Annotated in this window: 49 protein-coding genes and 2 pseudogenes (2 of these 51 running past the window's edge); 36 read left to right on the top strand and 15 right to left on the bottom strand. The window is 68.9% G+C overall.

What is annotated here, in order from left to right; translation table 11 throughout:
• Window positions 1–558, top strand: partial view of a LysR family transcriptional regulator gene (locus ABH926_RS30525; RefSeq protein WP_370369330.1) — the 3' portion only. 363 nt of this gene lie to the left of the window's left edge; only the last 558 of its 921 coding nucleotides appear in the window; its start codon lies beyond the left edge, outside the window; its stop codon occupies window positions 556–558.
• 163 nt (window positions 559–721) lie between these two features.
• On the opposite strand, the gene ABH926_RS30520 is transcribed toward ABH926_RS30525, so the two are convergent.
• From ABH926_RS30520 to ABH926_RS30505, 4 genes are read right to left on the bottom strand one after another with little or no spacing between them, the layout of a single operon-like run.
• Entirely contained in the window at window positions 722–1930 is a 1209-nt protein-coding gene (locus tag ABH926_RS30520; RefSeq protein ID WP_370369329.1) for an ABC transporter permease, read from the bottom strand.
• Window positions 1927–2613 carry an ABC transporter ATP-binding protein gene (locus tag ABH926_RS30515; protein WP_370369328.1) on the bottom strand — a complete coding sequence of 229 codons (687 nt, stop codon included), beginning with the start codon at window positions 2611–2613 and terminating at the stop codon, window positions 1927–1929. Before ABH926_RS30515 ends, ABH926_RS30520 begins: the two co-directional genes overlap by 4 nt.
• The gene (locus tag ABH926_RS30510) at window positions 2610–3701 is read right to left on the bottom strand and encodes a peptidoglycan-binding protein (RefSeq protein ID WP_370369327.1); all 1092 of its coding nucleotides are present in this window, start codon (window positions 3699–3701) and stop codon (window positions 2610–2612) included. The genes ABH926_RS30515 and ABH926_RS30510 overlap by 4 nt, the downstream gene beginning before the upstream one ends.
• A 2-nt stretch (window positions 3702–3703) precedes the next feature.
• The gene (locus ABH926_RS30505) at window positions 3704–4207 is read right to left on the bottom strand and encodes a hypothetical protein (protein ID WP_370369326.1); all 504 of its coding nucleotides are present in this window, start codon (window positions 4205–4207) and stop codon (window positions 3704–3706) included.
• A gap of 128 nt (window positions 4208–4335) precedes the next feature.
• On the opposite strand from ABH926_RS30505, the gene ABH926_RS30500 reads away from it, so the two are divergent.
• On the top strand, window positions 4336–4995 hold the full coding sequence (locus ABH926_RS30500) for a response regulator transcription factor (RefSeq protein ID WP_370369325.1): 660 nt from the start codon (window positions 4336–4338) through the stop codon (window positions 4993–4995).
• Window positions 4992–6110 carry a sensor histidine kinase gene (locus ABH926_RS30495; protein WP_370369324.1) on the top strand — a complete coding sequence of 373 codons (1119 nt, stop codon included), beginning with the start codon at window positions 4992–4994 and terminating at the stop codon, window positions 6108–6110. Before ABH926_RS30500 ends, ABH926_RS30495 begins: the two co-directional genes overlap by 4 nt.
• A gap of 251 nt (window positions 6111–6361) precedes the next feature.
• Here the strand turns inward: ABH926_RS30495 and ABH926_RS30490 are convergent, their stop codons facing one another.
• Complete coding sequence (locus ABH926_RS30490) at window positions 6362–6634, bottom strand: Atu4866 domain-containing protein (RefSeq protein WP_370369323.1); 273 nt, start codon at window positions 6632–6634, stop codon at window positions 6362–6364.
• Window positions 6635–6967: 333 nt separating this feature from the next.
• Between ABH926_RS30490 and ABH926_RS30485 the strand changes: the two genes are divergently transcribed.
• The 3 genes and pseudogenes from ABH926_RS30485 to ABH926_RS30475 all read left to right on the top strand — a co-directional run.
• The gene (locus tag ABH926_RS30485) at window positions 6968–8383 is read left to right on the top strand and encodes an amidohydrolase family protein (protein ID WP_370369322.1); all 1416 of its coding nucleotides are present in this window, start codon (window positions 6968–6970) and stop codon (window positions 8381–8383) included.
• 20 nt (window positions 8384–8403) lie between these two features.
• On the top strand, window positions 8404–9210 hold the full coding sequence (locus ABH926_RS30480) for a helix-turn-helix transcriptional regulator (RefSeq protein WP_370369321.1): 807 nt from the start codon (window positions 8404–8406) through the stop codon (window positions 9208–9210).
• Window positions 9211–9269: 59 nt separating this feature from the next.
• Window positions 9270–9389 (top strand): annotated as a pseudogene (locus ABH926_RS30475) (FAD-dependent oxidoreductase); the annotation flags it as partial.
• A gap of 49 nt (window positions 9390–9438) precedes the next feature.
• Here ABH926_RS30475 and ABH926_RS30470 read toward each other — a convergent pair.
• Window positions 9439–10335: an AraC family transcriptional regulator N-terminal domain-containing protein gene (locus tag ABH926_RS30470; protein WP_370369320.1), complete on the bottom strand. Its 897-nt coding sequence runs from the start codon at window positions 10333–10335 to the stop codon at window positions 9439–9441.
• A 172-nt stretch (window positions 10336–10507) separates the two neighbouring features.
• Here ABH926_RS30470 and ABH926_RS30465 point away from each other — a divergent pair, with 172 nt between their 5' ends.
• Both ABH926_RS30465 and ABH926_RS30460 read left to right on the top strand, forming a co-directional pair.
• Complete coding sequence (locus tag ABH926_RS30465) at window positions 10508–11269, top strand: SDR family NAD(P)-dependent oxidoreductase (protein WP_370369319.1); 762 nt, start codon at window positions 10508–10510, stop codon at window positions 11267–11269.
• Between the two features lie 310 nt (window positions 11270–11579).
• Window positions 11580–12551, top strand: a complete 972-nt coding sequence (locus tag ABH926_RS30460) for an expansin EXLX1 family cellulose-binding protein (RefSeq protein ID WP_370369318.1) — start codon at window positions 11580–11582, stop codon at window positions 12549–12551.
• Window positions 12552–12556: 5 nt separating this feature from the next.
• On the opposite strand, the gene ABH926_RS30455 is transcribed toward ABH926_RS30460, so the two are convergent.
• On the bottom strand, window positions 12557–14965 hold the full coding sequence (locus ABH926_RS30455; RefSeq protein WP_370369317.1) for a beta-glucosidase: 2409 nt from the start codon (window positions 14963–14965) through the stop codon (window positions 12557–12559).
• A 50-nt stretch (window positions 14966–15015) separates the two neighbouring features.
• Window positions 15016–16017 (bottom strand): LacI family DNA-binding transcriptional regulator, encoded by a 1002-nt coding sequence (locus tag ABH926_RS30450; protein ID WP_370369316.1) that lies wholly within the window; start codon window positions 16015–16017, stop codon window positions 15016–15018.
• Between the two features lie 178 nt (window positions 16018–16195).
• On the opposite strand from ABH926_RS30450, the gene ABH926_RS30445 reads away from it, so the two are divergent.
• From ABH926_RS30445 to ABH926_RS30415, 7 genes are all read left to right on the top strand, one after another.
• Window positions 16196–17500 (top strand): extracellular solute-binding protein, encoded by a 1305-nt coding sequence (locus ABH926_RS30445; protein WP_370369315.1) that lies wholly within the window; start codon window positions 16196–16198, stop codon window positions 17498–17500.
• Between the two features lie 11 nt (window positions 17501–17511).
• A complete protein-coding gene (locus ABH926_RS30440) occupies window positions 17512–18543 on the top strand; it encodes a carbohydrate ABC transporter permease (protein WP_370369314.1) in 1032 nt (343 codons plus the stop codon).
• Entirely contained in the window at window positions 18543–19442 is a 900-nt protein-coding gene (locus tag ABH926_RS30435; protein WP_370369313.1) for a carbohydrate ABC transporter permease, read from the top strand. Before ABH926_RS30440 ends, ABH926_RS30435 begins: the two co-directional genes overlap by 1 nt.
• 8 nt (window positions 19443–19450) lie before the next feature.
• Window positions 19451–20965 carry an alpha-N-arabinofuranosidase gene (locus tag ABH926_RS30430; RefSeq protein WP_370369312.1) on the top strand — a complete coding sequence of 505 codons (1515 nt, stop codon included), beginning with the start codon at window positions 19451–19453 and terminating at the stop codon, window positions 20963–20965.
• A 174-nt stretch (window positions 20966–21139) separates the two neighbouring features.
• Window positions 21140–22735, top strand: coding sequence for a PHB depolymerase family esterase (locus tag ABH926_RS30425; RefSeq protein WP_370369311.1), 1596 nt, complete (start codon window positions 21140–21142; stop codon window positions 22733–22735).
• A gap of 77 nt (window positions 22736–22812) precedes the next feature.
• Window positions 22813–24885 (top strand): cellulose binding domain-containing protein, encoded by a 2073-nt coding sequence (locus ABH926_RS30420; RefSeq protein WP_370369310.1) that lies wholly within the window; start codon window positions 22813–22815, stop codon window positions 24883–24885.
• A gap of 185 nt (window positions 24886–25070) precedes the next feature.
• On the top strand, window positions 25071–25502 hold the full coding sequence (locus ABH926_RS30415) for a DoxX family protein (protein ID WP_370369309.1): 432 nt from the start codon (window positions 25071–25073) through the stop codon (window positions 25500–25502).
• Between the two features lie 84 nt (window positions 25503–25586).
• Here the strand turns inward: ABH926_RS30415 and ABH926_RS30410 are convergent, their stop codons facing one another.
• Window positions 25587–26270: a FadR/GntR family transcriptional regulator gene (locus tag ABH926_RS30410; RefSeq protein WP_370369455.1), complete on the bottom strand. Its 684-nt coding sequence runs from the start codon at window positions 26268–26270 to the stop codon at window positions 25587–25589.
• A 458-nt stretch (window positions 26271–26728) separates the two neighbouring features.
• On the opposite strand from ABH926_RS30410, the gene ABH926_RS30405 reads away from it, so the two are divergent.
• The 17 genes from ABH926_RS30405 (at window position 26729) to ABH926_RS30325 (ending at window position 44183) form a co-directional block, all read left to right on the top strand.
• Window positions 26729–28111: an ABC transporter substrate-binding protein gene (locus ABH926_RS30405; RefSeq protein WP_370369308.1), complete on the top strand. Its 1383-nt coding sequence runs from the start codon at window positions 26729–26731 to the stop codon at window positions 28109–28111.
• Entirely contained in the window at window positions 28108–29028 is a 921-nt protein-coding gene (locus ABH926_RS30400; RefSeq protein WP_370369307.1) for a carbohydrate ABC transporter permease, read from the top strand. The genes ABH926_RS30405 and ABH926_RS30400 overlap by 4 nt, the downstream gene beginning before the upstream one ends.
• Window positions 29018–29971: a carbohydrate ABC transporter permease gene (locus ABH926_RS30395; protein WP_370369306.1), complete on the top strand. Its 954-nt coding sequence runs from the start codon at window positions 29018–29020 to the stop codon at window positions 29969–29971. Before ABH926_RS30400 ends, ABH926_RS30395 begins: the two co-directional genes overlap by 11 nt.
• 24 nt (window positions 29972–29995) lie before the next feature.
• Window positions 29996–31927 (top strand): hypothetical protein, encoded by a 1932-nt coding sequence (locus ABH926_RS30390; RefSeq protein ID WP_370369304.1) that lies wholly within the window; start codon window positions 29996–29998, stop codon window positions 31925–31927.
• Window positions 31924–32445: an amidohydrolase gene (locus ABH926_RS30385; protein WP_370369303.1), complete on the top strand. Its 522-nt coding sequence runs from the start codon at window positions 31924–31926 to the stop codon at window positions 32443–32445. Before ABH926_RS30390 ends, ABH926_RS30385 begins: the two co-directional genes overlap by 4 nt.
• Entirely contained in the window at window positions 32433–32774 is a 342-nt protein-coding gene (locus ABH926_RS30380; RefSeq protein ID WP_370369302.1) for an L-rhamnose mutarotase, read from the top strand. Before ABH926_RS30385 ends, ABH926_RS30380 begins: the two co-directional genes overlap by 13 nt.
• A 16-nt stretch (window positions 32775–32790) precedes the next feature.
• Window positions 32791–33837: a zinc-binding dehydrogenase gene (locus ABH926_RS30375; RefSeq protein ID WP_370369300.1), complete on the top strand. Its 1047-nt coding sequence runs from the start codon at window positions 32791–32793 to the stop codon at window positions 33835–33837.
• Complete coding sequence (locus ABH926_RS30370) at window positions 33834–34601, top strand: SDR family oxidoreductase (protein ID WP_370369299.1); 768 nt, start codon at window positions 33834–33836, stop codon at window positions 34599–34601. The genes ABH926_RS30375 and ABH926_RS30370 overlap by 4 nt, the downstream gene beginning before the upstream one ends.
• Window positions 34602–34925: 324 nt before the next feature.
• Window positions 34926–35123 carry a hypothetical protein gene (locus ABH926_RS30365; RefSeq protein ID WP_370369298.1) on the top strand — a complete coding sequence of 66 codons (198 nt, stop codon included), beginning with the start codon at window positions 34926–34928 and terminating at the stop codon, window positions 35121–35123.
• Between the two features lie 235 nt (window positions 35124–35358).
• Window positions 35359–36378: a LacI family DNA-binding transcriptional regulator gene (locus ABH926_RS30360; protein WP_370369297.1), complete on the top strand. Its 1020-nt coding sequence runs from the start codon at window positions 35359–35361 to the stop codon at window positions 36376–36378.
• Between the two features lie 105 nt (window positions 36379–36483).
• On the top strand, window positions 36484–37773 hold the full coding sequence (locus tag ABH926_RS30355; RefSeq protein ID WP_370369296.1) for an extracellular solute-binding protein: 1290 nt from the start codon (window positions 36484–36486) through the stop codon (window positions 37771–37773).
• Between the two features lie 2 nt (window positions 37774–37775).
• Window positions 37776–38678, top strand: coding sequence for a carbohydrate ABC transporter permease (locus tag ABH926_RS30350; protein WP_370369295.1), 903 nt, complete (start codon window positions 37776–37778; stop codon window positions 38676–38678).
• Window positions 38678–39508: a carbohydrate ABC transporter permease gene (locus ABH926_RS30345; protein WP_370369294.1), complete on the top strand. Its 831-nt coding sequence runs from the start codon at window positions 38678–38680 to the stop codon at window positions 39506–39508. The genes ABH926_RS30350 and ABH926_RS30345 overlap by 1 nt, the downstream gene beginning before the upstream one ends.
• Before the next feature lie 53 nt (window positions 39509–39561).
• Window positions 39562–41307 carry an amylo-alpha-1,6-glucosidase gene (locus tag ABH926_RS30340; protein WP_370369293.1) on the top strand — a complete coding sequence of 582 codons (1746 nt, stop codon included), beginning with the start codon at window positions 39562–39564 and terminating at the stop codon, window positions 41305–41307.
• Window positions 41308–41461: 154 nt separating this feature from the next.
• On the top strand, window positions 41462–42790 hold the full coding sequence (locus ABH926_RS30335) for a cellulose binding domain-containing protein (protein WP_370369292.1): 1329 nt from the start codon (window positions 41462–41464) through the stop codon (window positions 42788–42790).
• Window positions 42791–42865: 75 nt separating this feature from the next.
• Window positions 42866–43456, top strand: a complete 591-nt coding sequence (locus ABH926_RS30330) for a SigE family RNA polymerase sigma factor (RefSeq protein WP_370369291.1) — start codon at window positions 42866–42868, stop codon at window positions 43454–43456.
• On the top strand, window positions 43419–44183 hold the full coding sequence (locus ABH926_RS30325; RefSeq protein WP_370369290.1) for a hypothetical protein: 765 nt from the start codon (window positions 43419–43421) through the stop codon (window positions 44181–44183). The genes ABH926_RS30330 and ABH926_RS30325 overlap by 38 nt, the downstream gene beginning before the upstream one ends.
• 45 nt (window positions 44184–44228) lie before the next feature.
• Here the strand turns inward: ABH926_RS30325 and ABH926_RS30320 are convergent, their stop codons facing one another.
• A complete protein-coding gene (locus ABH926_RS30320) occupies window positions 44229–45989 on the bottom strand; it encodes a cellulose-binding protein (protein WP_370369289.1) in 1761 nt (586 codons plus the stop codon).
• 372 nt (window positions 45990–46361) lie between these two features.
• Here ABH926_RS30320 and ABH926_RS30315 point away from each other — a divergent pair, with 372 nt between their 5' ends.
• The 3 genes from ABH926_RS30315 to ABH926_RS30305 all read left to right on the top strand — a co-directional run bounded on the left by ABH926_RS30315 (window position 46362) and on the right by ABH926_RS30305 (window position 50017).
• Window positions 46362–47846, top strand: coding sequence for a non-reducing end alpha-L-arabinofuranosidase family hydrolase (locus tag ABH926_RS30315; protein ID WP_370369288.1), 1485 nt, complete (start codon window positions 46362–46364; stop codon window positions 47844–47846).
• 26 nt (window positions 47847–47872) lie between these two features.
• A complete protein-coding gene (locus ABH926_RS30310; RefSeq protein WP_370369287.1) occupies window positions 47873–48973 on the top strand; it encodes a glycoside hydrolase family 11 protein in 1101 nt (366 codons plus the stop codon).
• A 123-nt stretch (window positions 48974–49096) separates the two neighbouring features.
• Window positions 49097–50017: an NADP-dependent oxidoreductase gene (locus ABH926_RS30305; RefSeq protein WP_370369286.1), complete on the top strand. Its 921-nt coding sequence runs from the start codon at window positions 49097–49099 to the stop codon at window positions 50015–50017.
• A gap of 14 nt (window positions 50018–50031) precedes the next feature.
• On the opposite strand, the pseudogene ABH926_RS30300 reads toward ABH926_RS30305, so the two are convergent.
• The 4 genes and pseudogenes from ABH926_RS30300 to ABH926_RS30285 form a co-directional block, all read right to left on the bottom strand.
• Window positions 50032–50133, bottom strand: a pseudogene (locus ABH926_RS30300) (hypothetical protein); the annotation flags it as partial.
• Between the two features lie 71 nt (window positions 50134–50204).
• Window positions 50205–52193 carry an alpha-L-fucosidase gene (locus tag ABH926_RS30295; RefSeq protein ID WP_370369285.1) on the bottom strand — a complete coding sequence of 663 codons (1989 nt, stop codon included), beginning with the start codon at window positions 52191–52193 and terminating at the stop codon, window positions 50205–50207.
• 62 nt (window positions 52194–52255) lie between these two features.
• Complete coding sequence (locus ABH926_RS30290) at window positions 52256–53686, bottom strand: arabinofuranosidase catalytic domain-containing protein (RefSeq protein WP_370369284.1); 1431 nt, start codon at window positions 53684–53686, stop codon at window positions 52256–52258.
• A gap of 132 nt (window positions 53687–53818) precedes the next feature.
• Window positions 53819–56221 carry a lectin gene (locus ABH926_RS30285; protein ID WP_370369283.1) on the bottom strand — a complete coding sequence of 801 codons (2403 nt, stop codon included), beginning with the start codon at window positions 56219–56221 and terminating at the stop codon, window positions 53819–53821.
• Between the two features lie 208 nt (window positions 56222–56429).
• On the opposite strand from ABH926_RS30285, the gene ABH926_RS30280 reads away from it, so the two are divergent.
• Window positions 56430–57182: a FadR/GntR family transcriptional regulator gene (locus tag ABH926_RS30280; RefSeq protein WP_370369282.1), complete on the top strand. Its 753-nt coding sequence runs from the start codon at window positions 56430–56432 to the stop codon at window positions 57180–57182.
• 36 nt (window positions 57183–57218) lie between these two features.
• Here the strand turns inward: ABH926_RS30280 and ABH926_RS30275 are convergent, their stop codons facing one another.
• Window positions 57219–57671 carry the end of an arabinofuranosidase catalytic domain-containing protein gene (locus ABH926_RS30275; protein WP_370369281.1) on the bottom strand. It continues 1044 nt past the right edge of the window, so the window shows 453 of its 1497 coding nt (coding positions 1045–1497); the start codon falls outside the window, past its right edge; the stop codon is at window positions 57219–57221.

The following is a 57671-nucleotide window of genomic DNA, read 5'->3' as shown; positions in this document are numbered from 1 at the left end:
ATCCGCGCGGTGGCTGCCCACCAGGTGGCCCATGCGGTCATGGACGGCTGTGACCTCGGCGTCGCCGCGACTGTTCCGGTGGCCCATTCGATGGCCTGGCAGCCGCTGACGGACGTTCCGCTACGTGCCTATGTCGCCACCGACCATCCCTGGGCCGTCCAGGGTCGGCGAAGCGTCGAACTCGTCGAGCTGGTCCGGGAGAAGCTGGTGCTGCTGACCGGCGAGCACCCCGCCAGGACAGTCATCGACCAGGCGGTCGCGGAGGCTGAACTGGCCTTCGGGGAGGTGGAGGAGAGTACCTCCGGGCAAATGATCCAGGGACTCGCGGCCGCCGGGTTCGGCGTCGGCGTGGTCACGGACCTGCCGCGCTTCTCCGCGTATCCGCTGTTGATCACCACGGCAGGCGGGAACACGCTGCGGCTTTTCCTGCACGCCTGTTGGTCCGCGCAGCACTACGCGGCCCCCGCCATCGCGTCCTTCGTCGAGCGCCTGCGGGAATTCGCCGTCGACCAAGTCCACACCGCGGCCTGGCAGGCGAACGCCGACGGCGAGTGCTGATCTGCCAGAAGCCGCGGACAGCCGCTTTCGCGAAGCCGCCTGGCGGCGGGGAGAAGGCCGTTCGCGCGGCGTCCCGGTTGGCCATCGCGCAGCAGGACGTGACTGGACGTCGCGCCACACCGCGGGGAGGGGACCGCCACTGCGACGGTCCCCGACGGTTCTTTCAGGAGAGGGCTTGTGTGGGCGGCAGTTTCGCGGCGCGCATTGCTGGATACGCGCCGGCGATAGCTCCGACCAGCGCGGATATCGCGATTCCGCCGGACAGTGCCGGCAGTGGCAGTACCGCGGGCCAGCTTTGGGACAGTGCGTAGCCCGCGGTCACCAGTACCCCGATCAGCACGCCGACCATGCCGCCGAGTCCGGACAGCAGGACCGACTCGGCCAGGAACTGTCCTCGGACCTGGCGTCTTGTCGCCCCGAGGGCTCGGCGCAGGCCGATCTCGCGGCGTCGTTCCAGCACTGAGATGACCATGGTGTTGGCCACTCCGACTCCGCCGACCAGGAGCGCGATCCCGCCCAGGCCGAGGAACAGGGCGCTGTACGTGCTCTGCGTCAGCGCTTGTGCCTGGAGCAGATCTGACGGACGCTGCACGGCGACGCCGAAAGGTGATTGCGGGTTGATCGTCGCGCCCAGCACCGCGCGGACGTCGGCGACCGCGGACTCGGCCGCTTTCACGTAGACGGTTGTGGGGTGTCCGTCGAAGCCGAGCAGCTTCTGCGCGACGGCGCGTCCCACCAGGGCTGAGCGTTCGATCTCCGGGGCCAGCGGCATCGAGTCCAGTACGCCGACCACGGTGAACCAGCGGCCACCGAGGTCCGCCTGGGTGGGGTGGGCCGGGTCGACGTGGTCGATGCCCAGGCGGCTGGCGGTGATCGCCCCGAGCACCACCACCGGGAAGTCGTCGTTGCCGGGGCCCAGGAATGAGCCGCTGTGCATTTTGCCGCCGATGACGTTGAGCAGGTTGCTGTCGGCGGCCAGCACTGACACTCCGGACGTGTCCTCCAGGGGGACCTTGTCCGACCGGCGGATCGTCACGTTCGGTACCTTCCCGGTCGCGGTGGCATCGGTGACCGGGCCTATCCGTTTCGCCATGGCTGCGGCGTTCTCGGGCAGCTGCGTGTTGCCGCCGGCCAGCGAACGCCCCGGGGCCGCGGTGAGGAGGTTGGTGCCCAGGGCGGCGAGTTTGTCGTGCAGCGCTTGCGCGCTGGAGGCGGGCACCGCGAGCACGGCGACCATCGCGGCGACGCCGATCGCGATGCCCAGGGCCGAGAGCACCGCGCGCAGCGGACGGGTCCGCATGCCGTGCGCGCCGAGGGTGAGTACGTCGGTGACGGGCAGCCGGGAGGAGTCCGGCAGGGTGGGCGTGGTCACAGGGCCACCGCCGCTCCGGTGTCCAACTGGATCTGTCCGTCCAACACCTCGATGCGGCGCGGCATGCCGGCGGCGATCTCGCGGTCGTGGGTGATCACCACGATCGAGGTGCCGTCCGCGCGGAGGTCGCCCAGCAGCTCCAGGACGGCCGCCCCGGTGGCGGTGTCCAGGTTGCCGGTGGGCTCGTCGGCCAGCAGGATCGACGGCTCGTTCACCACCGCGCGGGCGATCGCCACCCGTTGCCGTTCGCCGCCGGACAGCTCGTTGGGGAAGTGCTCGGCCCGATGGCCCAGCCGTACCCGGTCCAGCGCGGCCAGCGCTTTGGCCCGGCGCTGCCGCCGCGGCACGCCGGCGTAAAGCAGCCCGGCGCAGACGTTGTCGACCGCGCTCACCCCCTCGGACAGGAAGAACTGTTGGAACACGAACCCGATCCAGGCCGAACGCAGCGCGGACAACCGGCGGTCCGGCAGCGTCGCCACGTCGTGGCCGCGGATCTCGATCCGGCCGGACGTCGGGCGGTCCAGCGTGCCCATCAGCTGAAGCAGCGTGGACTTGCCCGAGCCGGACGGGCCGACGATGGCGACCATCTCGCCCTCCTCGACGGACAGCGACACCTCCCGCAACGCCTGCACGCCGCCGGGATAGGCGCGCGAGACCCGGTCCGCGCGCAGCACCGGGATCACGACGCCGTCACCACCATCGTGCCGGGGGCCAGCCCGGGCCCGGATATCTCGACCCTGCCACCGGAGAACAACCCGGTCTTCACCGGGACCAGGTGGCGCTGCCCTCTCTGGTCGTCGACTTCGACCGCGTAGCCGCCCTCGGCGAGCGCGAGCAGCGCGCCGACCGGGACCACCAGTACGTTCTTATGGACGTCTTTGACGAAATGCACGGTGGCCGGCACGGAGTCCAGACCGCCGCCCAGGTTCGGGTCGTCGAGCATGATCCTGACGGTGATCACCACCTTGCCGTTGGGCTGGCCGGTCGCGTCCTTGTCGGGTACGGCGGTGCGCCCCACGTCGACGACCTTGCCGGTGCCGGTCGCGCCGTTGACGTCGATCTTGACCACGTCGCCGGCCTCGGCCAGGTTCTGCTTCGCGGCGTCGAGCTTCACCTCCACGATCCTGCTGGTGCCGGTCGTCTTGACGACGGGGCCGGCGGCCGGTCCGCCGAGCGAGCCGGTCACCGTGGACACGCGGATCGGGCCGGTCGCGAGCACCACGTCGCCGGGTGTGAACGTGCCCGTCTGCGGGAGCCCTTGTGCCTTCTGCCATTGCTTCAACGCCGTCGCGGTCGCGGCGGTGAACTTGTTGTCCGGCGTGCCGAACCCGGTATAGCCCAGGGCCTTGAGGTTCTTCTCAAGCTCCTCGACGTCCGGGCCGTCGGGGACGCCCGCGGACAGATCGCGGTAGAACGGCAGCATGCCGTAGAACAGCGGCACCGGTGTCGCGTCCACGCCGTACACCTGGTTGCCCTGGGAGATCACCGTGCCCGGCGCCGGCAACGACGTGATGGTGCCGGGCTTTCGCCCGGTCAGGTCCGTCTCCGCGCCGAACCCCAGCGTGCCGTCGGTGTCCTCCTGCTCGCTGAGGTCGGTCTTGGCGATGGCGGCGGTGGCGACCGGCGGCGGCGGGACCGGCGGCGCCTGTGCCTCCGACACCTGGGTCAGCACGACCACCGAGCCCGTGCCCGCCACCATCACTGTCACCGACGCGCCGACGAACCACCGGGCCCGGTGCCCGCGCCCGTGCGGCGTGCTCTCATCGGACATCGTCACCCTCCCACCGACCCGCAGGCCTTCTCGCCTGCCTGGACTTTCGGATCGGTGCCGTCTGGGAGGGCCAAGCCCTCGCCCGGCTGCGGATCGGGGGTGTCAACGCCGTGGTCGCGCATGCACTTCGCCCACGTGCGCATCTGGTCCAGCTCGGCCGGATCCTGTGCCGTGGGCTGGCCGCCGTTGGGCAGCTTCGACTTGCACTTCTCGTTGGCGCCCGCGAACTTCGGGTCGTCGGGCCTGACTCCCGGCATGTCTCCGCTGCCACCCGGATCGGGCATGTCGTAGCCGTTGTCGCGCATGCATTTCGCGTACGCGAGCATCTGGTCCGCGTCGTCGCCCTGGTTCGCGTTGCCGCCGCCGGGGGCCGGCGCGGTGCTGACCGTCGGTTTCGGCGAGGACAGTGAAGCCACTTTGTTCGGGCTGCTGCTGCCGCCACAGCCGGCCAGCAGCACTGCCGTCGCCGCACCGGCGACGGCCAAGGCCGTGATGTGTTTCCGCATGACACTCCGTCAGTTCAGGACTCTGGGGTTCAGGACTTGCGGAATCCAGTAGTACTGATCGGGTGATCCGGGCCGGTTAAGCAGAATCGTTTATCTCCTCAATATCCCGACGCCTCTAGCATCGGGACGTGAGAGTGCTTGTGGTTGAGGACGAACGATTGTTCGCCGACTCGATCGCCGAGGGATTGCGCAAGTTCGCGATGGCGGTCGACGTCTGCTACGGCGGCGAATGTGCGCTGGAGCGGATCGGCGTGCATGCATACGACGTCGTGGTCCTGGACCGCGACCTGCCCGACGTGTCCGGCGACCAGGTGTGCGCTGCCGTCGTCGCCGACGGCGGCCGGGCCCGGGTGCTCATGGTGACCGCCGCCGTCGCCGTCGCTGATCGGGTCGCGGGGCTCGGCCTCGGCGCCGACGACTACCTCACCAAACCGTTCGCGTTCAGCGAGCTGGTCGCCCGCGTGCAGGCGTTGGCCAGGAGGACCCGGCCCGCGCTGCCGCCGGTGCTGGAACGTCACGGCGTGGTCCTCGACCTGCCGCGACACCAGGCGTCCCGGGACGGCCGGTTCCTGCCGCTGGCACCGAAGGAGTACGCCGTGCTGCAGGTGCTGATGCGCGCCGAAGACAGCGTTGTCAGTGTCGAGTCCTTGTTGGAGAAGGCATGGGACGAGCATGCCGATCCGTTCACCAATGCGGTTCGCATGGCCGTGATGACGCTGCGCCGCAAACTCGGCGACCCGCCGCTCATCCATACCGTGCCCGGCGCCGGCTACCGGTTCGGCGCGTGAGGCCGCTGTCCGTGCGGGGCAGACTGACCGCGCTGTACGGCGGAATGTTCATGCTTTCCGGGATCGTGCTGCTGGTCATCGTCTACCTGCTGGTGAGCCAGGCCCTGCCCTCGCCGACGAGATTCGCCGATACTTCCGTGGGACAGATGCCCGCGGATGAGACTTCCCAGAACGCCCCGACGGTGCCCGCTCTGCCGGAGCAGAACACCGCGCAAGTCATCCAGTCGCTGACCGCCTACCGCTCCTCGACGCTCACCACGCTGCTGGTCCAGTCCGGCGCGGCGCTGCTGATCACCGCCGCGCTGGCCGTGCTGCTCGGCCGGCTCGTCGCCGGACGGATTCTGCGTCCGTTGCACGACATCACCGGCACCGCGCGCCGGCTCGGCGCCGAGGACCTCAACCGCCGGATCAAGCTGAACGGACCCGACGACGAGCTCAAAGAACTCGCCGACACCTTCGACGGCATGCTCGACCGGCTGTCCCGGTCCTTCGACAGCCAACGCAGATTCGTCGCCAACGCCTCGCACGAGCTACGGACCCCGCTCGCCCTGCAACGGACCCTGATCGAGGTCGCTCTGCTCGCCGACGTCCCGCCCGAGACGCGGCTGCTCGGCGCGCGACTGCTCGACACGAACGCCCGCACCGAACGGGTACTGGACGGCCTGCTTGTCCTCGCCCGCAGCGACCGAGGCCTGTCCGACCGTGTACCGGTCCGTCTCGACCACTTGGTGGAGACCGTCGCGAAGGACCTCGACGACGTCGAGGTGCGCACCGGGCCGCGGACCGTGGCAGGCGATCCGGTGCTGTTGGAACGCCTCGTCCTCAACCTGATCGACAACGCCGTCACCTACAACCACGCCGGCGGCTGGGTCCGGGTCGAGATCGCCGACACCCCCGCACTGGTAGTCAGCAACACCGGCCCTCAGATCGACCCCGAGACCGTCCAGGCCCTCTTCGAACCCTTCCACCGAGGATCCCCCGACCGCACCGGCGACACCACGCACTCCGGCCTCGGCCTGTCGATCGTCCGCTCAGTCGCCGACGCCCATGGCGGCCGCGCCGAAGCCCGCCCCCGACCCGACGGCGGGCTGGACGTCACTGTCTGGCTGCCGTGAGCCGCTTTTGCGCGATCGGCCGGAGGCTATGGCTGCCGTCCGACACCATTGACCACAGAAGGCAGTCCAGGAGGCGGCCCAGGGTGGTTTTGCCTCATCTTCTCCGGAATCAGGGGTGAGGTGATGCGAGCTGGCGGGTGGAAGCCGGGCGTCGACACACCCAGGGCATGGCAGGACCTGCGGATCCGGACTCGGTCATCGTGCAGTTCGGCCACGAGGCCCACGCCGTCACGGTCGAATGTGGATCCTGGTCATGGTCGGGCGCCGCGCTCCCGGTGGAGAACCAGGTGCTCGTGGAAGAGTACGCCGTCGCGGACGTCGCCGGTGGCGGTGAAGCCGGTGTCATCAACGTAGTCGATGTGGTTGCCGGTGACGGTGTAGCTGCCGGTGTAGGCGCTCTGACGGTTGCCGCGGGCCTCGTCGTAGCGGCCGTTCGGCAGGAGCTCCTGACGGATGTGCCCGTCTTCAGTCACCCACATGCCGATGTAGGGGTGCGGGTCGGGGGGCGTGTCATTGCCGGTCATGGCTCTACGATCGCCTTGGCGGCCGGTGGCAACCAGGCTGCGGTCTTCCCAGGTGGGGGCTTCCTGGGTGCCGTGCACCCAGCATCGTGGGCGATGAACTTCCTCATGCGGTGCGCCAGCGGCGCGGCGCACTGTTCTAGATCCATACCGCCCCGTGCGGCGATCCTGGGTGCGCGACACCTGGGGAAAGCGCGGCCTGGTTGCCGAAGCGGGCGGGTTCGAGGCTGGTGTTCAAGCAGCCTCGGCCGTCCCCGGCCACCTGCCCTCCCCAGCCCTATACAGCGGGCGGCCCATCTTCCCGGCTCTGCCCGCCGTACCGAAAGAAGACCCCTCATGAACGTCGACAACACCACCAGCGCCGCCGTGCTCGAAGAGCTCCGGCGCCGGCCCGCCGACCGGCGGCGCATTCTGTTCACCGGCGCGACCATCGTCACCATGGACCCCGTCCTCGGCGTCATCGGCGACGGGGACCTCCTCGTCGAGGGTGACACGATCTCCGCCGTCGGCCGTGGCCTCGACGCGGGCGATGCCGTGGTCGTCGATGCCGCCGGCACGATCCTCACCCCCGGCTTCGTCGACAGCCACCGGCACGCCTGGGAGACCCAGCTGCGCCGGATCATGCCGGACGTCGACGACCTCGGTGGCTACGTCACTGCCACGCTGGCCGGCTACGCCACGGTCTACCGGCCCGAGGACATGTACATCGGCACCAGGCTGGCCGCCCTGACCGCGATCGACTGCGGCATCACGACCATGCTCGACTTCTCCCACAACTCCCGGACCCGCGAGCACTCCGACGCCGCCATCGAGGCCCTCGCCGACACCGGGATCCGCGGCGTGCACGCCTCCATGGGCCCGCACTTCGGCGAGTGGGACCGGCAGTGGCCCGGCGACCTGACCCGCATCCAGGACAAGTACTTCAGCAGCCGCGACCAGCTGCTGACGCTGCGCCTGGCGGCCCTGGCCACCGACGAGATCGCCGGACCGGCGCTCGCCTACGGACGCGGACTCGCGCGCGTCGCCAAGGAGCTGGGCATCGGAGTGAGCGTGGACGCCGTCTTCGGCGCGTCGTCCTCCGAGGCGGTCCTGCGCTGGGCGAAGGACCGCATTCTCAGCCCCTGTGTCACCCTCATCCATGCCACCGGACTGACCTCCGATGCATGGAAGGCAATGGCCGAGACCGGTACCACCGTGGCGCTCGCACCCACGTCCGAGGCGCAGATCGGCCTGGAGACCGCGATCCCCGCCGTCGACGAGGCCCTGTCAGTCGGCATCCGTCCAGGACTGAGCATCGACGTCGAAGTCGCCCTGGCCAGCGACATGTTCACGCAGATGCGGGCCCTGCACGCCATACAGCGGATGCGCGCGGTCAACGCCGCATACGGCACCGACCGGCAGCCCTCCCGCATCACCACCCACGACGTCCTCGATTTCGCCACCCTTCAGGGCGCCCGCACCAACGGCCTGGCCGCCGTCACCGGCTCGCTCACCCCGGGCAAGAAGGCCGACCTGCTGGTCGTCCAGGCGGAGGACCTCAACACCATGCCCCTCAACGATCCGATCGGCACGATCGTGCTGGGTTCCGACGCCCGCAACATCAGCGCCGTCCTCATCAACGGCGAGCCTCGCAAGTGGGACGGACGGGTCCTCGACGTCGACCTGGCCACTCTGCGCAGCGAGGTCCACGCCTCGCGCGAGCACGTGCTCAAACCTGACACGGCCCGAAGCCCGGGACCTGCCGTCAGCTGAAAGCCCTCTAGTCTTGCCGGATGAGCAACGGGACACCTTTGGGCGATTTCCTCAGAGCCCGCCGAGAAGCCTTGAAGCCACACGACGTCGGGCTTCCCGAATATGGGCGACGCAGGGTTCCGGGACTGCGCAGGGAGGAAATCGCGCTGCTTGCCGCAGTCAGCTCCGACTACTACATGAGGCTGGAGCAGGGGCGCGAGAACGGCCCGTCCCCGCAAATCCGCGGGGCCGTGGCACAGGCGCTGAAGCTGGACGCCGAGGCCACCGACCACCTCGACCGCCTCTGCCGCACCGCCTCGCAACGCCCACGTGGCCGGGACCAGACGGACGTCAGCCGGCAGTTGTTGCAGCTGTTGGACGCATGGGACCACACTCCGGCCTTCATCGTCGGCCCGGCCCTCGACGTCATGGCGGGCAACTCCCTCGCCACGGCCCTCCACAGCGGGTTCGACGCGTTCGACAACCTCGCTCGCATGGTGTTCGCCGACCCGGCAGGGCGCGAGTTCTACCAGGAATGGGAGCGAGTCGCGCACTCCTGCGTCGCCGAAATCAGGGCCGCCTACGGCCACGACCCAGAATCGGCCCGCATCGCCGAAGTCGTGGCGGACCTGTCCGCCCAGAGCAGGGAATTCGCCGAGATCTGGCAGATGCACGAGGTCAAGAGCAAGTCCCAGGAAGCCAAGCGCCTCAAACACCCCCAGGTCGGCGACCTGCACACCGCATTCGCGGCCTTCACCGTCAACGGGGCCCCGCATCAGCAACTGGTGGTCTACCAAGCTGAACCGGCCAGCCCGACAGCGGCAGCCTTCGAGACGCTGAGGGCCTAAAGCCTGTTGCGTAACTGTGGGTGACGGCGGGCAGTGCGAGAGCGTGGCGGCGACCATCCGGCATCCCACTGGACGTGCTGCGCAGCCGCAACACGCCGAACCTGTTCGCGGCGGGCCGCACCGTGGACGGCGATCGCGGCGCGGGCGCCTCGATGAGGGTGATGGGCACCGCCTTCGCCCCGCCGGTCACTGGCAGGCGCGGAACATGAAAGTGGGCCGCCCTGGCGGTCAACCCTTTGTCTCGGCGATTCCTGCTGCGAATCGGATCGCGTCCTGACTCGGTGGTGCTCCGAAATGGCGGCGGTATTCCCGGCTGAACTGGGAGGGGCTGGTGTATCCCACGAGGCTTCCTATGCGCGCGACGTCCTTCGGATTTGCTGCCAGCAGAAGGCGGGCCTCTTGGAGCCTGATCTTCTTCTGGTACTGGATGGGGGTGGTTCCGGTGACGGCTTGAAAGTTCCGATAAAAGGCCGAGGCACTCAGCCCGATCTGGGCTGCGAGGTCCTCGACCTGGAATGGTTCTTTGTAGTTGTCCCGTATCCAGCGCAGGGCCCTGGCGATGGGGGAGAGCCGGCTGTCGGTGAGGCCGATCTGGCGGACGGTGGCGCCGTGCTCGCTGGTGATCAGTCGCCAGATGATCTCGCGTTTCACCAGAGGGGAAAGGACGTCCCTGTCGTGCGGCTGGTCGAGCAGCCGGACCAGGCGGACTGAGGCGTCGAGGAGTGTGTCGGGGGCTTGGCTGAAGGCGACCGGCAGTGGGGTTGTCGTGGTGTCGTTCTGCGAAGCGGCGTCGGGGGTGGCTTGCAGGAGTAGCTCGGCGACGTCAGAAGAATGCAGAAGCAGGCAAAGGCCCAGGGCCGGCCGCTCCGGAGTCGCATCGATGAAATGGCATTTGAGGGGTGTGGCGATGGAGGAGACCAGGTACTGGCCGGCCTGGAAGTGGTGCACGACGTCGTCGTATGCGAGGCGTTTCGCGCCTTGGGCGATCAACGTCATGCGGGTCCCGGTGGCCGGCGGCAGTGAGGTGTCCGCCTCCTCTCGGCCGATCAGGAGGTCCTCGATGGCGGTCGTCGCGTCGTCTCGAGCGTGACGGGCCAGAAGAGCGCACAATTCGTCCAGCGGCATGGATCCATTGAAACATTGCGGCTGGGGTGTCGGCCACATGTCATTCCATGGCGGAAAGATGCAGGATTAGGCAAGTGCCCGGGAGTTTCGTGCTAACGCTTTTGCGGATCGTGCTGCTTGAATGGATTAGTTGCCGCGGTCTTGCTGAAGAACGATTCGAAAGGCTCGAACCATGACTCGTCGTCTTGACGGAACTGTCGCCCTGGTCACCGGAGCATCCAGTGGCATCGGCCAGGCCACCGCCGCCGAACTCGCCCGCGAAGGCGCGTCCGTCGCGCTGGTCGGCCAACGCCGGGAACGGCTCGCCGACCTGGCCGCGCAGATCGTCGCCGCCGGCGGCAAGGCCCTGGCCCTGCCCACCGACGTCACCGACGCCCAGGCCGTCGCGGAGGCGGTTCAGCAGACCGTCGAGGGTCTGGGCCGCCTGGACATCCTGGTCAACAACGCCGGTGTGATGCTGCTGGGACCGACTCCCGGCGCGGACCTGAACGACTGGCGGCGCATGGTCGACGTCAACCTCACCGGCCTGATGCACACCACCCACGCCGCGCTTCCGCACCTGCTCAAGGCCGCCGGCGACGGTCCGCGTCAGGTCGCCGACATCGTCAACATCAGCTCGTTGAACGGCCGCACCGCCTTCGCCATGTCCGCCGTGTACAGCGCCACCAAGTTCGGCGTCAACGGCTTCAGCGAGGCACTGCGCCAGGAGCTGACACGGCAGCACGTCCGGGTGGCCGTCGTCGAACCCGGCAGCGTCGACACCGAACTGCGAGCCCAGAACCCGCCGGCGGTCCAGCAGATGATCGCCGCCGGCCTGGGCGACATCGAGCGGCTGCGGAGTCAGGACATCGCCGACGCCATCGGCTACATCGTCACCCGCCCCCGGCATGTGACCGTCAACGAAATGCTCGTCCGCCCGACCGAGCAAGGCTGAACACCGTGGCCCGCCGAAGGTTCGTGCATGCAGTCAGGACCCTGCGGTGACCTGCGAGTGCTGGGGCACGTCCGTCGGCTTGGCAGGCGTGGCGCGGGTGAGGTACTGCGGACCCCGGTCTCCCCTCCAGGCGGCCAGCGGATTCCGTTCTCACATAAGGGCTCCCGGTACGCAGTGTGCAAGCTACGGAGCGAGGCGCCGCTGTGGCCTTTGCGCCCGGCACCGTAGAGGTGAAAGTTTCACGGCAACCTTTTGCGCGGCCCGTGCCACTTGACCGACGGAAGGTATCCGATCGCTTGAAGGGGCGCCTGTGAAGGCCACGCATTCGACCACGCAGCACTACAAGCAGCGCACCAGGTGGCTGCCGATATCCGCCGTCGCGGCGTTGCTCGTGGTCGCAGGATTGACAGCCGTTCTGGCCATGGGCTCACCATCGCCGCACAAAGCGGACGCCGGCATCTCCGCGACCGGGATCGGCGCCACCGCGTCCGGCGCGACGGAGACCATGTCTTCGCCGCCCTCGGCAACACCGACACCTGCGCACCAGACGCCTGGGGACAAGACACCTGGGGGCAAGACGCCCGGGAACGCGGCGGCGACATCGCAGACGTCCGCGGCCCCGGCCCCGGTCCACAGCAGTTCCCAAAACGCACCGGCGTCGTCCTTGGCGGGGCGGATCCAGCCGGGCGTCGCCTACCAAGGCGTCGCGACCGAGTACAGCGCCGCGGACGGCAACGGCGCGTGCCTGTTCGGGCCCTCCGGCGACATGATGATCGCCGCGATGAACGAACTCGACTACCAGGACTCCGAAGCCTGCGGAGCCCACATCCTCGTCCGCGCGGCCAACGGCGCCACGGTCACCGTCCTGATCACCAACGAGTGCCCCTATCCCTGTGCTCCCGGGCAACTCGACCTCAGCCAGCAGGCGTTCGCCAAGATCGCCGATCCCCGGGCCGGCCGGATCCCGATCACCTGGCAGCTGGTCAGCCCCGCCGCCGGCAGCGCCATCTCCATCAGGTACAAGGTCGGCTCAAGCCAGTACTGGTGCGGCATCCAGGTCATCGGCGAGCGCAACCCGGTCGCCCGCCTGGAAGTCAGCACTGGCAGTGGATGGCAGCAGCTGTCGCGCAGCAGTTACAACTACTTCCTGTCCCCGAGCGGCACCGGATGCGGTAGGGCGATCCGGATCACTGACATCTACGGGCAGCAGGTGACGACAGCGGCCTTCCCCGTTGAACCGGACGTGATCCAACCCGCTCAGGTTCAGTTCGCGCAGCATTGAGCGGATCAGCCCTCGATGACACCGACCTGCGGCTTGAACGCGCGGTCGAAGCCGACCTCGCGCGGCGGCCCGGCGAGACGCGCGGTGAGGCGCGCGCGGATGTCGCGACTGGAGGCGCCGACCCACAGCTCGACCTCGCCCGGCTCGACGATGCGGCGGCCGGCCCGGCCCGTGTAAGAGGTCGTGTCGGCCGGCAGGTCGATGACTACCGTGCGCGTCGTTCCCGGTTCCAGATCGACCCGGGGCGCGGCGATCAGTTGCTGTACCGGGCGGGCCACCTCGGCCTGCGGGTCGTGCAGGTAGACCTGGACCACTTCGCTGGTGGGCGACGTGCCGTCGTTGTGCAGGGTCACCGCGAGCCGCAGCGTGCCGTCCGTCGGCCAGGTCTGGCCCTGGGGGAGAACGGGATCGGTCCACACCGCCGGGTTGTAGGACAGGCCGTGGCCGAAGGGGTACAACGGGGTCGGATCGACCGTACTCACGTCGCTGCGCAGGCCGAGGGTGGCCGACAGGTACGTCGAGGGCTGGTTCGCGCCCTCGGCCGGGAAGCCCACCGGCAGCCGGCCGGCCGGGTCCACCCGGCCCGACAGCACGTCCGCCAGGGCGTTCGCACCTTCCTCGCCCGGCAGGAAGCCGCAGACCACGGCCGCGAGTCGATCGGCGTACCGGGACAGCTCGTACGGACGCCCCACCAGCAGGACCAGGACGACAGGGGTCCCCGTGGCCAGCAGCGCCTCCAGCAGCTCGCCCTGCCGGCCGGGCAGGCGCAGGTCGGAGGCGTCGCAGCCCTCACCGGAGGTTCCGTTGCCGAACAGGCCCGAGACGTCGCCGAGCACCGCGACGCAGACCTCTGCTTCGCGTGCCGCCGCGACAGCCTCGGCGATCTGCTGATCGCCCAGCACCCGCAGGGCTTCGTCGTCCATCGCGTTGGTGGGAGTCCCGCGCTCGGCCCGCAGTCGCACGGAGCTCTCGGCGTCGGGCACCGGGCAGCCTTGCGCGTAGGTGATCTGGTAGCCGGCCGGATCGGCTTGCAGCGCCTCAAGAACAGTCCGCGCCTCGATGCCGAGCGCGATGTCCGGATGGTGCACACCGATGTGCCGGGGGAACGAGTAGCACCCGAAGGCGGCGTCCGCGACGTGTGCGCGGGGGCCGACGACCGCCAGGCGCTTGCCCGGGGCCAGCGGCAGAGCGCCGTTCTCGTTGCGCAGCAAGACTATCGCGCGCCGCGCCAAGCGCCGCGCCAGCGCCCGGGATTCCTCGTCGTCCAGGCGCGGGTCCGTCTCGGAAAGGATCGGGGGCTCGGGTGACCAGTCGGCGTCCAGCAGCCCGAGCTCGCACTTCTGGACCAGCACCCGCTCCAACGCCCGGTCCACCAGCGCGATATCCACCTCACCCGCTTCCAGCGCCGCGATCAGCGGTGCGCCGAAGCAGTCCACGGTCGGCAGTTCGACATCGATGCCGGCGGCCAGGGCCTGTGCGGCAGCGTGTCCCTTGGAGCCCGCGGTGCGGTGAAGGCGGTGCAGAAAGACCACTGCGAAGTAGTCCGACACGACCGTCCCGGTGAAGCCGTACGCACCGCGCAGCCGATCGGTCAGCAACGCAGAGTCGGCGGCCACCGGCATGCCATCGTTGTCAGAGTACGAGTTCATCACCGAACGGGCCCCGGCCCGCAACGCCATCTCGAACGGCGGCAGGATCACGTCCGCCATCTCCCGCGGGCCGATCGACACCGGCGCGAGGTTCCGCCCCGCGCGCGAGGCGCTGTACCCGGCGAAGTGCTTCAGTGTCGCGACGATGCCGGTGGATTCAAGGCCCTGAACGTAGGCCGCGCCGAGCGTGCCCACAAGGTACGGATCCTCCGCGATGAGCTCCTCGACCCGGCCCCAGCGCAGGTCCCGAACGACGTCCAGAACCGGGGCCAGACCCTGGTGGACGCCGAGCCGCCGCATGGTCAGGCCGATCCGCTCGCCGACCTGGCGTATGAGCTCCGGATCGAAGCTCGCCCCCCAGCACAACGGCGAGGGATAGACCGTCGCCTGCCAGGCCCCCAGCCCGGTCAGGCACTCCTCGTGCACCAGCGCCGGGATCCCCAGGTCCGCCCCGGCCAGATCGCGCTGGGTGTTGGCCACCGCGCGCGCCCCGGCCACCGGATCCACCGGCACCGTGCCGAAGGGCCGGGTGAGCTGGCCGACACCGTCGCGCAGGACGTCGGACCAGTCCGCGGCGGGCAGTTCCGAGGAATGCTGGAACGGCGCGACCTGCCCCGAGGTGGCGTCGGCACCGACCCAGACCCCGTACAGCTGCGCCACCTTCTGCCGTACCGACATGCGCGGTATGAGGTCCCTGACCCGATCGGCGGCCGGGGCGGTCGCGTCGCGCCAGAGGTCGGTGACGGTGGTGTTTTCTATGGCCATGTGCGGCTTTCCTTACTCGGGGGAGTGCCGGTGCTGCGAAGGGGAACAGATCACGCCCGGGTGGTCGAACTGCGGACGACCAGCTCCGTGGCCAACGTGAGGTGGGTGCGCTCCACGGGCTCCCCGCGGATCAGCCGGATCAGCATCTCCACCGCGTGCTCGCCCATCGTGCGGATGGGCTGGTTGATCGTGGTCAGCTGCGGGACGCACAGCGCCGACTCGGGGATGTTGTCGAAACCGACGACCGACAAGTCCGTCGGCACCCGCAATCCCAGGTCCGTGGCCACCTCGATGGTGGCGATCGCCGTGACGTCGTTGGCGGCGAACACCGCGGTCGGACGCTGCGGACCGGTCAGCAACTCGTGCGCGGCCAGCGCCGACAGGTCCGCGTCGTACCCGCCGACGCGCACCAGCGACTCCTCGACCGGCACGCCGGCCGCCGCCAGCGCTTCGCGATAGCCCTGCTCGCGCAGCTTCGCAGACTCCAGATCCGGACGGCCGCCCAGCATCGCGATCCGCCGGTGCCCCAGGCTCAGCAGGTGCTCGGTCGCCAGGCGCGCGCCGCGCAGGCTGTCGGCGTCCACCGTCGGGAAGCCCGAGGTCCCGGTGTGCGGATCGACCGCGACGACGGGTGCGCCGTAGTTCACGTCCACGACCGTGGGGGTCACCAGCACCGCGCCGTCCACCAGGGTGCCGGACAGCCGCGACAGGTACCTGCGTTCCCAGCCCACCACGTCCCCTGTGCGGCCGCCCGCGCTGTAGACGACCAGCTCGAAGCCGCTGCCGCGGATGGCGTCCGCCGCGCCCTTGAGCAGCTCGGTGCTGAACGGTTCCAGGTCCGCGACCAGGATGCCGATCACGTTCGTGCGGTGGTTGCGCAGGCTCTGGGCGACCAGGCTCGCCTCGTAGCCGAGTTCGTCGATGACGGCCTGGACGCGCGCCATGGTGTCCGCGGCTACGCCGTAGCGCTGATTGATGACTTTGGACACGGTGGCGACCGAGACGCCGGCGTGCTCGGCGACGTCCCTGATGGTGACTCTGGGTTGCTGCACGCCGCCACGTTAGCGGTGTAAAACGTTATCGACAACGATTGACACGACCGAAACGTGCGCGCAAACTCATCGCCATCCCCCGCCGGGCCCGGCGCCCCCGGCGCCCTCACAGAACCCATCACCCCCACTGCCCCCGGGATCCAGGTGCGACCATGACGACGGACAGGGAGTTCCTACAGTGACGAGGAAAACGCGCAACGTGATAGCCGGCGTGCTCGGCTTGAGCGCGGCTCTGGCCGCCGCCGGCTGTGCCGGCGGCAGCAGCAACGGCGGAGGCGGCGGCAGCGGTTCGGGCGGCGGCCAGGTCAAGCTGACGATCTGGCAGAACTCGACGACCGGCCCCGGCCAGCAGTTCTTCCTGACCGCCGCGAAGGACTACCACGCGCTGCACCCGAACGTCACGATCAACGTCCAGACGATCCAGAACGAGGACCTGGACGGCAAGCTGCAGACCGCGCTGAACGCGAACTCCGCGCCGGACATCTTCCTGCAACGAGGCGGCGGCAAGATGCAGGCGATGGTCACCGCCGGCCAGGTCCAGGCGCTGAACCTGACCGCCACCGACAAGGCGGACATCGGCGCCGCGGCGCTGGCGGCCGAATCGATCGACGGCACGGTCTACGCGGTGCCGATGGACACCCAGCCCGAGGGCTTCTACTACAGCAAGGACCTGTTCCAGCAGGCCGGCATCACCTCGGCGCCGACCACGGTCGACGAACTCGAAGCCGACGTCGCCAAGCTCAAAGCCATCAACGTCGCCCCGATCGCGGTCGGCGCGAAGGACGCCTGGCCGGCCGCGCACTGGTACTACAACTTCGCTCTGCGCGAGTGCAGCCAGGCCACCATGACGAGCACGGCCAAGTCGCTGAAGTTCACCGATCCGTGCTGGACCAAGGCCGGCGACGACGTGGCCGCGTTCCTGAAGACCGACCCGTTCCAGAAGGGCTTCCTGACGACCTCGGCGCAGCAGGGCGCCGGCTCGTCGGCGGGTCTGCTCGCGAACCACAAGGCGGGCATGGAGCTCATGGGCAACTGGGATCCCGGAGTGATCGCCAGCCTGACCCCGGACCAGAAGCCGCTGCCGGACCTGGGCTGGTTCCCCTTCCCCGCCGTGGCCGGCGGCCAGGGCGACCCGACCGCCATCATGGGCGGCGCCGACGGCTACTCGGTGTCCAAGAAGGCGCCGAAGGAGGCTTTCCAGTTCCTGGAGTTCCTGGCGACCAAGGACGAGCAGGAAGCCTACGCCAAGGCGTTCGACGCGATCCCGGTGAACCCGGCTGCCCAGGAGGCCGTCACCGATCCCTACAACGTCTCGACCTTGCAGGCCTTCAGCAAGGCCGCGTACGCGATGCAATACCTTGACACCCAGTTCGGGCAGAACGTCGGCAACGCGATGAACACCGCCGTCGTCGCCCTGATGGCCGGGCAGGGCAGCGCCGCGAACATCGTCTCGGCCACCAACAGCGCCGTCGCGCGCGGCTGAGCAAGCAGACGATGAGCGACACCGTGGGTTCCGACACGGACATCCAGATCCCGTCGCCGGGCACGGCCGGAGCCGGGGGTGCGCGAACGTCGCCGCCCCCGGCCCCGGCCCCAGCTCCGGCCACGGCCCCGCGCCGCCGCGGTCGGGGCCGGATGCGCCTGGAGATAGCGGTCCTGTCCGGACCGCCGATCATCGTTTTCGTGGCGTTCGTGATCTTCCCGGTCGTACTCGCCGCGTACTACGGCTTCTACAAGTGGCAGGGGTACGGGGCGGCGACCGACTGGGTCGGGCTGAACAACTACCGGCTGATCCTCACCGACCCCGCGTTCCAGCAGGTGCTGTGGCACAGCCTCCTGATCCTGGTGCTCTCGCTGGTCATCCAGGGGCCGCTGGCGATCATCCTGGCGATCCTGCTCAACCAGCGGATCCGGGGCCGCTCGGTCATCAGGGTCCTGATCTTCGTGCCCTACGTCATCTCCGAGGTCATCGTCGGCACCGGCTGGTCCCTGATGCTGCAGAGCACCGGCGCCGCCAACGACCTGCTGAAGCACATCGGCCTGGGCGCGCTGCAGAAGGACTGGATCGCGGACCCGAAGCTCGCCATCTGGACGCTGATCGCCATCATCTCCTGGAAGTACATCGGCTTCGCGGTGATCCTGATGCTCGCCGGCCTGCAGTCGATCCCCGAGGAGCTCTTCGAGGCCGCCCAGATCGACGGCGCCTCCTACTGGCAGATACAGCGCCGCATCACGCTGCCGCTGCTGGGGCCGACGGTCCGCATCTGGGCCTTCCTGTCGATCATCGGCTCGCTGCAGCTGTTCGACCTCGTCTACATCATCTGGGGCCAGTACGTCTCGGGCACCGCGGGCACCTCGACCATGGCGATCTACATGGTCGCCCAGGGCCGATCCGCGGGCAACTACGGGTACGGCAGCGCCGTGGCCGTCGTGATGTTCCTGATCACGCTCATCGTCGCGCTGCTCTACCAGCGCTTCGTCCTGCGCCGGGACCTGCGGGGCGCCATCACCGAAGGAGTCAGCTGATGAGCGCGCGGACCGCCGACTGGTTCCCGTCGGCCGCGAAGCAGAAGCCGCGAGGCCGGCGCAGCGGCGACCGGGACAAGCCGGCGAAGTGGGGGAGCCCGGCCGTCTACTTCGTCGCGCTGGTGTTCATCGCGGTCTGCATCGCGCCGGTGCTCTACATCGTGCTCGGCGGATTCCGCACCAACTCGCAGATCACCACGAGCCCGGCCGGACTGCCGCACCCCTGGGTCTTCGGCAACTACGCCAACGTGCTGAAGTCGAACACCTTCTGGGGTGAATTCGCCAACTCCGTCGTCGTCGCCCTGGCCAGTACCGCCGGCATCGTGATCCTCGGCTTGATGGTGAGCTTCGTGCTCGCGCGGTACGACTTCAAGCTCAAAGGCGCGATGTACTCGCTGTTCGCCGCCGGCCTGATGTTCCCGCTGGTCATCGCGATCACCCCGCTGTACATCGTGATCAAGGACCTCGGCCTGGTCGACAACCTGGCCGGGGTGATCGTCCCGGAGATCGCCTTCGGTCTGCCGACGACCGTCATCATCCTGGTGCCGTTCCTGCGGGCCATCCCCAAGGAGATCGAGGAGGCCGCGACGATCGACGGCGCCAGCCGGCTCGGGTTCTTCTTCCGCATGGTGATGCCGCTGTCGCTGCCCGGCGTGGTGACGGTCGGCATCCTGGCGTTCATCGGCAGCTGGAACAACTACGTCCTGCCGCTGTACATCCTCAACTCGGAAGCGAACTTCACACTGCCGCTCGGCGTCCAGGCCTTCTCCTCGCAGTACTCCCAGGACACTGCGAAGGTGCTCGCGTTCACGTCGCTGGCGATGCTGCCCGCGCTGGTCTTCTTCTCGATATTCCAGAAGCGGATCGTCGGCGGACTCACCGGCGCCGTGAAGGGATGAGGCCGGCCGTGCTCCGCGCGCACGTCGTGCTCGACAAGCAGGCGGTGATCGCTCCGGTCCGGCGACGCACTTTCGGCTCGTTCGTCGAGCACCTCGGCCGATGTGTGTACACCGGGATCTACGAGCCGGGGCATCCGAGCGCGAACGACGACGGGTTCCGCATGGACGTCGTCGAACTCGTCCGCGAACTCGGCAGCACGACGATCCGCTACCCCGGCGGCAACTTCGTCTCCGGCTTCCGCTGGGAGGACTCGGTCGGCCCGCGCGAGAAGCGGCCGGTGCGTCGTGACCCGGCCTGGCACTCGCTGGAATCGAACCAGGTCGGGCTCGACGAGTTCGCCAAGTGGCTCAAGCTCACCGACGCGGAGCTGATGCTGGCGGTCAACGTCGCCACAAGGGGGATCCTGCCTGCCTTGGACCTTCTGGAGTACGCCAACCATCCGTCCGGCACGGCGTTGTCGGATCTGCGCATCGCCAACGGCACCCCGGATCCGCACAACGTGCGCATGTGGTGCCTCGGCAACGAGATGGACGGGCCGTGGCAGACCGGTTTCATGACCGCCGAGGACTACGGCAAGGTCGCCGCCCGTACCGCCGCGGCGATGAAGATGGCTGACAAGGACTTGGAACTCGTCGTCTGCGGTTCCTCCGGATCGGGGATGCCGACGTTCGGCGACTGGGAGCGCACGGTCCTGGAGCACAGCTACGACCATGTCGACTATGTCTCCTGCCACGCGTACTACCAGGAGCTCGACGGTGATCTCGGCTCCTTCCTGGCCTCGGCGCTCGACATGGACTTCTTCATCGACGCCGTCATCGCGACCGCCGACCATGTGGGCCACAAGAAGCGCTCCACCAAGAAGATCGACATCTCCTTCGACGAGTGGAACGTCTGGTATCTCAAGGAACACCAGGAGTCCGGGGAGGCCGGCCACGAGTGGCGCCACGCCCCTCGGCAGCTCGAGGACGTCTACACGGTGGCGGACGCCGTCGTGGTCGGCAACCTGCTGATGACGCTTCTCAAGCGCGGCGACCGCGTCGCCTCCGCGTCACTGGCGCAGCTGGTCAACGTGATCGCGCCGATCATGACCGAGCCGGGCGGCCCGGCGTGGCGGCAGACGACCTTCCATCCGTTCTCGATCACCAGCCGGCTCGCCGCCGGCGAGGTCATCAGGCCGGTGATCGAGGCGCCTGTGTACATCACGGCGCGCCACGGCGAGGCCTCTGTCATCGACGCCGTGGCGACAGTGGACGAGGACCGGGCCGCGGTCTTCCTCGTCAACCGCGACCTGGCGCGGACCGCGCGGGTCACGGTCGACGTGCGCAGCCTCGGCCCGGTGCGCGTCGTCGAGGCGCTCACGCTCGCCGACCCCGATGTGTACGCGAAGAACACGCTCGCCGAGCAGCAGCGGGTGGTTCCGCGTCCGAATCCGGGCGCGAACGTCTCCGGCGGCGTGCTCACCGTCGAGCTTCCTCCGGTGTCATGGACGGCGATCGCGCTCGGTCAGGCCTCAGGGCACTGAGCGACCCGGCCGTGAAACTTCCGGGGCGCGAATCGATTCGACCCAGCTCCGGCGCGTGGGGCCGGGACAGGCGTTGACGAGTCACCAGATACCGGGGCTAACTGGCGGTTATCGCTAACATTCGCCCACGGACTAAGAGGTCCCATGCTGCGATACAGCTCTTTGAAGCCCCGCGTGCTAGGCCTGCTCGTGGCTGTCGCGGCCGCCGTCGGTGTGAGCCTGCCGGCCGAGCCCCAGGCGGCTGCCGCCTCATTGACACAGATCACGAACTTCGGCACCAACCCGAGCAACCTGGCGATGTATCTGTACGTGCCGGACAACGTCAAACCCGATCCGCCGATCCTGCTGGCTCTGCACGGGTGTCAGGGCTCTGGGCCCTACATGTACTCCAGCACCGACTTCGGCAAGCTGGCCGACCAGTACGGCTTCGTCGTCATCTACCCCTCGACCGACCCGAGTGGCAGCTGCTGGGACGTCTCGTCCGACCAGGCGCTGACCCGCAACGGTGGCAGCGACCCGGTCGGGTTGATGTCGATGATCACGTACACCGAGCAGCACTACGGCGGGAACCCGAACGCCGTGTACGTCACCGGCGAATCGTCGGGCGGGATGATGACCAACGTCATGCTCGCCGACTACCCGGACGTGTTCAAGGCGGGCGCGGCGTTCATGGGCGTGCCCTACCACTGCTTCTACACCGGCACCGTGCGCGGCTGGAACGGACCCTGTGCCGGCGGCCAGGTCTCCATGACCCCGCAGCAGTGGGGCGACCTGGCACGCAACGCGGATCCCGGCTACAACGGCCCGCGGCCCAGGATGCAGCTGTGGCACGGCACCGCCGACACCACCCTGAACTACAACAACCTCGGCGAAGAGATCAAGCAGTGGACGAACGTGCTCGGGGTGAGTCAGACCCCGTCGTCGAGCGACACCCCGGTCGCCAACTGGAACCGGACGCGCTACAACAACGGCTCGGGTGTCACACAGGTCGAGGCGTACAGCATCGTCAGCGCCGGGCACCAACTGCCGATCCAGGGTACGCAGATGGCCGCCTACGCCATCCACTTCATGGGCCTGGACGGCAGTTCGACCGGCGGTAACACGGTCACCGTCGCCAGCCCCGGCAACCAGAGTGCCGCCTCTGGCACTGCGATCAACGCTCTGCAGATCCACGCCACCGACTCGGCGCCCGGACAGACCCTGACCTACAGCGCGACCGGCCTGCCGCCGGGCCTGTCGATCTCCTCCGCCGGCCTGATCTCCGGTACTCCGGCCGGCGGCGGCACCTTCACCACCGTCGTGAGTGCCGCGGACACCACCGGCGCCGCGGGGAGCGCCGGCTTCACCTGGACCGTCAGCGGAACCAGCACCGGCAGCACCGGTGCGCTGCACGCGGTGGGCGCGGGCAAGTGCCTGGACGACCCGAACTCGACCACCACCTTGGGCACCCAGCAACAGATCTACAGCTGCAACGGCCAGCCCAACCAGACGTGGACGCACAACGCCTCGAACGAGCTGACACTCACCGTCGGCGGCAGCACCCTGTGCCTGGACGCCGACGACAAGGGCACCGCCAACGGCACCAAGGCGATCCTCTGGTCCTGCAACGGCCAGACCAACCAGCAGTGGACCCTCAACTCCAACGGCACCATCACCGGCGTCCAGTCGGGCTTGTGTCTGGACGTGACCGGAGCCTCCACCGCCGACGGCGCGCTGGTCGAGCTCTGGTCGTGCAACGGCGGCGGCAACCAGCGATGGACGCTCGGATAGCACCGACTTTGGCTCGAACACAGATTTTTGCTCGAGCACAGATTTTGGCTCGAACCCTCAGTGGAAGGAGCACCAGCATGTTTTTCCTGGCAAGACGTACCAGACGTACCAGCCGACGCAAGATCGTGTCGCTCGCCGCGAGTCTGAGCGTGGTGGGCACGTGCGTGGCGGCGGCCGTGATCCCGTCGGGCACGGCGTTCGCGGCGGACACCGCGACGATCAACGGAGCCACGACCTACCAGACCATGGCCGGATTCGGCGCCTCCGAGGCGTTCGGCGAGGCGAGCACGGTCATGAACGCCTCGTCCTCGGTCCAGCAGCAGGCCCTGGCCGACCTGTACAGCCCGACCACCGGGGCCGGGCTGACCATCCTGCGCAACGAGATCGGCGCGGACCAGGGCACCACGATCGAGCCGAACAACCCCGGCGGCCCGAACGCGGCGCCGTCCTACCTGCCGATGTCGCAGACGAACCAGGATCAGGGCCAGCTGTGGTTCGCCCAGCAGATCAAGGCCCGCTACGGCGTCACGAACGTCTACGCCGACGCCTGGAGTGCTCCCGGCTACATGAAGACCAACAACTCCGCGGACAACGGCGGCCAGGTCTGCGGTTCGGCGGGAGCCTCCTGCTCCAGCGGCGACTGGCGCCAGGCGTACGCGAACTACCTGGTGCAGTACGCCAGGGACTACGCCGCCGCCGGTGTGCCGCTGACCTACCTCGGTCCCTCCAACGAGCCGGACTACAGCGCCAACTACGACAGCATGACGATGAGCCCGGCGCAGATGGCCAGCGTGCTCGACGTGCTCGGACCGACGGTGAAGAACTCCGGCCTGTCCACCCAGGTCTCCTGCTGCGCCGCGACCGGCTGGCCGAAGGCCGGCCAGTACGCCGCCGCGATCGAGGCGGACCCGACCGCGCTGGCCGACACCGCGGTGGCCACCGGTCACGGCTACAGCGGTGCGCCGACCTCGTCGCTGCCCGGCTGGAACAAGCCAGCTTGGGAAACGGAGTGGTCCACGTTCGAGGGCTTCAGCTCCGCCTGGGACGACGGCTCCGACGCCTCCGGCATGACCTGGGCCCAGAACATCCAGCAGGGTCTGACCGGTGCGAACCTCAGTGCGTACCTCTACTGGTGGGGCAGCACCACCCCGTCGGAGAACGGCGACAACGAAGGCCTGCTGGAGATCAACGGCAGCTCGGTGATCCCCACCGGCCGGCTGTGGGCCTTCGCCAACTTCAGCCGCTACATCCACCCCGGTGCCGTCCGCATCGGCGCGAGCAGTTCCACCAGCGCGGTGCAGCTTAGCGCGTTCAAGAACCCTGACGGTTCGCTGACAGTCGTGGCCCTGAACACCGGCGGCGGCGCCGACCCGATCACCTACTCGCTGGCGAACACCGGCGTGGCGAACGGCGCCACGGTGACCCCGTACCTGACCAACAGCTCGAACACGGTCGCGGCTCAGGGCACGACGACGGTCGCCGGCGGCGCCTTCAGCGCGACCGTCCCGGGGCGTTCGCTGGTGACGTACGTGATCCCCGGTGGCACGGTGAGCGGCGACACCGTCACGGTGGCCAACCCGGGCTCTCAGACCGGGACCGTCGGCACAGCGGTCACCGCCCTGCAGATCCAGGGCACCGACTCGGCGGCCGGCCAGACGCTGGCCTACACGGCCGCCGGGCTTCCCACCGGACTGTCGATCTCCTCGTCCGGCCTGATCAGCGGAACGCCGAGCGCCGCGGGGACCTACCCGGTGACGGTCACCGCGACCGACGGCACCGGCGCGAGCGGCTCGGCCGCGTTCACCTGGACCGTGACCGGAGGCGGGACCACAGGCGGGACCTGCCACGTCGACTACACCAGGACGAACGAATGGCCCGGAGGGTTCACCGCCAACGTCACCATCGACAACACGGGGACGACGGCGATCAACGGCTGGACCGTGACCTGGACCTTCCCCGGCGACCAGAAGATCACCAACGCCTGGAGCGCCGGCACCACGCAGAGCGGCGCGAACGTCAGCGCTGCCAACGTCGCCTACAACAGCTCGATCGCTCCTGGGGCGAACACGTCGTTCGGGTTCCAGGGGACGTTCGCCGCGAACGACAGTTCTCCGACCGACTTCGCCGTCAACGGAGCCGCGTGCTCGTGAGGCGGTGCGGCCGACCGGCCGGCGATCAGCCCTTTCACCCGCGTCCCAGAATTCCCTCTCGAAACATTGAACCAGAGCTCTTATTTCAGCGTTCTGCGACAGTCGGCCGCATCCGGCCGAATCGGGGGACACCACCAGGGTCCGCCGGCGCCGGCCGGCGGACGGACACGGAAGCGGAGAACCAGATGTCCACCCTCAAGTTAGCGCCCGAGTACGGCGCATCACTGTTCCGCATAGTGGTCGGCTTTCTCATCGCCTGCCACGGCGCCTCCACATTGTTCGCCTTCCCCGTCTCCGGCCACACGGTCTCCCCCTTGGTGTGGCCCGGCGGGGTGGCCGCGGCTCTGCAGCTCGGATTCGGGGTGCTCGTCATGATCGGACTCGGTACCCGGGCGTCGGCGGTGATGCTCTCGGGGACCATGGCCTACGCCTACTTCTCCGTGCACCAGGAGAAGGCCTTGCTGCCCATGCAGAACGGCGGCGAACCCGCCGCGCTGTACTCGTGGGCGTTCCTCATGGTCGCGATCGTCGGGCCCGGCCCGCTGGCCCTGGACGCGCTGAGGGTGAAGGTGAAGGCCCCCGTGGCGATCGGCAACGAGCCCGTGGCGGTGGCGTGAGGCAGGTGTAGGGCGAAGTGAGTGCCGTGCTGGATCCGAAGTGACCACTTCGGATCCAGCACGGCGTCATCGAAGGTCGACTCCTCAACCGAACAAGCGCCGCTGTATCTCCCGCCGATAATCCTCGAGCGTCTTGTCCAAGTGGACTCCGGCTGCGGCGGCTGCGGCGGCCGGGTCCCCGTCCCGGATCGCCTCGTAGATCGCGGCGTGCTCGGTGATGGCCTCGGCGGCGTGGCTGCCGATCGCGCCGTGCAGACCGATGGTGCTGGACTGGCGTTGCAGGCGGCGGGCCTCGCGGACCGCGGTGAGCAGGAAGGGGTTGTGCGAGGCGGTGGCGATGCCGAGATGGAAGTCGTCGTCCCCGCGATCGAACATCGCGCTCTGGCCGGTCAGGTGGCCCTGCTCGCACAGCCGCGCCGCCGACTCGATGGCGCGCAGTTCGGCCGGCGTGGCCCGGGTCGCGGCCAGGCTGCTGGCGGCCGTCTCCTGGACCCGCCGGAACTCGAAGAGCATGTAGACGTGGTCCAGATCCGCCGGCAGGAAGAAGCCGCCCCATCGGGAGGAGCCCAGCAGGCCCTCGTCGTCGGCGACGTACAGGCCGCGGCCCTTCTGCGCGCGGACCCGGCCGATGGCCGAGAGGATCTTGATGGCCTCGCGGATCACGGTGCGGCTGGCGCCCAGCCGCGCGGCCAGCTCGTTCTCGGTCGGCATCCGGTCGCCCGGCCGCAGCTGCGATTCGGCGGTCAGCTGCAGGATCCGCTCTGCGATCAGTTCGTAGCCTGGACGGTAGGTGTCGGTGCGTGCTTCGTCCCGGTTCGCTGTGGACGCACCGTCCTCGGCCAGGACGGGTGTGCCGTCCACGGTGTCTCTCCTTCGTCGTGGTGCCAAGGAGCATACATGTGGGCATCATCAGGAGCTAGATAGGTCCTACTCATCGGCGCGATTCGCACGCCCATGTCCGGATGAATGCGGGCATAATCGAGATCCAGATAGCCGACGCGCCAAAAGATCTTGCGGAGATGTGCGCCGACCCCTTGACGCAAAGGCCCATGCGCAGCTGTTATGTGTGCCACAGGGAACCGGGCAGGTGTGTTACCGGTAACCGATCGGCAATATCGGTGCGAGGGCTTCCCGCGGGCCACCGCGACCAGATGAGTACGACACATATTCCCCATCCGGTCCGCCCAGCCGAAGCTCGGCGGTGCCCCAGCGCAGTGGAGTCGTTCATGAACGTGAAATGTCATGCCGTCGGCGCACCAGGGGCGGCCCGCGCTCGCGGACGCACCGGGCTGCTGGCGGTCGCAGCCCTGTTCGCCCTCGGTGCCGCCGCCTGCGGCACGATTACCGGCAAGGCCGGCACGGCCGGTACCGGCGGCAGCTTGAAGCCCGCCGCGCAGACCGGCGGAACCCTGACGGTGTGGGTCGACTCCACCCGGCTGGCCGCCGCGCAGCTGTACCAGAAGGACCATCCCGAGGTGAAGATGGACATCGTCACCTACGACGGGGACGCCAACGGCTCCAACTACCTGCAGACCAAGGTCTCCCTGTTCAACCGGACCGGCTCCGGCTGGCCCGACGTCGTCTTCAGCGCGGAGAACAACGAGGTCACCTGGGCGGTGCGGGCCGGGTTCGCGGCCCCGCTGGACAAGGGTCTGATACCGCGGGCCACGCTGGACGGCTGGGCCACCAACGCCAACGCCCCGTGCACCGTGGACGGCACCCTCTACTGCCTGCGCAACGACCTGTCGCAGACCGTCCTCTGGTACAACGACAAGCTCATGAAGCAGTGGGGCTACCAGGTCCCCACCACCTGGGAGCAGTACCAGGCACTCGGCCAGAAGGTCGCCGCCGAGCACCCCGGCTACCTGGTCGGCGCCGCCGGCGACACCTTCACGCCCGAGGTCTACATGTGGGCGGGCAAGTGCGGCGCAAATCAGATACAGATCACCGGACCCAAGGCCGTCATCGTCGACACCACCAGCGCGAACTGCGCCAAGATGGCGTCCCTGCTGGACACCCTCATCCAGAACAAGACCATGTCGACCTCCAGCGTGTTCAGCTCCGACTTCGACAAGAACGAGGCCGACAAGATCCTGATGATGCCCGGCCCGTCGTGGTACGGCGGCGCACTGTTCCAGGGCACCTTCAAGACCCCGGCCGGCCAACTCGGTGTGGCGCCGATGCCGCAGTGGGCCGGCGACGCCAGCCCCTCGGTGGGCAACGTGGGCGGCGGTACCTGGCTGGTGTCGGCGCACAGCAAGAACCTCAAGGCCGCGACCGACTTCCTGACCTGGGCCACCACCGCGGACGACTACCAGGGCAAGCTCGCCCCGGGCTACCCGGCGTACGCGCCGGCGGCCAAGACCTGGCTGGCGGCCCAGGCCGCGTCCGGCTACTACGCCGACGACATCACCGCACCGCTGACGGCCGCGGCCGGCCAGGTGTGGCCGGGCTGGGGCTACGGCCAGTTCAGCCAGGAGGCGGTCTGGGCGGCCACCGTCACCCCGGGTGTCACCGCGGGCAAGACCATCAGCTCCCTGCTGCCGGCCTGGCACGACTCCATCGTGAACTACGCCAAGGCCGACGGATACCAGGTGGCGTCGAAGTGAGCACGTCCTCCGCGACCACCGGCCGGACCACAGCGCGGCGCGGCACCCTGCGCGCGCTGTGGCCCGGCCGGGCCGGCCACGGCTTCGTCGCCGCCTACGTGGTGCTGCTGATCGCGTTCGGCGTCGTGCCCACCTGCTATGCGGTCTACTTCGCCTTCACCGACGGGAACGCCCGCTTCACCGGCCTGTCGAACTTCTCCCGGGCCGCGTCGGACTTCCGCTTCGTCCCGGCCGTCGAGCACGTCGCGCTGTATCTGGTGTTCTGGCTGGCGGCCCTGGTGGTGCTCGTCGTGGGCCTGTCGTTGTTGCTGCACCGGCTGTCCGCGCGCGGCGTGAGCAAAGCCCTGAGGTTCCTGTACTACATCCCCGGCGCGCTGGCCGGCGCCGCGGGCGTGATGGTGTGGCTGTTCGTGCTCGATCCGTCGGTGAGCCCGGTGAGCTTCCTGCTCCGGGAAATGGGGTTCGACACCTTCGGCCAGGTCGTCGCCCCCGGGCACTTGCCGCTCCTGTTCACCCTGATCGCGTTCTGGACCGGAGCCGGCGGGTGGATCGTGGTGATGCACGGGGCGCTGAACAACATCCCGCACGAGGTCATCGAAGCGGCGCGCATCGACGGCGCGAGCGCCTGGCAGACCGCGCGGCGGATCCAGATCCCCATGGTGCGCAAGTGGATCGTCTACATGGTGATCCTGGCCTTCGCCGGGGGCACCCAGCTGTTCGTCGAGCCGCAGCTGCTCGCGCAGGCCAGCGTCGGCGTCGCGGGCCGCGACTACTCGCTGAACCAGCTCTCCTACGACTTCGCCTTCCAGAACAACGACGTGAACACCGCCGCGGCCATCTCGGTCGAGCTTCTGCTCGTCGGCCTGGTCGTCGCCGCGCTGTTCGTCGCCAGATCGGGGTTCTTCGATGCCGACTGAGGGACATCCTGGCGTATCGTCCTTCCGCACCCGGACGGCTGTACTGCCGGCCGCGGGCTCGGGACGGTTGCGCGGTGCCGCCCCGCGCAGGTCGCGCAATCCATTGCCGGCTCTGGTCCTCGGCCTGTTCGTGGTCTTCTTCGTGCTGCCGGTGCTCTGGCTGGTGCTCGCCGCGACCAAGACCGACGACCAGCTCGTGCACGGCGACCCGCTGTCCTTCGGGTCCTGGCACGCGCTGCGGGCCAACTGGGACGCGCTGACCTCCTACCAGGGCGACGCGATGTTCCAGTGGCTGCGCAACTCCGCGCTCTACTCGTTCCTGGCGCTCGTGATCACTCTGGCCGTGGCGATCCCCGCCGGCTACGCGCTGGCGATGACCGAGTTCCGCGGCCGTCGCATGCTGCTCATCGCCACGCTCGTGGTGATGCTCATGCCGAACGCGACGCTGGTCGTGCCGCTGTTCCTGGAAGTCAACGCCGTGCACCTGATCGGGTCGATGTGGTCGATCATCCTGCCGTACGCGTTCTACCCGTTCGGCGTGTATCTGGCCTACATCTACTTCAGCACCGCGCTTCCCCGGGAACTGCTGGAGGCGGCTCGGCTGGACGGCTGCAGCGAGTTCGGCGTCTTCCGGCGGGTCGCGCTGCCGCTGGCCGCCCCGATCGTGGCGCTGGTCGGGTTCTTCAGCTTCGTGGCCAACTGGACCAACTACTTCCTGCCCTACGTCATGCTGCCGCAGAGCAGTCAGCTGCCGGTCCAGGTGGGGCTGGGCACGCTGCTCGACGACGTGCCCCAGTTCAACCCGACCGTCGGGGACCTGGCCGTGCAGCGCCCGGAACTCGCGCTGGCGACCCTGCTGGCGATCACCCCGGTCCTCATCGTCTTCCTGTTCTCCCAGCGCTTCCTGGTGACCGGCATGCTCGCCGGCGCCACCAAGAGCTGAACGCCCGAAACGGAGAAAGCCCCTATGCATCGCGTCATCACGGCCTCGGTGCCCGTGCTCGAACCGCCCGGCTGGGCACTGGCGCAGCGTGAGCTGTTCGACCTGCTGGACCGGTCATGGCGGCGCTTCGCCGAGGACTTCACCGGGCCCGGCGGCGAGCTCGACTACAACGGGACGCTGTCCACCCGCGACGGCGGCGACGACTTCTACGAGGTCTTCTTCAACTGGCCGCAGCTGTATCTGCTCGGCGGCGCCGACGACCTGCTGGCCGCCTCGGAGCGGCACTGGGAGGGCGTGACGCGTCAGCTCACAGAGCTCGGCATGCTCAAGGACGAGTACGAGCGCGGATACGACTGGTTCCACCAGGGCGAGAGCCTGCTGCTGTTCTACTTCCTGTGCATGGCCGCCCCCGCCCGCTGGCGGGAGCGCGCGGTACGTTTCGCAGAGCTCTACACCGATCCCGCGCACGGCAACTACGACGCCGAGCACCGCATCATCACCCGTCCCCACAACGGCAGCGACCCGAAGCGGGAAGGTCTGTTCGACGGCGACAGCTATCCGTGGCTGCCCAAGGAAGCCGACATGTACGGCTTCCCCCTGAACTGGATCCTGCCCGCGGGCACCGAGACCCCGCCGCTGGACAAGGACCCGCGGTTGGGCGAACAGTTGCGGCTGCGCATGGGCGTCGGCGACACCGCGGTGAACCTGGCGGCCACGGGACTGGTCCTCAATGCCCTGATTCTCACCGGTGAGGAGCGCTATCGGGACTGGATTGTGGAGTACGTCGGCGCGTGGCGGGAACGGGCCGTCGCCAACGGCGGTGTCATTCCCGACAACGTCGCCCCGGACGGAACCGTCGGCGGCCTGCTGGAAGGACGCTGGTACGGCGGCCACTACGGCTGGAACTGGCCGCACGGCTGGCACAGTGTCGGGCCCGCCGCCGCGGTCGCCGCCCTCGCCGCGGCCACGGTCACCGGCGACGACTCCTTCCTGGACATGGTGGCCGCCACGCTGGACGGGGTCATCGCGCAGGGCAAGACGATGGCGTTCAAGGACGCCGACTCCAGCTTGCAGTCCAAGTGGACCATCCAGCTGCTCGACGACGTCGCCACCGACACCTTGCACGTCCCGTACCGGTACGGCGACGACGGTTGGTTCGACTACAACCCGATGCCCCTGGTCGTGCCCGCCGCGTTGTGGCACCACACCGCCTCTGCCACCGACCGCGAGCGCATCGAGCGGCTGCGCGCCGCCTCGGGTATCGACTGGAGTGTCATCCGCCCCTTCCGCAGCAAGGAGGAGTCAGGGCACGAAGAGTCCTGGTTCGCCTTCCTGGCCGGCGACGACCAGGACTATCCCGAGCGCATCCTGGCCGCCGCGCAAGCCCAGGTGCGCCACCGCCTGACCCGCATGGAGCGCTACCGCGGCCTGGACGTGCCCGAGGCCGACATCCACCTGTGGCAGCAGTCGAACCCGGTGGCCACCGAGGCGCTCGTCCAGCTCACATGGGGTGGGCCGCAGGTGTTGTACAACGGCGGTCTGCAGCAGGCACGTGTGCGCTACTACGACGGCCGGGCTCGACGTCCCGGGCTGCCGCCCTCGGTCGCGGCGCTGGTATCCAGCATCGATCCCCAGGCGACCGTCGTGGAGCTGGTGAACCTCGATCCGGAGCACGCGCGCACGGTGATCGTGCAGGCCGGCGCCTTCGCGGAGCACACGATCGGCACTGTCGTGTACACGGCCTGCGAGGATCCCTCATGGATCGGCGACCTCTACGACTACGGACACCGGAAACCGGCCGAGACCACCGAGTCGGCCCAGGCCGGCGGCGCGTGGCTCACGGTCGAGCTGCCCCGGTCCACGCGGGTGCGGCTGACGCTGAGCTTGGAGCTGCGGACCCGGCAGCCGTCGTATCGCACGCCGTTCGACGCCGAGCCGGCCGAGGGCTCGGAATGAACGACCAGCGCCGGGAATCCGCGGTGCTGGACTCCCACGTCCACTTCTGGGACCCGCGCGGGGGCATCAGCTATCCGTGGCTCAGGGACGTCCCGGCACTGGATGCCCCCTTCACGCCCGACGACTTCGCCCTGTTCCGCCCCGCCGACACCTCGGTGATCTCCGTCGAGGCCGGCCGTGCCGACGAGCACGCCGCGGCTGAGATCGAGTGGGTCCGCGACACCGCGCGCCGGCATCCGTGGCTGGTCGGGGCAGTCGCGCACGTCCGGCTCGAGGATCCGGCCGGGCACCGTCCTCGGCAGCGGGCGCTGCGGCGGCTGGCCGGGCGCGGCAACGTCGTGGTCAAGCTCTCCGGCCTGGCCACCGAGCTCCCCGTGAGCACACCGCGAGCCGAGGTGGTCCGGCTGCTGCGCGAAGCCCTGGAGCTGTTCGGGGCCGAGCGCTGCCTGTACGGCAGCGACTGGCCGGTGATGACGCGACAACCGCCCAATATCAAAGGTCTGAAATGCAGCGCATAGCCCAAATCGCCCGGCTGGTACCCGAGCTGCGCGAGGAATACCTCGCACTGCACCGCGAAGTCTGGCCGGGTGTCGAAGCCGCACTCCGAGCGGCGCACATCCGCAACTACAGCATCTTCCTCCACGAAGACACGCTCTTCGCCTACTACGAGTACCACGGCGAGGACTTCGCCGCCGATCTCGAGACCATCAAGGCCGACCCCGAGACCCGGCGGTGGTGGACCTTCACGGACCCCTGCCAGGTGCCGCGGCCGGAGTCGCCGACCGGCGGCCGCTGGTCGGACCTGCTGGAGATCTGGCACCTCGCCGATGCCCCGAACCCGACCTGAGAAGGAAGCTGACACGATGACGACCCCGCTGGCCGTGCGGTACACCGCCGCCCGCACCCTGACGACCGGCCCGGCCGAGACCGCGGACCCCGGACCCGGGCAGGTGGAACTGGCCCCGGCCTACGTCGGGATCTGCGGCACCGACCTGCACATCTTCCACGGCGACATGGACGCGCGGGTCAAGGCGCCGGCCGTGCTCGGACACGAGATGTCCGGCCGCGTGCTGCGCGTCGGGCCCGGCGTCGAGGGCCCGGCCCCCGGCGACCCGGTGACGGTGATGCCGCTGCGCTGGGACGGAACCTGCCCGGCCTGTCGCCGCGGCAACAGCCATGTCTGCCAGAACCTTGATTTCATCGGCATCGACTCGCCCGGCGCGATGCAGCAGCGGTGGACCGTGCCCGCCTCGACGCTCGTCCGGCTGCCGGAGACGCTGCCGCTGGACCGGGCGGCGCTGGTGGAACCGACGGCGGTGGCCGTGCACGATGTCGGCCGCGCCAGGGTGCGGGACGGCGACCGGGTGGTCGTGGTCGGCGCCGGACCGGTCGGCGTCCTGATCGCCCTGGTCGCCCGGGCCGCGGGCGGCAAGGTGCGGGTGGTGGAGCCGAACGCCCATCGTCGGCGGCTGGCCGAACAGCTGGGCCTGAACACGTGGGATCCCGGTGCCGACGACGTGCCCGAGTGCGTACGCGACTGGACCGGCGAGGCCGGCGCGGACATCGCGTTCGAGGTCTCCGGTGCCGAGGCCGGCGTGCAGACCGCGGTGGACGTGCTGGCGGTGCGAGGGCGGTTGTGCCTGGTGGCGATCCATTCCCGGCCTCGGCCGGTGAACCTGCACCGCTTCTTCTGGCGCGAGCTGACGCTGATCGGCGCCCGCTTGTACGACCGGGAGGACTTCGAGACCGCTGTGCGGCTGGTTGCCGAGGGCACAGTCCCGGCCGAACAGCTGATCAGCAAGATCGTGCCGCTCGCCGACGCCTTGGGCGCGTTCCAGTCTCTGGAGGCCGGCGGCGACGTGAAGGTGCTCGTGGACTGCGCCGAGTCCGCTTCGGACGGTGCCGCATGAGCTCGAACCGATTCGACCTGACCGGCCGCCTGGCCGTGGTCACCGGGGCCCGCCGCGGAATCGGCCGGGCCATGGCCCGCGCGCTGGCCGAGGCCGGCGCCGACATCATCGGCGTGAGCGCGAACCTGGAGGCCTCCGGCAGCGACGTCGAGAAGGACGTGACCGCCGCCGGACGCGCCTTCGAGGCGATCCGGGCTGACTTCTCCGACGCCACCGCCGTCGCGGCGCTCGCCGCGGACCTGGCCGGACGCGAACGGCCGGTCGACATCCTGGTCAACAACGCCGGCACCATCCGCCGCGCCCCCGCCACTGAGCATTCCGACGCCGACTGGGACCTGGTCCTGCAGGTCAACCTCTCGGCGCAGTTCGCGCTCGCCCGCGCCGTGGGGGAGAAGATGGTCGAGCGCGGCCGAGGCAGGATCGTCTTCACCGCCTCCCTGCTCAGCTTCCAGGGCGGCATCACCGTGCCCGGATACACCGCGGCCAAGCACGGCATCGCCGGCCTGACCAAGGCGCTGGCGAACGAGTGGGCCCCGCACGGTGTCAACGTCAACGCCATCGCCCCCGGCTACATCGCCACCGACAACACCCGGGCCCTGCAGGACGACCCGGAGCGCAGCGCGGCGATCCTGGCGCGCATCCCGGCGGGCCGCTGGGGGACCGCCGACGACCTGGCCGGCGCGACCGTCTTCCTCGCCTCGGACGCCGCCGCCTACCTGCACGGCACGATCCTGCCGGTCGACGGCGGATGGCTGGGCCGATGAACCGGCGGAAGACCGCGAACACGCCGGTCGCCCTGACCGGTCTCGGGTTAGGGGGCTCCCCGATCGGCAACCTGTACCGGTCGGTCTCCGAACACGAGGCGAAGACCGCGGTCGCCGCGGCGCCGGATGCTCGACCAGAGCGCCAGGGACGACGTCCGAGGCGACGCCGCTGACCAGCAGTGAGGCCAGCAGCCCGACGATATAGGAGGCGAAGATGACGGTCAGCGTGCCCTTGGAGAACCCCATGGGGCGTTGCCAGAGCACGTAGAGCGGCGTCGCGGCGTCGCGGCGGATCCGGCATGCAGAGCAGGACGAACGTCGGCCATGGGGCCACCCACCACGAATCGCGCCGCGAGGTCTGGCGCGGCAGCCGAGGCCGCGCGCCGGTGCAACGCGTTCCCGGCAAGCCAGGACACGCCCGCGCCGCGCGACGAGCCGGCGCGCGAGGACATCCGTCTGGAACAGGTGATGGTGGCGCTGTTCGGCTTCGATCGGTCGAAGCCGTCACTGACCCACGAGTAGCCCGCGGCTGATCTGTCCCGGGGATCGCCGTGTCGAACCGGTTCGTCAGAACCTAGGGTGCTGCTTCGCGGCTGTCAACGCCCCCAGCCGGCCGAGCCGCCAGCTGGGCGACTGTGGCTGCTGGTTACATGGTTGACACTCGCCAGCGGACGCGCCTACCCTCGCTTCCATTCACCGGTCGAACCGGTTCGAATATCGCCCCCGCCCCTCGTCGCTCGTCGCATCGGAGAGTCGCGTGAACATCGGTGAGATCGCTCGGCGTGCGGGAGTCTCCCGCAGCACGGTGTCGTACGCGCTGTCCGGGAAGCGTTCGATCTCGCCCGAGACCCGGGCGCGGATCCAGGCGGTGATCGACGAGCTCGGCTATCAGCCCAGTGCCACCGCGCGGGCGCTGTCCTCGGGCCAGACCCACACCCTGGGCCTGGTGTTCCCGCCGGCCAGCAGTCACTACACCGACATGCAGCTGGACTTCATCGGCTCGCTGGTCGAGGCCGCGGCCGGGTTCGGCTACGACGTGCTGATGGCCGCGTCCATCGGCGACGGCGACAAAGGACTTCGCCGGCTGGTCGCCGAGCGGCGGGTGGACGGGGCCGTCCTGATGGAGATCCGCCTGGAGGACACGCGGGTCGACTACCTGTCCGAGGCCGGGTTCCCGTTCGTCACGATCGGCCGCACCGGCCAGCCCGACCACACCCGGTGGGTCGACATGGACTACACGGCCCTGGTCGGCTCGTGCGTGCAGCACCTGGTGCATCTTGGCCACCGGCGGATCGCCTTCGTCAACCGCTCCGAACGGTTGTTCCGCGCCGGGTACGAGTCCGCGCATCGTAGTCTCACCGGTTTCGAGAACGCCTGCGAGGAACAGGGTGTCGCCGGTGCGGCCTACCTGTGCGGCGACGACGCTGCTTCGGGGGAGGACACGGTCGGCCGGATCCTGGCCGCCGATCCGGACACCACCGCGCTGGTGACGGTGAACGAAGCCGCGCTCGGCGGCCTGTACCGGGGCCTGGCGGTCCACGGCCGCAAGGTCCCGCTGGACTTCTCCGTCGCGGGCATCGCGCTGAGCCGCTGGGCCACAGCGGTGACGCCGCAGCTGACCGCCGCCGACGTCTCAGCCGCGGAAATGGGCCGGGTCGCGGTGGAACTGCTGCTCGAACTGCTCGCCACCCCCGACGCGCCGCCCCGGCACGTCCTGCTCGCACCACCGGTCTCCCTGCGCGCGAGCACCGGACCCGCCCCTGTGTCAGAGAGCTGACACAGGACGTCCTCCGGTGCTCGCGCCACCTGGACATCCCATCCTCCGCACGGCAATGCGGAGTCCATCAGCCGCCTGATGGCGGCGGATCGAAAGGGAACGACTATGAAAGCACAGTCCATAACCCGGCGCGTCGCCGCGGTCGGGCTGGCCTTGGCGGTCACCGGCACAGCCGCCGCCTGCTCGGCGTCGAAGAGTTCCACAGGCGCCGACAGTTCGACGGGCGCCGCCGGGTCCGGCGGGTCCGGGGCCGGCGGCGGAACCTTCACCGTCTGGGACCCCTACCCGCAGTTCGACAGCGGTTCGGCCTGGTCGCAGTTGTTGACCAAGTGCGGCAGCCAGGCCGGGGTGACCGTCAAGCGCACCGGATTCGACACCACGGACCTGACCACCAAGGTGCTGCTGGCCGCGCAGCAGGGCAACTCCCCGGACGTGCTGATCGTCGACAACCCCGTGGTCTCCACGCTGGCCGACGCCGGAGTGGTCACCGACACCGGGACGACGCATCTGGACACCACGGGGATCGCGCCGAACCTGCTGGCGGCCGGACAGCTGGCCGGGAAGACCTACGGCGTGCCGATCGGCGCGAACACCCTGGCGTTGTACTACAACAAGTCCGTGCTGGCGGCGGCCGGTGTGGACATCGCCTCGGTCAAGGACTGGTCCTCGCTGACCGCCGCGCTGGCGAAGGTCACCGCGGCCGGCAAGAAGGGCATCACGTTCTCGGCGATCGGCACCGAGGAGGGGAGTTTCCAGTTCCTGCCGTGGTTCTGGGGGTCCGGTGCCGACCTGAAGAAGCTCGACTCCTCGCAGGGGGTGGCGGCGCTGTCGCTGTGGACGGACTGGCTGAAGAAGGGCTACGCGCCGAACTCGGTCATCAACAACACCCAGACCACCAGCTGGCAGGAGTTCGCCACCGGACAGTACGCGTTCAGCGAGAACGGCACGTGGCAGCTGGCCAACGCCAAGAAGGCAGGGTTCGACTACGGGATCATCCCGATCCCGGCGATGAACGGCGGCACCGCGGCCGCGCCGACGGGCGGTGAGTTCGTCACGATCCCGGTGCAGGACAAGACCGGCCGTTACGCCGCCTCGCAGAAGCTGGTGGCCTGCCTGACCAGCGCCGACAACGCGCTGGCCACCGACACCACGCTGTCCTACGTCGCGGCCACCCCGGCCGTGCAGGCCAAGCAGGTCGCCGCCGATCCCGGCCTGGCGCCGTGGGTGGCCGCGGTCGCCGCCGCCAAGGGCCGCACCAGCGACGACCTGGGGACGAAGTACCCGAAGATCTCGCAGCCGATGTGGACCGCGGTGCAGGCGGCACTGAGCGGTTCGGCCTCGCCGCAGTCCGCGATGACGACCGCGCAGAACGCCGCCGCCGCGGCGACCAAGTGAGGATGACGGCGCCCGGTCCCCGCCCCCGCTCCACGCAGTGGGCGGGCTGGGCGTTCCTCGCCCCGGTCGCCATCTACCTGGTGGCCTTCTACGCCTACCCGATGTACCGCAACATCGAGCTCAGCCTGCACCGCTACACGGTGCGCTCGTTCGTCCACGGCGGCGCGCCGTTCACCGGCTTCGACAACTATCGCAAGATCCTGAGCGACCCGGCCTTCGGCCCCGCGCTGGTCCACACGCTGGTGTTCACCGGCGTGTCGATCCTGTTCCAGTTCTGGATCGGCATGGGCCTGGCGGTGTTCTTCATCCGGCACTTCCGGCTGTCCGCGACGCTGCGCGCGCTGTTCCTGGTGCCGTGGCTGCTGCCGCTGATCGTGTCGGCCTCGACCTGGTCGTGGATGCTCAACAGCGACTCCGGGATCGTCAACCAGGTGCTGCACGGGCTGGGGATCGCCCCGATCGACTGGCTGACGTCCCCGAAGTGGTCGCTGGCCTCGGTGATCATCGCGAACGTCTGGATCGGCATCCCGTTCAACCTGGTCATGCTCTACAGCGGGATGCAGGCGGTCTCGCCGCAGCTGTACGAGGCCGCGGAGCTGGACGGCGCCGGCGGGTGGCAGCGGTTCTGGAAGGTCACGTTCCCGCTGCTGCGTCCGGTCGCGGCGATCACGCTGCTGCTGGGGCTGGTCTACACGCTGAAGGTCTTCGACATCATCTGGATCATGACGAAGGGCGGCCCGGCCGGCTCCTCGGCGACCTTCGCGACGTGGTCCTACCAGCTGGGGTTCGGCAACCTGCTCCCGGAGTTCGGACCGGGGGCGGCCGTCGGCAACCTGCTGGTCGTGATGGCACTGGCCTTCGGCCTGGTCTACATCCGTGCTCAGCGCAAGCAGCGGGAGGCGTGATGACCGCTCTTCGACGTCCCCGCACCACGTGGTGGAAGACGGCGGTGGGTCTGGTGCTGACCGCGCTGATGCTGTTCCCCGTCTACTGGATGGTGAACGAGTCCCTGACCCGCGACCGGGACATGCGCAAGACCCCGCCGAACTGGTTCCCGGTCCACGGGACCCTCGACGGATACCGCGCCGTGCTGCATCAGCAGATGCCGTATCTGGGCACGAGCCTGTTCATCGGGCTGGGCACGGTGGCGCTGACCGTGGCGGTCGCGGCGCCGGCCGGATACTCCCTGGCCAAGCTGCGGCCGCGCGGCGGCGGGGTGCTCAGCTTCGCGCTGCTGATCGCGCAGATGATCCCCGGCATCATCATGGCGATGGGCTTCTACGCCGTCTACCTGAACCTGGGGATGCTCGGCAGCGTGCCGGGGCTGATCGTGGCCGACTCCACCATCGCGGTCCCGTTCGGCACGCTGGTGTTCGCGGCTTTCATGTCCGGGATCCCGGGGGAGCTGCTCCAGGCCGCCAAGACCGACGGCGCCGGACAGCTGCGCACGTTCTGGTCCGTCGTCATGCCGGTGAGCCGCAACGCCGTCGTCACCGTGTCGCTGTTCGCCTTCCTGTGGGCCTGGTCGGACTTCATGTTCGCCAACACCCTCGACAGCTCCGGCGGGGCCCAGCCGATCACCCTGGGCATCTACCACTACATCGGCAACAACAACCAGCAGTGGAACGCCATCATGGCCACCGCGGTCGTCGCCTCGGTCCCGGCCACCGTCCTGCTCGTCGTCGCCCAGCGCTACGTCGCCGCCGGCGTGACCGCCGGTGCGGTCAAGGACTAGCCCGCACCGGCCCGCCGCCGAGCCGCCCGCATCCTGTTCACAGAAAGACCACTATGACCATCGCCGGTGCCCTTCCGCAGTTCGACGTCCGCGACATTCCCTTCAGCCACCACGGATCCTGGTTCGGCATCTCGCCGGTGATCGCCGAGGCGACCTACGCCGACGATCTGCACCTGGTCTCCCACCAGAACGGACTGCATCCGGTCCTGCGGTTCACTCCGACCGATCCGTCCGGCGTCCGGGTCGAGGCGACCGTGGTCGCCACGCCGGCCAGGCTCGCCTGGACATGGCAGGGTTCGGTGGTCGAGCTCGCCTACGAGAGCGACGACACGGTGCGGGTGAAAGGCGACGGCACCGGCCTGGGTCTGCGTCTGACCGCCGCCGATCCGAAGCTCACCCCGTTCAGCGGACCCTACTTCTACCGTGATCCGGTCGACGGGTCCTACATCTACACCCTGTACCAGACCGGCCGCCGCTATCGGATCACCGTGTTGCTGGGGGAGCCCGCCGATGTCCTCGGGGCCCAAGCCCTGGGAACGGCGGAGCGGGGTCTCCAGCTGCCCGCCGACCGGGCCTGGGAGATCGCCGTCGAGGAGTTCGACAGTGCCCGGCCGCGCTACCGCGGCGGTGCCGCGTTCGAGGGTGTCGTGGAGACCGCGACGACGCGGTTCGCAGAGTTCGTGGACGCGATCGCCCCTTGGCGCACCGCCGACACGCCGGCCGCGGAGCTGGCCGCCTATGTCCTGTGGTCGGCGACCGTCCGTCCGGCCGGGTTCCTGAGCCGGCCCGGTGTGCTCATGTCCAAGCACTGGATGGACAAGGTCTGGAGCTGGGACCACTGCTTCAACGCCGTCGCGCTGGCAGCCGGGGCGCCGGAGCTGGCGTGGAGCCAGTTCCAGATCCCGTTCGACCACCAGGACGAAAGCGGTGCCCTTCCGGACTCGGTGACCCACTCCGAGGTCCTCTACAACTACGTCAAGCCGCCGATCCACGGCTGGGCCCTCGGACATCTGCGCGGGAACCTGCCCCGCGAGCTGAGCGGAGCCGAGCTCAAGGACGTCTACGGCAAGCTGTCCGCGTGGACGCGCTTCTGGCTGTCCGCACGTCGTGTCCCCGGCCAGGCCCTGCCGCACTACCAGCACGGCAACGACAGCGGCTGGGACAACGCGACCACCTTCGACGCCGACCGGGTCGTGCAGACCTCGGATCTGGCCGCGTTCCTCATTCTGCAGCTCGACCGGCTCGCCGGACTCGCCGAGGAGTTGGGCCTGCCGGATGAGGCCGAGGCTTGGCGGCGCCATAGCGAAGAGGTCAGGGCTGCGATGTTGAAAGAGCTGTGGCGTGACGGCCGGTTCGTCGCCCGCGGCGCGGCCACGGGAAAGACCACGGCCAGTACGAGCCTGCTGGACCTGATGGCGATCGTCCTCGGCGACGCGCTGCCCGAGGATGTCCGGGACACGCTGGCCCACGCCATCGAGGCCCACCTCACGCCGCACGGCCCGGCCACCGAGCAACCCTCGTCGGAACACTACGAGGCCGACGGCTACTGGCGCGGCCCGATCTGGGCCCCGTCGACCGTCCTGATCGAGGACGGTCTGCGGCGCGCCGGCTTCGTCGAGCTCGCCGACGAGGTGAGCAGCCGGTTCCGTGCGCTGTGCGAGAAGTCGGGCTTCGCAGAGAATTTCGACGCACTGTCCGGCAGCGGTCTGCGCGATCGTGCTTACACGTGGACGGCCAGCGCCTACCTGATCCTCGCCGGGGCGTATGAGTCGCGCGGCGGAAGTCGGATATTGGTCTGAAACTTTCGACGCCTGTACGCCGATGGCAATGTAAAGCCAGAGGTCGACACGGTCTTCTCCGTTAAGAGTATGAAGCATAGATTGACCCTCGCATATCAGGATCATACTATTCCGTCGAACTCATCCAGCGAATCGGTTCGATGGAGTGTGAGAGATGAACAAGCGCAGAGCCGGCTTCGGGCCGGCCGCACTGGCGGTGCTGGTGGTGGCCCTCATCACTGCCCTGGTGGGCTACGGGAGCCTGACCACGGCCGCGGCATCCCCGGCTGCCGCGGCGGCCGGGGCGTCGGTCGGCTGTGGCAAGGCTGCGACACTGGCCAGCGGTACGCACACGATCCAAAGCAGCGGCCAGACACGCAGCTACATCCTCCGGCTGCCCGCGGGCTACGACGACACCCGCCCCTACCGCCTGGTCTTCGGGTTCCACTGGCTCGGCGGGACGATGAACGACGTCGACTCCGGCGGAACCGACGGCTACAACTGGTCCTACTACGGCCTGCGCAAGCTGGCCGACGCCGACGGGAACGGCACCATCTTCGTCGCGCCGCAGGGCACCAACAACGGCTGGGCCAATCCCGGCGGCCAGGACGTGGCGTTCGTCGACGACATGCTCAACCAGTTCGAATCAGGACTCTGTATCGACACCGGGCAGATCTTCTCCTCCGGCTTCAGCTACGGGGCCGCGATGACCTACGCGCTGGCGTGCGCGCGTCCGACGGTCTTCCGTGCGGTCGCGGTCTACTCCGGGGCGAACCTCAGCGGATGTGACGGCGGCACGCAGCCGGTCGCCTACATCGGCCTGCACGGCATCCGGGACAACGTCCTGCCGATCGCCGACGGCCGGGCGCTGCGTGACACCTTCGTCCGGAACAACCAGTGCACACCACAGAATCCGCCGGAACCGGCGTATGGCAGCCTGACGCACATCGTCACCGCCTACACCGGATGCAAGCCCGGCTACCCGGTCGTCTGGGCCGCGTTCGACGGAGCCGGCCACGACCCCGGACCCATCGACGGCAGCACCGGCGACGGCTGGCACACCTGGACCTCGGGAGTGGTGTGGAACTTCTTCACCCAGTTCCAGAGCAGCCCGCCGCCGACCTCACCTTCCAGCACGCCCAGCACCACCCCGAGTACCACCCCCAGCACCACCCCGAGTACCACTCCGTCGAGCAACCCGCCGCCCACCGGCGCGTGCAGCGCCACCTACTCGACGACCAATTCCTGGCCCGGAGGCTTCCAGGGACAGGTCACCGTGACCGCCGGAAGCGCGGCGATCAACGGCTGGACCGTCAAGTGGACGCTCGCCGACGGCCAGACCATCTCCCAAGTGTGGAGCGGCACGCTGACCACGAGCGGATCCTCCGCGTCGGTCGGCAACGCCGCGTACAACGGCTCGCTGCAGCCGGCCGCGTCGACGTCGTTCGGCTTCCTGGCCGACGGCTCGCCCTCGGTTCCGGCGCTGAGCTGCACCAGTCCCTGACCCTGCTAAGCTGCCTATCCGCAAAGCGGTTGAACATTCATCTAAAACCTTCATGGGAGAGGCTTCCTCGCGAAGATGGTCTTCGACGATGCCTCGGCGGAATTCCACGACTTCTTCGAGCGCCACTACGCGGAGCTGAGCCGTCTGGCCTTCCTGCTGACCGGCGAGTCGGAGGGGGCGGACGATCTCGCCGCGGACGCCATGCTCGCGCTGTGGCACCGGTGGGACCGGTTGCGCGCGGCCGACCACCCCGTCGCCTACGCCCGCGGCGTCGTGGCGAACATGGCGCGCAACCGCACCCGCCGGGCGATCCGCGAGCGCGGCCGGATCAGGCTACTGTGGGCCGGCCGGACGGAGCGCACCGAGGAGCCGGACGTGGCCGGCGGCGTGGACGTCCGCGCCGCGCTGGCCCGGCTGCCCTTCCGCAAGCGGTCCTGCGTGGTGCTGCGGCATGCCTTCGACCTGTCGGAGAAGGAGACCGCGCAGGCTCTGGGAATATCGGTCGGTACGGTGAAGAGCCAGACCTCCAAGGGCCTGGCCGAGCTGAGACGGCTGCTCGGGGCGCAGGCGACCGGAGACTTGGGAAGCGGAGATTTGGGAAACGGCGATCTGGCGGAAGGGGGATTCAGTGGACGACACTCGCAAGCTTCTGCGCCAGGCCGCTGAGGCCCACGAGCCGGACCGCGAGGCGATGCTGGCCCGGATCGGACAGGGCATGGCCCAGGACTCCGATGCCCGCCGCGCCCGGCTGTACCGCAGGCGCAGGCAGGCCTCGTGGGCCAAGATCTCGCTCGCGGCGCTGGCCGCCGTCGGCGTGCTGGGTCTGGGAGGGCTGGCCGTCGCGGCCGGCGTCCGGCAGCAGGCGCCTGAGCATCCGCCGGCGCCGGTGGTCGTGACGCCGACCGGTCAGGCCGCCAGCTCGCAGCCGACCGTCTCGTCCGCACGGCCGCCGGCCTCCTCAGGCTCGTCCACCCCGCACCACTCGGCCGCGCCGAGCTCTGCTGACGGTGTGATCTCTGCGCGGGCTGACGTCAACGCGCACAGCACCGTCTATTGGAGCCAGAACGACCTGACCGTCGATGTCGCACAGCCGCTGACCGCCATGACCGTCGAACTGCGGATCGCTCAGACCGGCGGTATACAGAGCACCGGGAACTGGCTGACGGCGCCGCCGGACGACTTCACCGTCACCGTGACGCCCGCCGGCGGCTACCTGGTCTACCGCTGGGTCCTCAAGCCCGGCCGGACGATCCCGGCGGCGCAGCAGATCTTCGCCGCGCAGTTCAACCACCAGACCGGTAAGCGTGACGCGGGCAAAGACACGTTCCTCGTCCAGGCCACGGCCTCCGGCCGGACCAGCGAGGTCCGCGGGGACTTCCCGGCCGGCGGCTGAGCCTTCCGCCGCCGGCCGGCCCGGCCGGCCGGGCCTACGGCGTCATCACCCCCGGTGCGCCGCTGCTGCGCGTCGCCGGCGCGTGACCAGGACGCCGCCGGCGGCGATGACGACCAGGCTCCCGACCGTGCCGTAGGCGACCACGCTGCCCGCCCCGGTGAAAGCCAGCACGCCGCCGGTGTCCGCACGAGCCGGTGCGCCATCGGCCGCAGCCGTGGTCGACCCGACGGAAGCCGGCACCACGGCGGCGTCACCGTTGTGCCGCGAGCCCGGCACGCTGGAGGTGGGGGATGCCGGCGGGCTCTGACGCGTGGAGTGCGCAGCCGGAGCTCCGGCCGGAGCCCCGGCCGGCTTCAGCTGGAGCGTCGTGATCGAATACGGCGGCAGAGTCTGCGAGGCCGCGGTGCCGGCCACCGCGGTCTTCAGAGCAGTCCCGCCCTTGGCGTACGAGACGGTCGTGACCGCTCCGGGCGCCGGCGTGAACCCGGCGTACGACAACGACACAGTCGCCGGGTTCGCCGCGTCCTTGTTGATCAGCATGACGTTCAGGCCGCCGCCGGCGGTGCGCACCGCGTGGACGGCGACCGAGGCGTTGCGCGAAAACGCCTTCACCATGGTGTCCCCGGGCGCGGCCAGTGCGGTCAGGGAGCGGATGCCCCAGTACGTCGGGAACGGAGTCTCCGGGGCCGGCTCGCACGCGCCGCCCGAGCACGTCCCGCTGGAGAGCACCCCCTCGTCCTCGTAGTCGGTCTGGCCGTCGACGGTCTTGACGGTGCCCGCGCCGTTGTGCAGGTCCCACCAGTCGACGTTGAAGACTCCGTGCTCGAACCAGGTCATGAAGGTGTCCGGCGCGTACAGGGCCGCGGCCTGGCTGGTCTTGGCCGGCGAGTTGTCGCCGTCGGTCTCGGTGACGGCGATCTGGACGGACGGCGCGCGCGAACCGGCGTAGGCGGCGATCAGCGAGCGCAGCGTGTCCGTGATGGTCCCGATCCGGTCGGGGGTGTTCAGCAGGTCCGCCGAGGTGGTGCCGCCCGGATACCAGTGGACGATGACGAAGTCGATCGATCTTCCGGCGATGGACAGCACCGTGTGGTTCCAGTCGGCGCTGTCGCCGGCCGCCTTGGTCCCGTCCGGCCAGCCGCCCGGCGTGGTCAGGACCGCTCCGATCTTCACTGTGGGATCCACAGCCTTCATCGCCTTGGCATAGGCCACCAGGTTTGTGGCGTAGGCGGTCGGGCTCTTGTCGCTATGTGAGTCGGTCTCCCAGCCGCTGCCGTAGTGCCCGTTGCCGTAGACCTCGTTGCCGATCTCCCAGTACTTCACGCCGTAGTGCTTGTCGACGTTCGCGTACCTGACCCAGTCGGCGGCCTCCTGGGCCGAGCCCGTGCCGTAATTCGCGATCAGGATCGGTTGCGCCCCCACGGTCTTCGCGGTGGCCATGAAGTGGTCGAAGTCGGTGTTCGGCGCGACCCAGCTGCCGGGTCCGCTCAGGTTGTTGGTCTTCCAGTGGTAGACGTCGCCGACGGATCCTCCGGGATAGCGCAACTGCTCGACACCGGCGGCCTTCATCAGCGATGTCGCCGCGGGGTCGGTCAGGTTCGGGTCGTAGACGGCGGTGTTGAGACCGATCCCGGTGGCGGGCACCGTGCCCAGGGACGTACCGGCGTCCACTGTGACCGTGGCGGTCGGCGCGGCGTCGGCGGTGGCAGCCGTCGTCGCTGTGGTCGCGAAGCCCGCGACTGTCAGGAACGCGACCGTCCCGGACATCGCACGGCGGCTTCGGGTCGGCGGGAGGGTGGGTGACACGGAGGGTTCCCCTTCGAGGTGGCTGGACGCATGTTCGACCCCTTAGTGGTCCGACCCACGCCGGAGGTTGCCGTCCCGATGGAGAAATCTCGGCCGATCCATGGGATGTCCCGATCGCGGGCGGGATCGGCGAATCCCGGCATGTCGTGAAACTTTCGCCGTTGACGGGGCGGGTGCCGGCGTGTCCGAGGGCTGCGCAACCGTTTGTTCTCGCAGCTCACCGGCGGGAACCGGGGGCGCGCGCCGGTGGTGGCTCACTGGTGGGTCCTTGAGGCCCCCGGGTGTTCGTGGCAGCTTCACGCAACGGTGCGGCATGCCGACACCGGACCGAGTGATCCCATCTCCACCGAGGGTCCGCAAAGGAGTGTGTCCATGAGCCTGTTCGATCGTCGCGCGGCGCTCGCCGCCGTCGTCGCGACCGGCCTCGCCGTCGCGGGCGTGGCCGTCGCGACGACCACCGCACGTGCTTCCGCCGGATGCCAGGTCGACTACACGGTGTCGAGCCAGTGGCCGGGCGGGTTCAGTACGAACATCAGCGTCACCGACCAGGGGGATCCGGTGACATCCTGGCGGCTGACGTGGTCGTTCGGCGCCGGACAGACCGTCACCCAGTTGTGGAACGGGAACGTCACCCAGACCGGCGCGCAAGTGAGCGTCACGAACGCCGCCTACAACGGGTCCATCGCCTCCGGCGGGAGCGTGAGCCTGGGGTTCAACGGAACCTGGACCGGCAGCAACCCGGTCCCCACCGACTTCGCGCTCAACAGTGTGTCCTGCGAAGGCTCGCAGCCTCCGCCCACCACTCCGTCGACGACTCCCTCGACATCGCCGAGCACGCCGTCCAGCAGCCCGTCGACGACTCCGAGCAGTCCCGGCGGCGGTTCGCTGCCGAGCAGCTTCCGCTGGAGCTCCAGCGGCATCCTGATCAGCCCGAAGTCCGACGCCACCCACGACATCATCGCCGTGAAGGACCCGTCGGTCGTCTTCTACAACAACCGGTGGTACGTCCTGATGTCCACCGTGGACTCCAACGGCAACTACGGGATGGCCCAGACCAGCTTCACCGACTGGTCGCAAGCTGCGTCGGCGCCGTTGACCTACCTGGACACCACGCCGATCGGCGGCGGCTACAAGACGGCGCCGATGGTGTTCTACTTCGCGCCGCAGAAGCTGTGGTACGTGACGTATCAGGAGGGCTCGAACATCGGATACTCCACGAACCCCGACATCAGCAATCCGGCGGGGTGGAGCGCTCCGCACAACTTCTACAGCAACGGCGTGCCGTCGATCATCCAGCAGAATCTGTCGGGCGGCTACTGGGTCGACAGCTGGGTGATCTGCGACTCGGCGAACTGCTACCTGTTCTCCGTCGACGACAACGGGCACGTCTACCGCTCGACGAGCTCCCTGTCACAGTTCCCGAACGGGTTCGGTGACGGCGGCAACACCGTCATCGCCGCCTCCGCGCCGAACAAGTACGACATGTTCGAGGCCGACAACGTCTACAAGGTCGACGGATCGAACACCTACCTGATGGTCGTGGAGGCCATCGGCTCCGACGGCCACCGCCTGTTCCACTCCTGGACCTCCACCAGCCTCACCGGCAGCTGGACCCCGCTGGCGGCCACCCAGTCGAACCCGTTCCTGGCCGCGTCGAACACCACGTTCAGCGGGACGCCCTGGACCCAGGACCTCAGCAGCGGGGAGGCGATCCGCAGCGGCTACGACCAGACGGTCACCATCAGCCCCTGTCACCTGCAGTACCTGTACCAGGGCAAGGACCCGTCCGCGAACCAGAGCTACAACCTGCTGCCGTGGCGGATCGGGCTGGCGACCCAGACCAACTCCACCTGCTGAACCCCGGATGAGAGGGAAGGACGAGAATGAACACACGCGGCAGACGGTTGTTGACCGCCCTCTGTATCGCGCTGCTGGCCGCCGTCGGGGTGTTCCTGCCCGGCGCCACCGCCGGCGCCTCGACCATCTGCAACAGCCAGACCGGCAGCAACAACGGCTACTACTACTCGTTCTGGACCGAGGGCAGTGGCTCGGCCTGTATGACGTTCGGCTCCGGCAGCGACTACAGCACCTCGTGGAGCAACGCCGGCAACTTCGTGGCCGGTGAGGGCTGGAGCACCGGCGGGCGCCGGACCGTGAACTACTCCGGCAGCTTCAACCCCTCCGGCAACGGCTACCTGTCGTTGTACGGGTGGACCACCAACCCACTGGTCGAGTACTACATCACCGACAACTGGGGCAGCTACCGGCCGACCGGCACCTACATGGGGACCGTCTCCAGCGACGGCGGCACCTACGACATCTACGAGACGACCCGGTACAACGCCCCGTCCATCATCGGCACCGCGACGTTCAACCAGTACTGGGCCGTTCGGCAGTCAAAGCGCACCGGGGGCACCATCACCACCGGCAACTTCTTCGACGCTTGGGCCGCCCACGGCATGACCATGGGCCAGTTCAACTACATGATCCTGGCCACCGAGGGATACCAGAGCAGCGGCAACTCCAACATCACCGTCGACTCCTCGAACGGTGGTGGCGGCGGTGGGGGAGGCGGTGGTGGCGGTGGCACGACCGGCGAGCTGCACGCCGTCGGCGCCGGCAAGTGCCTGGACGTCCCCAACGCCTCGACGACCCCCGGCACGCAGCCACAGATCTACGACTGTTGGAACGGCGCGAACCAGACCTGGACCCACACCTCGTCCGGCCAGCTGACCGTCACCATGAACGGGACCACCCTGTGCCTGGACGCCTACGACAACCAGACCTCGCCGGGCACCAAGGTACAGACCTGGCCGTGCAACGGCGGAACGAACCAGCAATGGAACATCACCTCGAACGGCACGGTCACCGGCGTGCAGTCAGGGCTCTGCCTGGACGTGAGCGGGGCCGGTACCGCCGACGGCGCCATGGTCCAGCTGTGGACCTGCAGCGGTGCCGCCAACCAGCGATGGACGTTGGGGTGAGGGCGGAAGCCGGCCCGCACCGGCTGCCCTGACGCGGGGCCGGCCGGCGTGCCAGGGACGAGCCGGCACGCCGGCTGGCGTAACCCGTGTTTCACTCCCCAGTGGGATGGAGATCGCTCAGAAGTGCAAGCCGCCACGTATGCCGAGTACTCCGCAGACAATTCGCACCTGACCATCGGCGAGGTGCCCGATCCCAAGGTCGGCCCGGGACAGGTGCTGATCGAGGTGCGGGCCGCCGGGGTCAACCCGGTCGACTGGAAGGTCATGGCCGGCGGGCTGGACGCGATGATGGACACCGTCTTCCCCGCCATCCCCGGCTGGGACGTCGCCGGAGTGGTGCGCGGCGCCGGCCCCGACACGCCCGAGTTCGCCGCCGGCGACGAGGTCATGGCCTACGCCCGCAAGGATGCCGTCCAGGCCGGGACGTTCGCGCAGCTGGTGAGCGTCTCGGCGCGCGACGTGGCGCGCAAGCCGGCGGCGCTGGACTGGCCGCAGGCCGGCGGCCTGCCGCTGGCCGGGCTGACCGCACTGCGGTCGTCGGACGCTCTGCGCATCGGTTCGAGGGACTCGCTGCTGGTCCACGCGGCGGCCGGCGGCGTGGGCAGCATGGCGGTACAGATCGCCCGGGCGCGGGGTGCCCGCGTCATCGGGACCGCCTCCGAGCGCAACCACGACTACCTGCGCTCCCTCGGTGCCGAGCCGGTCGCCTACGGCGAGGGCCTGGTGGAGCGGGTGCGCGCGCTGGAGCCAGAAGGTGTCACCACGGTGCTGGACTGTGTCGGAGGACAGCTTGAGACGACGCTCGCCGTCCTGGCCGAGGGCGGCCGGCACGTGTCGATCGCCGATCCGGCCGTGACCCGGCACGGCGGACGCTGGATCTGGGTCCGCCCGGACGGCGCGGGGCTGGCCGAACTGGGGTACCTGGCCGATCGGGGCCTGCTGAAGGTCGAGGTCGCCCAGACCTTCCCGCTCAGCGAGGTGGGGGCGGCGTTCGACCTCAGCCGGACCGGCGGGGTGCGCGGCAAGCTCGTGATCGTGCCCTGACGCTCGAAGACGACGGTGCGCGACTCGCCCCGAGCGAGTTCGATCCGCTCGAATTCTTGCAGACGGCGCAGGGGAGTGGGCGCCGAGGCCTCTAGGGGACTGGAGCCCCGGGACAGGCGAGCTGACAGTGCGCCTGCCTGTACCGGGGACCGCCTGCCTCATCGCGATGCGGTAGGAACGCCTCCTGTCACACCGCGACGATCGACCATTCGTTGTTCGGACTGGAGTTGGGGCTCCACATGACCGTGGTGGACCCGACGGTTGTGCTCCCGGCGCCGTCCAGTGCGGTGCCGGTGCCGCGGTTGACGATGTGGAAGAGCCCGTTCCCGGCGCTGGTCAGGCTCCACTGCTGGTTGTCGCCGCCGTTCCACGCCGCTTGGCGGGCCGGGGCCCCGTTGGCGGTGTTGCCCCAGCTGTCGGCGACCATGCCGTTGGTGTTGTTGACGATCCGGTAGTAGCCGCCGCCGAGTGGCACCAGCTGCCACTGCAGGTTGGTGCTGCCGTCGTAGCTCCACTGCTTCAGGTTCGAGCCGGAGGCGACACCGCCGCCGCTGTCCAGGACCAGCCCGCTGGTGGCGTTGACGATCTTCGCCCAGCCGGTCGGTAGCGGCCCGGAGCCCAGGGCCGGAATCTGCCCGGAGAAGGTCAGCTTGACCGTGTAGGCCAGGGCGGTGAAGGGCGGGTTCGACGACGGCATCGTGAAGTGCAGGCCGCCGGTGTCCTGGACCGGGGAGGGCAGGTTGATGTACGTCCCCGCGGTGTTGTTCAGCAGCTGCGCGGAGACCAGGGTGCTGAGGTTGATCTGGTTGGAGTTCAGGGTGCTCACGGTCATCGTGGCGCCCTGCCAGCCCAGCGCCGTGGCGTACAGGACGGTGTTGTCCTTGCTGCGGGTGAAGCGGACATCCTGAGGTGTGCCGGCCTTGGGACCGGAGAAGGAACCGCCGCCCATCGCGGTGGGTCCCTCGCCGTACGAACTCCACGAGCGGGTGGCGTAGACCGCCTCGCCGAAGCGGCTGAGCCAGTCGCCCATGCCCAGCAGGATGCTCTGCTGGCCCGACGGGATGGTGCCGTCGGCCATCGGCGCGATGTTCAGCAGCATGTTGCCGCCCTTGGCCACCCGGTCGATCAGCGCGTGCAGCAGGGCCTGGGTCGTGTAATAGCCGATGCCGACGGTGTAGCACCAGCTGGAGGAGGAGATCGAGTCGTCGGTGAGCCAGTACGGGCTGAGCAGGCCGCCGGGCCCGCCGCGCTCGAAGTCGAAGACCTCGCCGGAGGTATCGAAGCCGTCCTTGTACGTGGCCACGACGTCCTTGTTCCAGGCCACCGCCTGGTTGTAGTAGTACGCCAGGAACGCCAGGCGCTCGGATTCCTGGACGTTGCTCAGGTCGAAGTCCTGCCAGATCATGTCCGGCTGGTAGCCGTTGATCACCTCGACGAGCTTGGTGTACCAGAGCTGGTTCTCCGCGGTCGTGCCCATCTGCCCGTACAGCTTCTGCAGCGTCGCGGTCGACTGCTGCGGAACCCACTGGTAGTAGCCCAGGAAGTGGTACGCGTGGTGCAGAGACGTCATGAACATCAGGCCCTGCCCGCGGATGGCCTGCGCGTGCAGGTCCACCAGGTCCAGGTTCGGGCCGGTCTTCACCGAGTTCCACTCGTTGACCTGGCTGTTCCACATCGAGTAGCCGTCGTGGTGCTCGGCCACGGGACCGGCGAACTTCGCGCCGGCGGCCTTGAAGAGCTGGGCCCAGGCGTTCGGATCCCAGGCGCCGCCGGCGCTGGTCAGCTTGGGGGCGAACTTGGTGTAGTTCCCCGCCTTGTCGTACGCGCCGAGGATGAAGTTGTGGTACGGCCACACCGACGGGTCCCCATAGGTGGCGATGTGGTGCTGGTTCTCGATCGAGCCCGGGTTGTACATGTTGCGCGGGTACCACTCGCTGCTGAACGCCGGGACGGAGAACACGCCCCAGTGGTAGTAGATCCCGAACTTGGCGTCCTGGAACCACTCGGGCGTCGGCGGGTGCTGATCCACCGAAGACCACGACGAGGTGTAGCTCTGCGGGCCGTTGTTCGCCGAAGCCGTGGGCGCGAAACGCAGCAGGCCGAACGCTGCGGCCGCGCCGGCGCTTCCGGCGGTGAGGAGAGTACGGCGGCTGACGGGGAAGGGAGAGGAGGACATTCGACGTCCTTTCGGGCCGGGGCGACGGTCGCTCGCCGCCGCCCCGGCGTATTGGGGACAGATCAGCCGAGGGTCCATTGCTGGTTGCTCTGGCCGTTGCAGGTCCACAGCTGGACCAGCGCGCCGTTCGCTGTCGAGGCGCCGGTGACGTCCAGGCAGAGCCCTGACTGGGCCCCGGTGATGGTGCCGTTGGAGTTCAGGGTCCACTGCTGGTTGGTCTGACCATTACACGGCCAGATGATCACCTTCGTGCCGCTGCTCGTGCCCTTGTTGTTGGCGTCCAGACAGTCGGTCGTGCCGCCGTCGGTGACCGTCAGCTGGCCGGCCGAGGTGTGGGCGAACGTCTGATTGCTCTGGCCGTTGCAGTCGTAGATCTGCAGCTGCGTCCCGCCGGTGGTGCTGGCGTTCGGCACGTCCAGGCACTTGCCCGCGCCGACCGCGTGCAGCGCACCGCCGGGCGGCGGGGCCGGCGCCGAGTAGCCGGCGCTGGTGATGGCGGTCTGCACCGCGTTCTCAGTCGCGTCCGAGGGGAAGCCCGTCGTGACGGCGCCCTCGAAGAACTCGCCCTGGCCGCCGTTGCTGTTGTCGCCGCCGGTGCCGAGCTCGACGTCCGGCTGCACCTTCATCGGCGAGTAGTTGTTCGGCAGCGATCCCGAATAGGTCGTGGTCAGGCCGCCTGTGGTCGCGTCCCCGTTCTTCAGGGTGAAGTCGGACGTGCCGTTGTTCTTCTCCCAGGCCGTCACGAACGCATGGTTCACCCCGGGGTTGTTCGACGTGTTCGGGCCGGTGTTGGTGCTGTACATGCCGTTCTCCAGGTCGGCCTCCACCCAGGGCCCCGGCCCTGTACAGCCGCCGAACCAGCACGCGTTGCCCCACTCGATCGCGTTCATCGTCGCGTTGCCGTCGTCGCTGTGGTCGGTCTCGGCACTGCCGAAGTCGAAGCAGCACTGCGAGTTGTAGTAATTGGAGGACGTGACCATGTAGACCCCCTCCGGCTGTGAGCCGGTGGGCACGCCGACGGTGTTGTCGACCCGGTAGCCGACGCCGGGGTGGACCTTCACGCCGAAGACCGCGTGGCCGTTGACCGTCACCGGCAGCGCCATCGCGTCCGCGCCGACGTCCGAGCCGTTCGGGCCGGGACCCTTCCAGAACCCGCCGGACGAGATCGGCATGTCGTTGTGGTGGGAGGTCTGGTCGTAGATCTTCGTGATGGTGCACGACGTGTTCGCGCAGAAGGAGACCTGCGCGGCACCGTTGGCGTAGTCGCCGGCGGCCAGCAGGCCGACGTCCATGTGGCTGCTGTCGGACGCGCGCTGTATCTGGTAGAGCGGCCCGTCGTATGAGGCGTAGAGCGCGCGCACGGTGCTGTACGCCGCCGCGCACGGCGTCCCGCCGCTGGCGTAGACGTCGCAGGGCAGCGACGTGGCGGCGCGCGCCGTCGTCGCGCCGACCTGTATCCCGGCCACGGCCAGGATGGCCGCGAACGCGAGCATCAGGACGGGGCGCAGGGGGCTGTGGCCTCTGGTGGGTCGGTGGCCTCTGGTGAGTCTGCGGCCTGTGGTGAGGATGGATCTGAGCACTGTTTCACCTCCGAGATGTGGTTGTTCTCGAATCGATTCGATGTCTCAGCCGAGGGTCCATTGCTGGTTGCTGCCGCCGTTGCAGGTCCAGAGTTCGACCAGGGCGCCGTCGGTTGTCGAGCCGCCGGTGACGTCCAGGCACAGGCCTGACTGCGCGCCGGTGATGGTGCCGTTGGCGTTCAGGTTCCACTGCTGGTTGGTCTGGCCGTTGCAGGGCCAGATGATGACCTTGGTGCCGTTGGTGGTGCCCTTGTCGTTGGCGTCCAGGCAGTCGGTGGTGCCGGAGTCGGTGACCGTCAGCTCACCCGAGGAGTCGTGGGTGAAGCTCTGGTTGGTCTGGCCGTTGCAGTCGTAGATCTGCATCTGGGTGCCGCCGGTCGTGGTGGCATTCGGCACGTCCAGGCACTTTCCGGCGCCCACCGCGCGCAACGCGCCGCTGGAACCGCTGCCTCCGGTACTGCCGGAGATGCCCGAGTTGGTGATGACCTGCTGGGCGGCTGCCGGCCAGCCTCCGCTCACCTGGGTGTTGCCGGTCAGCACGTTGTTGTGCGGAGAGCCGGTCGCGACGTTGGTGGCGCCGGAGTTATACCAGTTGTAGGAGAAGGTGCTGTCGTTCGTGTTGTTGTTCGCGTTGGCGTTGGTGAACGCCCACACGCCGGTGTCCTGGACGACGTTGTTCGTCAGCGTCAAATAGCGCGAGCCCTCGTCCAGATACAGGCCGACGGTGTTCTGGTTGTCGTAGATGTAGTTGTCGTCGATGACGCCGCCGGGGTTGGCGGACAGGTTGTAGATGCTGCCGCCGTCGTGGAAGACCTTCTTGGTCCCGTGCACCTTGTTGTAGCTGACGACGGTGTTCTTGAGCGTCGTCGGCGTGGTGTAGATCGGCTGGTAGTTGTAGGTGCCGCGGTTGACGTAGTCCTGGCTGCCGCCCGGGTCGTTCATGCCCCAGCCCCAGCCGACGTCGATGCCGTCGTAGGCCAGGTTCGACACTTCGTTGTGCTCGATGTCGGTGTGGGTGGCGTACGTCGACAGGATGCCCGGCATGTCCTTGTAGTCCTCGGCGACGCCGCTCACCAGGTTGTCGGTGATCGTGACGTTCTGCACGGTCATCGCAATGTTCGACGGATGGTGGGCGTCCGGCTCCACGCCGCCGACCACGATCCCGGCGCCGGAGTCATCCGTGAACGTGTTGTGGTCGACCGTGACGCCGGAGGCCCCGAGCCCGATACCTGAGGCGACCGCGTCCGCGTCGTTGCCGATGCCGAGCGCGACCTGGCCCAGGTGGGTGAAGCTGTCACCGCTGAAGGCGATGGCCGACGCGGCCGAGACCTGGACCGCCGCGGGGGCCTGGTTCCAGCTGTTGCGGGTGGCCTCGAAGAGCTGGCAGCCGGACTGGCAGGAGGTCAGGAAGTCCGACGGCTGGGTGTACTGCTTGGCCAGGAACGTGCCGGTCTGCTGGTCCGCGTACCCGATCGAGGTGCCCGGCCCGAGCCAGGTGGTGTGCTCGAAGGCCAAGCCCTGGAACGTGATGTGGGAGACCGGGTTGCTGTAGCTCCCGCTCATCTGGATCAGCGAGGTCAGGCGGGGGAGTTCGACGTCGTGGCCGCTGGGCGACTGGCCGGAGGCGGCCTTGTAGTACAACTGGCCGGCCTGCGGGTCGATGTACCACTGCCCGGCGTTCTTCAGGAACGAGTACGAGTTCTCCAGGTAGACCTGGCCGCCGGCGAAGGGCTTGGCCAGGGTGTCGTAACCCCAGTTGTTGTTGTTCCAGGCCGGCTGCTGCATCGTGATCGTGGTCCCGGTGATGCCCGACACCGGAGCGTACCGGTCGGTGAACGAGTTCTGGCTCTCCAGCTCGATCCGGTTCTGCTCCGGCAGCGAGGCCAGGTAGTCCAGAGCCGAGTTCACGATGGTCATGCCGCTCGCGGTGATCTGGACGTCGCTGCGCGAGATCGGGATCGCGGCGCGGGGCGCGAGCGCGCCGTCCACGTAGAGCTGCCGGGAGTCGGCCCCGGAGGGGACCGGTGCGGACCAGATGTCGGCGGCCGAGTCGTGCAGGGTCCACCCGGTGACCTGCTGCCCGCCGGACAGCACCGGCGTCGCGCCGGGGGCGGCCTGCCAGATGACGGTGTGCCCGTTGGTGCCGGAGTCGGAAGCGTTGAAGGCCAGCGGTGCGGACAGGCGGTAGGTCCCGCCGGCCAGCTGGACGACGATGTCGCCGCTCATGCTCGAGTTCATCGAGCGCACCGCGGACTGGGCCTGAGTGATGGAACACGGCGCGGCGGCTGAACAGGCGGTTCCGCTGCCCGTGGGGGAGGCGTACAGCGTGGCGGCGGTCGCGGCGTGGGACAGCGCCGGCATCCCGAAGGCGGCCGTGACGAGTGTCGCCGCGGCCGCCAGGATCGAGGGGCGGGAGCGGCCGCCGCGTCGGCGGGTTCTGGGGATCATGGTCCTTCCTCGCTGTGAGAAGGCGACGAAATGTGTGCGACTTTGATCCCTCATCAGAGTCCCGGGAGCGCGCCCCGTCAAGAGAATGGGCATGCTTATCGTCAAGATTTTTTAACGTCGGTTTCACAACCTGGTGGTCATGGCCATGCTCGAGATCAATAAGTCATACACATCGAGGCCCCCGGCGATCGAGGTGTAGTTTCTCCGCATGGTGAGCGTGACATCGCACGACGAGGACGGTGCTCCGAGCGGTCCGTACCGACCGGGGTACGAGCTCGCTGCCGAGCGGATCCTGGAGATCATCGCCGAATCCGGTCTGCGGCCGGGCGACCGGATGCCGACCGAGAACGAGCTGGCGGCGCAGCTCGGCACCAGTCGGACGGTGGTCCGGGAGGCGGTCAAGATCCTCTCCGCGCTCGGCCGGGTCAGGGCGCAGAAGGGCCGCGGTCTCTACGTCTCCGATGACGAGGGGATGCTGGGCTCGACCGGCTGGGGCGGCTTCTTCCTGCCGACTGACCTGGACCACGTCTACATGCTCTTCGAGTTCCGCCGGGTCCAGGAGGTCGAGGCCGCCAGGTGCGCCGCGACCCGGGCCACGCCGGCGGAGCTGCACGCCATCGAGACCGCGGCCGACCTGTGCCGCGAAGGCCACGTGACCGGCCGGACCGAGCTGTTCGACCGCGGCGACGACGACTTCCACCTCGGCATCGCCGCGGCGTCGCACAACCCCTTCCTGGTCGCCGCGGTGCGCGAAGCCCGCCGGTTGCAGCGCCAGTCCAGCATCATCGGCCTGCAGGGAACGCTCGGCGGCCACGCGGAGGAGGCGGTCGCCGAGCACGCCGCGATCTATGACGCGATCAGGGGCGGCGACCCCGACGCCGCGGCGCGGGCGGCCGCCGTCCACATGGACAACACGCTGGAGGACTACCGCCGCGAGATCCAGCGCCGGCTGTTCGGCTGACCTCGCGGCGGCTGGATCATCGGCCTGTCATCCGCCTCAGTTGAGGGCCCATTGCTGGTTGCTCTGGCTGTTGCAGGTCCAGAGCTGGACCAGGGCTCCGTCGGCGGTGGAGGCTCCGCTGACGTCCAGACAGAGGCCTGACTGCGCGCCGGTGATGGTGCCGTTGGAGTTGAGGTTCCACTGCTGGTTGGTCTGGCCGTTACACGGCCAGATGATCACCTTCGTGCCGTTGCTCGTGCCCTTGTTGTTGGCGTCCAGGCAGTCGGTGGTGCCGGAGTCGGTGACGGTCAGCTGGCCGGCCGAGGTGTGGGTGAAGCTCTGGTTGCTCTGGCCGTTGCAGTCGTAGATCTGCACCTGGGTGCCGCCGGCGGTGGTGGCGTTGGGCACGTCCAGACACTTCCCGGCACCGACGGCGTGCAGCGCACTGCCGGAAGTGCTGGTGCCGCCGGTGGAGTACCCCGCGGCGACGATGTTGGCCTGCACCGTGTT

Origin of the sequence: Catenulispora sp. GP43 (assembly GCF_041260665.1) — a bacterium.
GTDB lineage: Bacteria > Actinomycetota > Actinomycetes > Streptomycetales > Catenulisporaceae > Catenulispora.
This window is presented reverse-complemented; position numbering and strand designations above follow the sequence as displayed.

What these genes read in the sequence shown, in the direction of transcription:
- ABH926_RS30335 (WP_370369292.1), top strand. Translation starts at nt 41,462, where the DNA reads ATGAACAAGCGCAGAGCCGGCTTCGGGCCGGCCGCACTGGCGGTGCTG.
- ABH926_RS30330 (WP_370369291.1), top strand. Translation starts at nt 42,866, where the DNA reads ATGGTCTTCGACGATGCCTCGGCGGAATTCCACGACTTCTTCGAGCGC.
- ABH926_RS30485 (WP_370369322.1), top strand. Translation starts at nt 6,968, where the DNA reads ATGAACGTCGACAACACCACCAGCGCCGCCGTGCTCGAAGAGCTCCGG.
- ABH926_RS30285 (WP_370369283.1), bottom strand. Translation starts at nt 56,221, where the DNA reads ATGATCCCCAGAACCCGCCGACGCGGCGGCCGCTCCCGCCCCTCGATC.
- ABH926_RS30315 (WP_370369288.1), top strand. Translation starts at nt 46,362, where the DNA reads ATGAGCCTGTTCGATCGTCGCGCGGCGCTCGCCGCCGTCGTCGCGACC.
- ABH926_RS30370 (WP_370369299.1), top strand. Translation starts at nt 33,834, where the DNA reads ATGAGCTCGAACCGATTCGACCTGACCGGCCGCCTGGCCGTGGTCACC.
- ABH926_RS30365 (WP_370369298.1), top strand. Translation starts at nt 34,926, where the DNA reads ATGGGGCCACCCACCACGAATCGCGCCGCGAGGTCTGGCGCGGCAGCC.
- ABH926_RS30490 (WP_370369323.1), bottom strand. Translation starts at nt 6,634, where the DNA reads ATGACCGGCAATGACACGCCCCCCGACCCGCACCCCTACATCGGCATG.
- ABH926_RS30415 (WP_370369309.1), top strand. Translation starts at nt 25,071, where the DNA reads ATGTCCACCCTCAAGTTAGCGCCCGAGTACGGCGCATCACTGTTCCGC.
- ABH926_RS30295 (WP_370369285.1), bottom strand. Translation starts at nt 52,193, where the DNA reads ATGTCCTCCTCTCCCTTCCCCGTCAGCCGCCGTACTCTCCTCACCGCC.
- ABH926_RS30340 (WP_370369293.1), top strand. Translation starts at nt 39,562, where the DNA reads ATGACCATCGCCGGTGCCCTTCCGCAGTTCGACGTCCGCGACATTCCC.
- ABH926_RS30355 (WP_370369296.1), top strand. Translation starts at nt 36,484, where the DNA reads ATGAAAGCACAGTCCATAACCCGGCGCGTCGCCGCGGTCGGGCTGGCC.
- ABH926_RS30395 (WP_370369306.1), top strand. Translation starts at nt 29,018, where the DNA reads ATGCCGACTGAGGGACATCCTGGCGTATCGTCCTTCCGCACCCGGACG.
- ABH926_RS30465 (WP_370369319.1), top strand. Translation starts at nt 10,508, where the DNA reads ATGACTCGTCGTCTTGACGGAACTGTCGCCCTGGTCACCGGAGCATCC.
- ABH926_RS30455 (WP_370369317.1), bottom strand. Translation starts at nt 14,965, where the DNA reads ATGGCCATAGAAAACACCACCGTCACCGACCTCTGGCGCGACGCGACC.
- ABH926_RS30480 (WP_370369321.1), top strand. Translation starts at nt 8,404, where the DNA reads ATGAGCAACGGGACACCTTTGGGCGATTTCCTCAGAGCCCGCCGAGAA.
- ABH926_RS30390 (WP_370369304.1), top strand. Translation starts at nt 29,996, where the DNA reads ATGCATCGCGTCATCACGGCCTCGGTGCCCGTGCTCGAACCGCCCGGC.
- ABH926_RS30505 (WP_370369326.1), bottom strand. Translation starts at nt 4,207, where the DNA reads ATGCGGAAACACATCACGGCCTTGGCCGTCGCCGGTGCGGCGACGGCA.
- ABH926_RS30380 (WP_370369302.1), top strand. Translation starts at nt 32,433, where the DNA reads ATGCAGCGCATAGCCCAAATCGCCCGGCTGGTACCCGAGCTGCGCGAG.
- ABH926_RS30385 (WP_370369303.1), top strand. Translation starts at nt 31,924, where the DNA reads ATGAACGACCAGCGCCGGGAATCCGCGGTGCTGGACTCCCACGTCCAC.
- ABH926_RS30510 (WP_370369327.1), bottom strand. Translation starts at nt 3,701, where the DNA reads ATGTCCGATGAGAGCACGCCGCACGGGCGCGGGCACCGGGCCCGGTGG.
- ABH926_RS30280 (WP_370369282.1), top strand. Translation starts at nt 56,430, where the DNA reads ATGGTGAGCGTGACATCGCACGACGAGGACGGTGCTCCGAGCGGTCCG.
- ABH926_RS30310 (WP_370369287.1), top strand. Translation starts at nt 47,873, where the DNA reads ATGAACACACGCGGCAGACGGTTGTTGACCGCCCTCTGTATCGCGCTG.
- ABH926_RS30435 (WP_370369313.1), top strand. Translation starts at nt 18,543, where the DNA reads ATGAGCGCGCGGACCGCCGACTGGTTCCCGTCGGCCGCGAAGCAGAAG.
- ABH926_RS30405 (WP_370369308.1), top strand. Translation starts at nt 26,729, where the DNA reads ATGAACGTGAAATGTCATGCCGTCGGCGCACCAGGGGCGGCCCGCGCT.
- ABH926_RS30420 (WP_370369310.1), top strand. Translation starts at nt 22,813, where the DNA reads ATGTTTTTCCTGGCAAGACGTACCAGACGTACCAGCCGACGCAAGATC.
- ABH926_RS30345 (WP_370369294.1), top strand. Translation starts at nt 38,678, where the DNA reads ATGACCGCTCTTCGACGTCCCCGCACCACGTGGTGGAAGACGGCGGTG.
- ABH926_RS30290 (WP_370369284.1), bottom strand. Translation starts at nt 53,686, where the DNA reads ATGCTCGCGTTCGCGGCCATCCTGGCCGTGGCCGGGATACAGGTCGGC.
- ABH926_RS30470 (WP_370369320.1), bottom strand. Translation starts at nt 10,335, where the DNA reads ATGCCGCTGGACGAATTGTGCGCTCTTCTGGCCCGTCACGCTCGAGAC.
- ABH926_RS30440 (WP_370369314.1), top strand. Translation starts at nt 17,512, where the DNA reads ATGAGCGACACCGTGGGTTCCGACACGGACATCCAGATCCCGTCGCCG.
- ABH926_RS30350 (WP_370369295.1), top strand. Translation starts at nt 37,776, where the DNA reads ATGACGGCGCCCGGTCCCCGCCCCCGCTCCACGCAGTGGGCGGGCTGG.
- ABH926_RS30375 (WP_370369300.1), top strand. Translation starts at nt 32,791, where the DNA reads ATGACGACCCCGCTGGCCGTGCGGTACACCGCCGCCCGCACCCTGACG.